The sequence below is a fragment of the Chromobacterium sp. genome (genome assembly GCF_041912965.1).
In the GTDB taxonomy this organism is placed as follows: domain Bacteria; phylum Pseudomonadota; class Gammaproteobacteria; order Burkholderiales; family Chromobacteriaceae; genus Chromobacterium; species Chromobacterium aquaticum.
In genome coordinates, this window is record NZ_JAYSGF010000004.1 from 1 (window position 1) to 55,641 (window position 55,641).

Below are 55,641 nucleotides of genomic sequence, written 5' to 3' on the forward strand. Positions count from 1 at the left end.
GTGACCGAGGATGTATTCGAGTCCGAAGCTTGCATCGCCTTCGAGCAGGCGGAGAACCGCATGCACACCATCAAGGCCATCCTGGTGGCCACGCTGGGCGATTGATCCGGCCCTAGGCATCCCTAGCTGCACTTTTGCCGGCCAAGGCTTCCCTGACCGGGAACCTTGGCCGGTTTCACATCAAGAACGCGGCTCGCCGTTGCAAATGGCGGGCGCGGCAGTAAAAAAGGAACAGAATATGCGAGTCGTCGTAGCTCTGGGCGGCAATGCCCTGCAACGTCGCGGCGAGGCCATGACCGCCGACAACCAGCGCGCCAACGTCAAAGTGGCCGCCGAACAACTGGCCGGCGTGACCCGCTTGGGCCACAACCTGGTGATGTGCCACGGCAACGGGCCGCAAGTGGGCCTGCTGGGCCTGCAGAACGATGCCTACGCCCGCCACGTGGACGAAAAAGTGACGCCCTATCCGCTGGACGTGCTGGGCGCGCAGACCGAAGGCATGATCGGTTACATGGTCGAGCAGGAGCTCGGCAATGTGCTGCCGTTCGAAGTGCCGATCGCCACCATCCTGACCCAGACCGAAGTGGATGCCAAGGACCCTGCGTTCAAGAACCCGACCAAATTCGTCGGCCCGGTCTACAGCAAGGAAGAAGCCGACAAGCTGGCGGCGGAAAAAGGCTGGACCGTGAAGGCCGACGGCGAATACTTCCGTCGCGTGGTGCCCAGCCCGAAACCGAAGCGCATCTTCGAAATGCGCCCGATCAAATGGCTGATCGAAAAAGGCGTGGTCGTGATCGCGGCCGGCGGCGGCGGCATTCCCACCATGTACGAGGGCGACAAGCTGGTGGGCGTGGAAGCGGTGATCGACAAGGATCTGGCCTCGGCCTTGCTGGCGCGTGAAATCGACGCTGATTACTTTGTGATCGCCACCGACGTGAAAAGCGTGTTCGTCGGCTGGGGCACGCCGGAAGCCAAGGCCATCAAGCAGGCGCATCCGGACGAAATGGACAAGCTGGGTTTCGCCGCCGGCTCGATGGGCCCGAAAGTGGAAGCCGCTTGCGAGTTCGCCCGCCTGACCGGCAAGAAAGCGGTGATCGGCGCGCTGGAAGACATCGAGAAGATCGTCAAGGGCGAGGCCGGCACGGTGATCTCCACCGAGAAGGCCGGCATCAGCTGGTACTGAATCGCGAGTGCTTAGCCAAGCGTCAAGGGCTGCCGTCAGGCAGCCCTTTTTTTATCTCAGCCCAGCAGCTTGGCGCGATGCAGGCGGATGAAGTCCTGCCCGGCTTGGTAGCCGATCTGGTATAGCTGGGACAGATTGGAGTAGGACCAGTCCAGTTCCTGCTGCTGGCGCTCGGGATCGATCAGCGCGTCGAACTGGATCTTCAATACCTCGGTGCGCGGCCGGCCGTGCTCGTCCTTGTTGTGCAGCGCTTCGAACAACTTCAGGTCGTCGCGCGCGATTTCGGTCAGCGGGGTGATGATGGACTGTACCCAGGCATCGTAGAGATTGCGCGGCGGGTGCAGCAAGCGATCGCTGCCCAGCACGTCGAACACCAGGGTGTAGTCGATGTGGTGATGATCGCGGAACAGTTGCTTGAAGTTCAGCGTGTCGATGGCGGCGCCCTCGATGTAATCGCCGTCGTCCAGGCGGTATGGCGGGTAGATGAAGGGGAAGGACAGCGCGGCCAGGAAGTGTTCGTGGCTGATCTCGCTCTTGTCCCAGCAGCGCATCTCGCCGTGGCTGATATTGTAGGCGTTCAGATAGAACTGCGGCGCAATCTGGCGCAGGCGTTCAAAATCCACCACTTGTTCGATGAAGGGCACATGCGCGCACAGCCCCTGGCTGGACGGCGTCAGATCGCTGGGGCACAGCGTGGCCAGCAGCAGCGAAGTCCAGTCGGCCAGCAGCCGTTGCCATGGTCCCTGGTCGGCCTGTTGCTGAATGCTCTGCAGCAGCGGATTCTGGCTCTGCCAGCTGCGCCACAACTCGGCGGCGGGGCCCGGCTTGTTGAACACCTTGTAGTTGACCGGCAGCAGTTGGTAGATGGGGTCGGACACGCCCAGATCGGACAAGCGACGCAAATTGTCCAGCGGCGTGCCCTTGCGCGGCGCCGCGTACAAGAGGCCGACGATGGCGCCGGCGCCGGAGGCGGAGATGATGTCGAATTCGACGCCAGCCTCGGTCAGCGCCACCAGCGCGCCGGCCATCAGGGTTGCATTTGGGGCGCCACCGCCCAATACCAGCGCGATGCTGGGCTTGTTTGCTATTGCCATGAAGATCCCCGTGGTGAGTCGCCGCTGCTGCGCCATGCGTTGACGATGCGTTCGCGACGCAGTTTCATGTCATTGCCATGCTTGAATTATGGATGCTGGCCGGCATTCCGCAATGCAATATGGCATGGGATGTGATGGAAACTATTGTTGCAAGAAAGATGCACTACTCAACTGTTTGTCATTGAGCAATGAAAGATACCTTGCGCTGCAAGGTAGTGGTTCGTATAGTGCAATCACTAGCAGATTGATGCCTTGGTCCGATTAGCTATCGTGTAATGCAAGATAGTGACGGGTAGCCGGACCGGGCGGTTTCAAGGAAGGACGAAATGAAAACCCAGTTGAAGAAGGGGACTCTGGACATGTGCGTATTGGCGGTTTTGGCCCAGTCCGACAGCTATGCCTACGAACTGGTCAGCAAATTGTCGCAAACGATGGAAATCAGCGAAGGCACGATCTATCCGCTGATGCGCCGGCTGCAGAATGAATCCTGGGTCAGCACCTATCTGGTCGAGTCGGCATCCGGACCATCGCGCAAGTACTACACGCTGAGCGAGACGGGCAGACGGGAACTTGAAGTGATGCGGGGCGAGTGGCGGGAATTCGTCAATGAAGTGAACAGCGTATTGAGTCGTCTGCCGGTGGCAGACCAGTCGGGAGAACAATAATCATGAACCGCAAGACATTCTTGAGCCAGCTGGAACAGGCGCTGGCGGGCATGCCGGCCGAGGAAATCGGCGAAATCCTCGCCGACTACCAAGAGTATTTCCATGACGCGCTGGAGGCTGGTCGCGCGGAGGACGAAGTGGTGGCCGCGCTGGGCAGCCCGCAGAAACTGGCCAAGGAGTTGAAGGCGCAGGCGCGTTACCGTCAATGGGAGAACCATCGCTCCATCGGCAACCTGATGCGGGTGGTCGCGGCGGTGGCAGGCTTGGGGGTGTTGAACTTCTTCCTGGCGCTGCCCTTCATGCTCTATCTGCTATGCCTGTCCATCGGCTACATGGTGTCCGGCAGCTTGCTGATCGCTGGCGTGGTGGTGGTGGCGGCCTGGGGCGGCAACACCTTGTTTGGCTGGCCGGAGCTGGAGCCCAGCTTGTCGCCCAAGGGTGGCGACTTTGAGTTGCAAGTGCGTCCGGCCGGCGAACTGGTGCATGGCGTCACCTTGAGACAGGGCCGGGTGGTGCTGAACCTGGACCCGGATGAGAGCGCCAGCCTGCGCACCCGCGCCGGCGATCCGGTTGCCGTCAGCTACGACGACGGCGAACTGAGAGTGGATGCCAGCGCTCCGGCGGCGCGGCGCTTGATCCAGCAGGAGGGCGAGCACGCGGTCAGCGTGGAGCGCGCGGAACTGAAATCGCTGGTGCTGGTGTCGGGTGACGGCGATCGCATGGAGTTGGTGCAGGGCGGTGACGGGGAGTCGCTGCGTTGGCGGATGATTTCGGCGGAGGCTGCCACCAGCATGGGGGAGGCCAGCAAGCCGACCAATCTGGTGCTGCGCGATGGCGACAGCTCGCTGGTGATCCGCGACAACCGGCTGTCGTTGAACGATGGCGACGGGCATTTCGAGATCGACGGCATCCCGGGCTTGTCCCTGCGGAGTTCAGCGGCGGTAAGCGGCTTCATCCTGTTGGTGATAGGCGCGCTGGGGCTGATGTTCTGCCTGTGGCTGACGCGGCTGACCTGGCGTGGCCTGGTGAATTATGTGCGCTATCAAATGGACTTGGTGGCAGGTAAAGGGGTGGGCGGTAACGTGGTTTGACTCGCTGGATCTGAACGGAATTTGGGAGAGAAACATGAAACACGATGCATGCATTCAACAGTTGCAATTGACCATGGTGCGCTTGCCGGAAGCGGAGCTGCGCAAGATCCTGGATGAATACCGCGACTACATCCGCGATGCGGTGGCGGACCCACGCAATGAGGGCCGGCTGATCGCCGCATTGGCGGATTCGCGGCAGTTGGCGGTTGCGGCCTTTGCCCGGCGGCGTCTGCTGCGCGCCCAGTGCGCGCGCCTGGCTCGCCACGCGCTGGGTGGGATGGCCGCCGCCTGCGGCGTGGTGGCGATGTATTGGCTGTTTCTGCAATGATGGACAAGCGCCGCCGGTTCTGCCGGCGGCTTCGACACTAAAAAGAAGGAGATGCGTGATGAAGAGGGAAACGATGCTGGCGCTGGCGGGCCTGTTGTGGACCGGAGCGGCGCTGGCCGCCGAGGGGACGATAGACAAGCTGGTGATCAAGGGTGACGCGGCGGTGCTGAAGCTGAGCACGGATGCGCAGAAGCCCTACCGGCTGGACCTGAACAAGAGCGGCTGGGACGAGGGCAAGTGCAGCGCCCAGGCACGGCAGGAGGGCGGCGTGGTCACCATCACGGTCAAGCTCAATGACAAGCTGCTGGGTAAGAGTTGCCGCTTGGAAATCGCCGGTAATCTAAAGCCGGGCAAGCTGCTGGAAGTCAGCCTTAACGCGGTCAAGGGTTCGATCAACGGCGAATACAAGGCGGTCAGCGTGGACAGCCAGGCGCTGGAGTTGGAGCTGGCCGGCAAGGCCGGTAATCTGACTTTGGCCGGCAGCGCGATCAAGGCGCAGGCCAAGGGCGCTTACGACAAGCTGGTGTTGAAGGGGCAGGCGTTGAAACTGGGCTTTGAAGGTCGCAGCCGCGAACTCAGCCTGGACGGCCAGGCGGTGAAGGCGGAGTTGAAACTGACCGATCCCAAGCCCAGCGGCACCTTGGCGCTGGACGCGACCTCGGGCTCCTTGAAGCTGTCGCTGCCGAAATCCGCCAGCCTGCAATACGAGGTGCGCGGCACCGCGTCGGCGGTGGATAGCAAGTTGCCCAGCACCGCGGGCGCGCCGCTCAAACTGAACGCGCGCGGCCAGGCCTTGAAGGTGGAGGTGGTGGCCGACTGAGGCAGGCTGGGATCAAAGCGAAACGGAGCCCTGAGGCTCCGTTTTCACATGGCGCTAGCGGATGCTTAGTAAGCGCAGACGGTGAACAGCTCCAGGCCGCCATCGCGCACCAGCTTGCCGCCGCCTAGCTCCGGCAACTCAATGATGGCGGCCGCTTCCAACACATCGGCGCCCATGCGCTTGAGCAGCTTGTAGCCGGCCATCATGGTGCCGCCGGTGGCGACCAGATCGTCGATCAGGATCACGCGGTCGCCGGGCTTGCAGGCGTCGGTGTGCATTTCCACCGCGGCATTGCCGTATTCCAGCTCGTATTCCTCTTCCACCGTGGTGAAGGGCAGCTTGCCGCGCTTGCGGATCGGCACGAAACCGACGTTCAGCTCATAGGCCAGCACCGAGCCGATGATGAAGCCGCGCGCGTCCAGGCCCGCCACCAGGTCCACCTTCTCCATCATGTAGCGATGCACATAGATGTCGATCAGCATGCGGAAGGTTTTGGGGTTCTGCAGCAGCGGGGTGATGTCGCGGAACATCACGCCTTGTTGCGGCCAGTTGGGCACAGTGCGAATCCAGCCCTTCAGATAGCTGGAGTAGTCGAGATTGCTAAGGTTTTCCATGGCCTAATTGTACTTCGAAATGAAGAGAGTCGCGGCGCGGCCCGCAAGAAAAAGCCCGCCGCGCGGCGCGGCAGGCTTGGGGTCCGCATCAATTATTGATGTTTCAGTGGAAGAAAGCCAGCTTGAATACCCACAGCGCGGCAATGATCAGCACGGGCGGCTTGAGGTCGGCGAAGCGGCCGGCCAGGATCTTGATCACCGCGTAGCTGATGAAGCCGAAGGCGATGCCGTCGGCGATGGAGAAAGTGAACGGCATCGCCAGCGCGGTCATCACCGCCGGCGCGGACTCGGTCAGGTCGCTCCAGTCGATCTCGGCCAGGCCGCGCGCCATCAGCACCGCCACATAGCACAGCGCCGGAGCGGTGGCGTAGGCGGGCACGGTGGCGGCCAGCGGCGACAGCCACAACGAAGCCAGGAACAGCAAGGCCACTACCATGGCGGTCAGGCCGGTGCGGCCGCCGACGGCGGTGCCGGCGGCGGACTCCACATAGGCGGTGGTGGACGAAGTGCCCATCACCGCGCCGGCGGTGATGGCGACCGAGTCGGCCAGCAGCGCGCGCTTCAGGCGCGGCAGCTTGCCGTCCTTGTCCAGCAGGCCGGCGCGATGCGATACGCCGACGAGGGTGCCGGTGGTGTCGAACAGGTCAACGAAGAAGAAGACAAAGATCACGCCGATCAGGCCGGCTTGCAGCGCGCCGGCGATGTCCATCTGCATGAAGGTCGGCGCCATGCTGGGCACCGGCGCCACCACGCCCTTGAACGGAGACAGGCCCATGGCGATGGACAGCACCGTCACCACCAGGATGCCGATGATGATGGAGCCCGGCACCTTGCGGTATTCCAGCGCCACGATCAGGAAGAAACCCAGGATGGCCAGCAGGGTGGTGGGCTTGTGGATGTCGCCCAGGGTCAGATAGGTTTCCGGATGCGGCGCGATCACGCCGGCGTTCTTCAGCGCGATGATGGCTAGGAACATGCCGACGCCGGCTGAGATGGCGAATTTCAGCGACTGCGGGATCGCGTTGACGATGGCCTCGCGCACGCGGAACAGGCTGACCGCCAGGAACACGATGCCGGAGATGAAGACCGCGCCCAGCGCGGTTTCCCACGACAGCCCCATGCCCTTGACCACGCTGAAGGTGAAGTAGGCGTTCAGGCCCATGCCCGGCGCCAGCGCGATCGGGTAATTGGCCACCAGGCCCATGATGGCGGTGCCCAGCGCGGCCGCCAGACAGGTGGCGACGAAGACCGCGTTCAGGTCCATGCCGGTGCTGGACAGGATCAAGGGATTGACCAGGATGATGTAGGCCATGGTCAGGAAGGTGGTAAAGCCGGCGATGACTTCCGTCTTCACAGTGGTGCCGTTTTCTTTCAGCTTGAAGAAGCTGTCAAGGAATTGCATGGCGAAACGCGCTCCAGGGGCGATAGGGATAGAAAAAACGTGCCATTTTATTCAGCCTGAAGAGATTTACCTAAATCTTGACGTGAAAATAACTTGGCGATTAACAGCGGATGGCGGCTTGTGGTATTCTGGAGAATTACTCATTTGGCAGGAAAACACCTTCTCATGAGCCAGCCAACCGGTAATATCTTTATCGTGGTCGCTCCGTCCGGCGCGGGGAAAACCTCGCTGGTGGCGGCGCTGCTAGCCGCCGAGCCTACGGTGGAACTGTCCATTTCCTATAGCACGCGCCCGCCGCGCACGGGAGAGGTGGACGGCAAGCATTATCACTTCGTCGATCAGGCGGTCTTCAAGTCCATGATAGACCGTGGCGATTTCCTCGAGCACGCCGAAGTCTACGGCAACTACTATGGCACCAGCGCGCCGTGGATACGCAGCCGCCTGGACGTGGGGCAGGACATTCTGCTGGAGATAGACTGGCAGGGCGCCGAGCAGGTGCGCAAGACCTTCCCGGACGCGATCGGCATCTTCATCGCGCCGCCGTCGATCGAAGAGTTGGAGCGCCGTCTGCGCGGCCGCGCCACCGACAGCGAGGAAGTGATCCGTCGCCGGCTGGCTTCCGCCCGCGCCGAGATCGACAAGATCGCCGAGTACGACTACATCGTGGTCAATGACGATTTCGAACGTGCCCGGCTCGACTTGATCAGCATCGTGCGCGCCAACCGCCTGCGCAGCGCCATTCAGTGCCGCAAGCTGGCGACCATGCTGGCGCGCATGGGGCAGGGCGGCTGAAAGCCAGTTCGCCTCCGACCTGTGCCGCTGTTGGTGAGTCGGCTAAAATTTAGATATAGTGATCCCTCTGGGCGTTGCTGCGGCCGCGAGCATGGCGACCGACAACGCCCTTGGCAACTTGATTGGAAAGAAAACACATGGCCCGTATTACTGTTGACGATTGCCTGGACCGCATCCAGAACCGTTTCGACCTGACCCTGGCCGCAGCCTACCGCGCGCGCCAGGTTGCTTCCGGCGCCAGCCCCTTCGTTGAAGCCGGCCGCCACAAGCCCACCGTTGTCGCGCTGCGTGAAATCGCCGCCGGCCACGTCGGCAAGGAAGTTCTGAGCCGCGGCAAAGCCTGATAGCAAGTGGGTGGTGGGTTATGGCAACCGGCATTGAGGATGAAATCGACTACGACGCCCTGATCGACAGCGAAGCGCAAGCGTTCTTCGAGTCGGTCGCGCGTTATCTCAAGCCGGAAGACGTCCAGCTGTTGCGGCAGGCTTTCGAGGTCAGCCGCGCGGCCCATGAAGGGCAGACCCGCAAGAGCGGCGAGCCCTACATCACCCATCCGTTGGCGGTGGCCGGCATGCTGGCCGAGTGGCGGCTGGACGTGCAGGGTCTCGCCGCCGCCTTGCTGCACGATGTGCTGGAAGACACCGGCGTCACCAAGCCGACGCTGATCGAGAAGTTCGGCAAGATCATCGCCGATCTCGTCGACGGCTTGTCCAAGCTGGAGCGGCTGGAGTACCAGACCAAGGAAACCGCGCAAGCGGAAAGCTTCCGCAAGATGGTGCTGGCGATGGCGCGCGACATCCGCGTCATCATCGTCAAGCTGGCCGACCGGTTGCACAATATGCGCACGCTGGACTCCATGCGCGAGGACAAGCGCCGCCGCATCGCGCTGGAAACCCTGGAAATCTACGCGCCGATCGCCAACCGCATCGGCCTGAACAAGGTTTACCGCGAGCTGCAGGACCTGGCGTTCAAGCATCTGCATCCGCATCGCTATGGCGTGCTGTCCAAGGCGGTGCGCGCCGCGCGCGGCAACCGCCGCGAGGTGGTGACCAAGATTTTGCAATCGGTCAGCCAGAAGCTGGTGCAGAGCAATATCGAAGCCACCATCAAGGGGCGGGAAAAGAACCTCTACAGCATCTACAAGAAAATGCAGGAGAAACACCTGTCGTTTTCCGAGGTGCTGGACATCTATGGCTTCCGCGTCGTCGTCAACGACATTCCCGGCTGCTATCTGGCGCTGGGCGCGTTGCACAGCCTGTACAAGCCGATTCCCGGCAAATTCAAGGATTACATCGCCATTCCCAAGGGCAATGGCTACCAGAGCCTGCACACCACCTTGTTCGGCCCCTATGGCACGCCGGTGGAAATGCAGATCCGCACCCGCGAGATGAACAGCGTCGCCGAGGCCGGCGTCGCCTCGCACTGGATGTACAAGAGCGGCGACGGCGTCAATACCGCGCAGCAGCGCACCCACCAGTGGCTGCAGAAAATCCTGGACATGCAGGAGGAGAGCGACGATCCGGTCGAGTTCCTCGAGCACATCAAGATCGATCTATTCCCGGACGAGGTCTATGTGTTCACGCCCAAGGGCAAGATCATGGTGATGCCGCAAGGCGCCACTCCGGTGGACTTCGCCTACGCGGTGCATACCGATGTCGGCCACCGCTGCATCGCCGCCCGCGTCAACCACGCGCTGGTGCCGCTGCGCACCGTGCTGCGCAATGGCGACACCGTGGAAATCATCACCTCCACCCAGGCCAAGCCCAATCCGTCCTGGCTGACCTTCGTGCAAAGCGGTCGCGCCCGCTCCGGCATCCGCAATTATCTGAAGAGCCTGCAGCAGGAAGAGGCGGTGGGTCTGGGCGAGAAACTGCTGAAGCAGGCGATAGGCGCGCTGGCGGTGACGCCGCTGGCCTTGAGCGATGAGTTGTGGGTGGAGTATCTGGCCGCCTTCGGCGAGAAGCTGGCTTCGCACAAGGAAGTGCTGGCCGACATCGGCGCCGGCAAGCTGATGCCCATCGTGGTGGCGCGACGCTTGCTGGAACTGGCCGGCGAACGCTTGGGCGAGGAAGTGAAAGTGGGGCCGGTGACCATACGCGGCAACGAGGGCGGCATGGTGCAGCTGTCGCCGTGTTGCAATCCGCTGCCGGGCGACGACATCCTCGGGGTGATCACCAAGGGCCAGGGTCTGGTCATCCACCGCAAGGGCTGCCCGAACGCGCGGCGCGCCGATCACGACAAGCTGCTGGACGTCAACTGGGAAGCGCAGCGCGACCGCATGTTCGGCGTCACCGTCGGCGTGTTGTCCCGCAACGAGCGCGGCGCGCTGGCCGATATCGCCACCGCGATCTCCCAGGCCTCGGCCAATATCGAAAGCGCGGACACTCAGGACAGCAGCCGCGATGGCGACGGCTTGTTCAATATCCACTTCCGCTTGCAAGTGGAAGGCGTCGAACATCTGGAGCGGGTGCTGGGCGCGATCAGGCTGCTGCCGGTGGTGCAGCGCGTGCAACGGAGATAATACATGCTGACACTCAGGATCAACGGCGAGAGCCGGCAGTTGGACGCGGTGGCCTGCGTGGCCGACCTAGTGGTGGCGCTGGGTCTGAGCGGCAAGCGCGTGGCGCTGGAAAAGAATGGCGAGATCGTGCCGCGCAGCCAATACCCGAAGGTGGGGCTGGCGGACGGCGACGAGCTCGAAATCGTAGTGGCCGTCGGCGGAGGCTGAGCGGCAAGCTGACAGAGGTGCAGAAGTGGCGGATCAACTGATCATCGCAGGCAAGGCCTATAATTCGCGTTTGCTGGTGGGTACCGGCAAATACCGGGATTTCGAGGAAACCGCGCAAGCGCTGGATGCGTCCGGCACCGAAATCGTCACCGTCGCGATTCGCCGGGTCAACCTGGGGCAGAATGCCGGTGAGCCCAATTTGCTGGACTTTTTGCCGAAAAACCGGTATAACCTTCTCCCCAATACGGCGGGATGCTATTCCGCCGATGACGCCATTCGTACTTTGCGTCTGGCCAGAGAGCTTCTGGATGACCATCGTTTGGTCAAGCTGGAAGTGCTTGGCGACCCGAATACCTTGTTCCCCAACGTCAGGGAAACGCTGAAGGCCGCCGAAGTGCTGGTCGCCGAAGGCTTCGACGTGATGGTGTATACCTCGGATGATCCCATCATCGCCCGCGAGCTGGAGCAAATGGGCTGCTGCGCCATCATGCCGCTGGCTAGCCTGATCGGTTCCGGCATGGGGATTTTGAATCCGTGGAATTTGAAGTTGATTATCGAGCAGTCCAAGGTTCCCGTGCTGGTTGACGCTGGCGTTGGCACCGCGTCCGACGCGGCGATCGCCATGGAATTGGGCTGCGATGGCGTGCTGATGAACACCGCGATTGCCGCCGCGCAACAACCGGTGTTGATGGCGCATGCCATGAAACAGGCTGTAGAAGCAGGTCGCTCGGCATATCTTGCCGGCCGGATGCCGAAACGTTTTTATAGTGCAGTACCTAGTTCTCCTAGTGAGGGGGTGATTTCTTCCGCCAAGCCGTGATGCGTAAAGTGCCACAGATTACTTGGTCGGAACGCTTCAGACTTTTCCAAACCGCGTAACGTTGTTAAAATGCTGTTTTTTATAGCTCCAGTCACGTCTGGACGCTAGGAACTAAGGATACTTGATTCAATGCCGAACATTCGTGTTAAAGAGAACGAGCCGTTTGAAGTTGCAATGCGCCGCTTCAAGCGCGCAGTGGAAAAAACCGGTCTGCTGACCGAACTGCGCGCCCGCGAGTTCTACGAAAAACCGACTGCCGAGCGCAAGCGCAAGCACGCTGCCGCGGTTAAGCGCCACTACAAGCGCATCCGCAGCCAGATGCTGCCGCCGAAACTCTACTAAGAGTTCCTCCGGTCAGTAAGCAGGACCGCAGGCCTAGCCTGCGGTTTTGCCATTTGTAGTTCCCCGTTTGCAGACTCTGACGGCATGGGTTTTGGATCAGCCCAAAATCAATGTCATCAGGGTTTGACTCTCTATTCTGTGCGCACTTGCCGCCCGCGGCGGGTGGCGGTCTTCTCCGGAAAGCTAGCAATGAGCCTCAAACAGCGAATCAGCGATGACATGAAATCTGCGATGAAAGCGCGGGAAAGCGACAAATTGGCGGCCATCCGCCTGTTGCTGGCCGCCATCAAGCAGAAGGAAGTGGACGAGCGGGTGGAGCTGGATGATGCCGGCATCGTCGCCGTCATCGACAAGATGCTCAAGCAGCGCCGGGATTCGGTCAGCCAATACGAAGCGGCTCAGCGCCAGGATCTGGCGGACAAGGAAAAATTCGAGATGGACGTGCTGATGGCCTATATGCCGCAGCAATTGTCCGCCGAGGAGATCGACGCGCTGGTGGCCAAGGCCATCGCCGACAGCGGCGCCGCCGGCATGCAGGACATGGGCAAGGTGATGGGCCTGTTGCGGCCGCAACTGGCCGGCCGCGCAGACATGGCGCTGGTATCCGCCCGAATCAAGGCCAAGCTGGCCGCCTGAGCCGGATTCGGGCCGCGCAGGCGGCCCGCCTTGGTGACGTTTTTTGATTCCTCAGGATTTCGTTGATCAGTTGTTGTCCCGCGTCGATATCGTCGACGTGGTGGATCGTTACGTCCCCTTGAAGAAGGGCGGTCAGAACTATCTGGCCTGCTGCCCTTTCCACAAGGAAAAGTCGCCGTCGTTCACGGTGAGCCAGTCCAAACAGTTCTATCACTGCTTTGGCTGCGGCGCGCATGGCTCGGCCATCGGCTTCGTGATGGAATACCAGGGGCTGGGTTTTGTCGATGCCGTCAAGCTGCTGGCCGAAGGCGTCGGCATGCAAGTGCCGGACAGCCGCGCCCACGCCAACCCGGAAGCCAGCCGCGCCGCGCGTGAACGCAAGCTGTCGCTTGAGCAGATGATGCAGATGGCAGCAGGCTACTACAAGCAGCAGCTGAAATCCGCTCCCAACGCCATTTCCTATCTGAAAGGGCGGGGTTTGAGTGGAGAAGTGGCCGCCCGTTTCGGGCTGGGCTACGCGCCGGATGGCTGGCAGAGCCTGGAAGCGGTATTCCCCGACTATCAGGACGACAAGCTGATCGATACCGGCCTGGTCATCGTCAATGAGGAAAAGGGTCAGCGCTACGACCGTTTCCGCGATCGGGTGATGTTCCCGATCCGCAACCAGCGCGGCGCCATCATCGGTTTTGGCGGCCGAGTGATGGGCAAGGGCGAACCGAAATACCTGAACTCGCCGGAGACGCCGCTGTTCGAGAAGGGCCGCGAGTTGTACGGCCTGTACGAAGCACGCCAGGCGATACGGGATAAAAACCGCGTATTGGTGGTCGAAGGCTATATGGACGTGGTGGCGCTGGCGCAATTCGGCGTCGCTTACGCGGTCGCCACGCTGGGGACCGCCACCACCGGCGAGCACGCGCGCAAGCTGATGCGCCATGCGGACCAAGTCTATTTCTGCTTCGACGGCGACAAGGCCGGACAGAAGGCGGCGTGGCGGGCGCTGGAAAACAGCCTGCCGCAATTGCAGGACGGCAAGGCCTTGAATTTCCTGTTCCTGCCGCAGGAACACGATCCGGACAGCTATATCCGCGAGTTTGGCGCGGAAGCGTTCGAAAAAGTACTGGAAGAACAGAGTCTGCCTCTGTCCGTTTACTTCACCCGCGAGCTGTGCCGCGAGGTGAACCTGACCACGCCGGAGGGCAAGGCCGACCTGATTCGCCAGGCCGCCCCCCTACTGGCACAGATTGCCGCTCCGGCCCTCGGCTTCATCATCAAGAAAAGACTGGCGGAACTCGCCGGTGTGGATGTCGACGAATTCGACATGTTGACGACGGGCCAGAAGAAACCGGAGCGCAAGGGCAAGCGGGAATACCGTTTGCCGGAGGCATCGCATCGTCCGCCCCAGGCATCCATTGTGACGCGGCTGATCAAATGGCTGCTGCTGAACCCGGCCTGGGCCGGCGATGTGCGTTTGCCGGACAGCATGGCACTGTCCGATGAGCTTGCTTGTTTTGCCATGTTGGCCGAATGCGTGCAAGGGCACGACCAGCCGCCGAATACGGCGCAATTGATGGAAAGCCTGCGTGGCACTCCATATGAAGGGCTGGTGGATAGTGTTCTGCAGCAGGCCATGCAGGATCCGGACGAGTTTGCCGATCCCAGCGAGGAAGACCGACAGCAATTTCAGGACGGCGCGGCCAAGCTCCTGAAAATGATGCGTCAAACTCAGGTGGAGCGGCTAAAACAAAAAGACCGGAACGAAGGCCTGACTCCGGAAGAAGTCAGATTGTTAGGGGAATTGCTGCGGGATTTGCTGGCGCCGAATGTTTGACGACGTCGCCTTACCGCGGCAGACCGCTTGGCGGCCGGGCATGCCCGGCGCGCCGACAAGCGATGCAGCGGCTTTTTGAAAGCGCCCCGCAGGGCTACACAAACAGCATTGCTTGCTTGTGTTATTATCAACTGTTTTTTTCGGCTTATTTCAAGCAGGAAGCGAAATGGCGGCCTCTCCCGAAAATCAAAAAGATGTGCAGGAAAACGAAACCGAAGTGATGAGCCTGGAAGAGCAGCGTAAACGCCTGCGCCAGCTGATCGCCTTGGGCAAGGAGCGTGGGTATCTGACCTACGCGGAAATCAACGACCACCTGCCGGAAGATGTGTCCGACGCAGAGCAGATCGAAAACATCGTCACGATGATTGCCGGTCTGGGCATCCAGGTTTACGACGAAGCGCCGGATGCCGACACGCTGCTGATGTCCGACTCCACCCCGCCGGTGGCCGACGAAGACGCCGTGGAAGAAGCCGAAGCGGCGCTGTCCTCGGTGGATTCCGAGTTCGGCCGCACCACGGACCCGGTGCGCATGTATATGCGCGAGATGGGTTCGGTGGAACTGCTGACCCGCGAAGGCGAGATCGAAATCGCCAAGCGCATCGAAGATGGCCTGAAATACATGATTCAGGCGATCTCGGCTTGTCCGGGCACCATCGCCGAAGTGCTGGAGCTGGTGGAACGCGTCAGCCGCGACGAGGTGCGCGTCGACGAGGTCGTCGACGGCTTCATCGACCTGAACGCGCCTACCGAAGCGGACGCGGCCTATGCCGAGCCGGTGGACGAGGATGAGCTGCTCGACGCCGAGGAAGAGGAAGAAGAGGAAGGCGAAGAGGAAGACGGCGAAGCCGGCGATGCTTCCGGCGTCAATCTGGAAGAACTGAAGCAGCAAGCGCTGGAACACTTCACCGGCGTGCGCATGCTGTTCGACAAGATGGTCAAGGTGCTGTCCAGCAAGGGTGCCCAGAGCAAGGAATACCTGGAGCTGCAGGACGCGATCACCACCGAGTTCATGCTGGTGCGCTTCTCCACCCGTCAGGTGGAAAGCCTGTGCGACTCGCTGCGCAGCCGCGTCAATGAAATCCGCACCTACGAACGCGACATTCAGGACATCTGCGTCAGCCGCGTGCGCATGGAGCGTGCCCACTTCATCAAGGTGTTCCCGGGCAACGAGACCAATACGGATTGGGTCGAAACCGAAATCAATTCGGGCAAGGCCTGGGCCGAGGCGTTGACTCGCTTCAAGTACGCGATCATTGAAAAGCAGACCAAGCTGTCTGAACTGCAGGACCGCGCGATGCTGCCGATCAAGGCGCTGAAGGAAATCAACCGCCAGATGTCGGCGGGCGAATCCAAGGCGCGCCGCGCCAAGAAAGAGATGATCGAGGCCAACCTGCGCCTGGTGATCTCGATTGCCAAGAAGTACACCAACCGCGGCCTGCAATTCCTCGATCTGATCCAGGAAGGCAATATCGGCCTGATGAAGGCGGTGGACAAGTTCGAATATCGTCGCGGCTACAAGTTCTCGACCTATGCCACCTGGTGGATTCGCCAGGCGATCACCCGCTCCATCGCGGACCAGGCGCGCACCATCCGCATTCCGGTGCACATGATCGAGACCATCAACAAGATGAACCGCATCAGCCGTCAGATTCTGCAGGAAACCGGCCACGAGCCGGATCCGGCCGAGCTGGCGGAAAAGATGGAAATGCCGGAAGAGAAGATTCGCAAGATCATGAAGATTTCCAAGGAGCCTATCTCCATGGAAACGCCGATCGGCGATGACGACGATTCCCATCTGGGCGACTTCATCGAAGACCAGAACAACCTGGCGCCGTCCGATGCTGCGATGTATTCCAGCCTGAAGGACGCCACCAAGGAAGTGCTGGACACGTTGACGCCGCGCGAAGCCAAGGTGCTGCGCATGCGTTTCGGCATCGACATGAACACCGACCATACGCTGGAAGAGGTGGGCAAGCAGTTCGATGTGACGCGTGAGCGTATTCGTCAGATCGAAGCCAAGGCATTGCGCAAGCTGCGTCATCCCACCCGTTCGGAGCGCTTGCGCAGCTTCCTGGACAATGAGCCGGGCGGCCAGTGATCTGATTGCGACACCGGTCTAGGCTAATGGTCTGAGCGGTATGAAAACCCCAAGCTGTCGGTATTCGGCGCTTGGGGTTTTGCTTTTGGGCTGTTATAATGCGCTGCTCTGGGCCTCTAGCTCATGCCTGGTTAGAGCAGCGGACTCATAATCCGTTGGTGCGGGGTTCGACTCCCCGGGGGCCCACCAGGATTCCCGCAAATCGTGCGGCGGCGCATGCCGCATGTAAAACAAAAAGCCGACGAATCGTCGGCTTTTTGTTTTTCGGAACCGTGCCGCAGCCGCGACTCCGCGTTTGCTTCGCCATCGAACAGCCCATCTCACTGAATTGATCTTCGCCTATTGATCTCCATGCCAAATGGACGTAGCTTTTAGCTATTCCCACGCCATACCGATGGCGAAAATCAATATACATGTAATTTTTAAGTTATCATCTAGCGTTTTGCGCATCGTCGCGCATTAGCATGTGGAAGAGACCGAATGCCCCGGAAGGAAAAAAAGGTGGCAAGCAGCAACGCCACATTGGCCGAAAAAGTGTTTCTGGAGTTGCGGCGCGATATTCTGCTGGGCGTGTATCGCCCGTCGCAGAAGCTATTGCTGCATGAACTCAAGACGCGTTACGACGCCGGCGGCTCGCCGATCAGGGAGGCGCTGCTGCGTTTGAGCTGGTCCAAATACGTGGTGATGGAGCCGCAGCGCGGTTTCTGGGTGGCGCCCATTTCCCGGCATGAGCTGCACGACATTCTGCTGGTGCGGCGGGCGCTGGCCGAAGAGGCGGTGAGGCGCTCGCTGGAGCAGGGTGACGAGGCCTGGGAACTGGAGGTGCTGGCCAGCTACCACCGTTTGAGCCGCATTGATCTGAACGACCCGGATGTGGATCTGCAGGCCTGGGCCGACCGCCACATGGCGTTTCACCTCGCCATCATCAGCGGCAGCCATTCATCGGTGATCCTGGATTTGATGGAGTCTTTGTACAACCGCCTGGAGCGCTACCGCCATATCTGGTTCGATCCGGCGCTGCCGGCTTCCAAGCGCTACAGCGACGAAGGCGAGCACACCGCCATCATGCAGGCGGTGCTGGCCAGGGATGCCGATTTGACGCTGCAATTGCTGGATCAGCACTATTCCCATGTGATGCGCGTGGTGGAAGGGCTGAGCGCGGAGACTTTCCCTTCCGGCTGATGCCGCGTCTCCCTATCTATTCAAACGCTAGCCGCGATCCGGCCGCCGGGCGGCGGCCGGATGCCATTCCAGCCTGGAGCCCGCGGCAGCGGATTTCAGGCTGGCTCGCTTACTCCCAAATCAACAGGCAATACTGCTTTTTACCGCGTCGCAACAGCGTATAGCGCTGATGGCGACGTTCGGCTTGTCCAAGGCTGGCTTCCAGCGCATCCACCTTGGCGCCGTTGACGCTGACCGCGCCGCTTTGCAGCAGGGTGCGGGCTTCGCTTTTGGACGCGGCCAGGCCGCTGGCCGCCAGCGCGTCGATCAGCGAGGTGGGCTGCAGCGGCAAGACCAGCCGCGGCACGCCGTCCTGGGCCAACTGGGCGAAGTCCTCGGCGCGGAGCTGTTCGACATCGTTGTCGAACAGGCTGAGCGTGATTCTCTGGGCGGCGGCCAGCGCGGCCTGGCCATGCACCAGCTCGGTCACCTGCTCGGCCAGGATGCGTTGTGCTCGCGGCTTGCCGCCGGAGGCGCGGTCTTCGGCCTCGATCACTTCGATTTCCTCGTTGGACAGGAAGGTGAAGTAACGCAGGAAGCGGTAGACGTCGGCGTCGGCCGCGCCCAGCCAGAACTGGTAGAAGGCGTAGGGCGAACATTTGCTCGGGTCCAGCCAGACCGCGTTGCCTTCGCTCTTGCCAAACTTGGTGCCGTCGCTATTGGTGATCAGCGGCATGGTCAGGCCGAATGCCTGCTGCTGGCTCACCCGTCTGACCAGGTCGATGCCGGCGGTGATATTGCCCCATTGATCGGAGCCGCCGATCTGCAGCTTGCAGCCGAAACGACGGTTCAATTCCACGAAGTCATGCCCTTGCAGCAAGCTGTAGGCGAACTCGGTGAAAGAGATGCCCATGTCGTCGCGGTTGATTCGCTGTTGCACCGATTCTTTCTTGATCATGGCGTTGACCGAGAAGTGCTTGCCGACGTCACGCAGGAAATCCAACACGTTCATGGCGGCGAACCAGTCGTGGTTATTCGCCATGCATGCGGCGTTGTCGCCTTCGAAGCTGAGGAAAGGCTCAACCTGGCGGCGGATTTTTTCCACCCAGCCGGCCACGACATCGGCGGTGTTGAGCTTGCGCTCGCTGGCCTTGAAGCTTGGGTCGCCTATCATGCCGGTGGCGCCGCCGACCAGGGCGATCGGACGGTGGCCGGCCATCTGGAAGCGCTTGAGCAGCAACAGCGGCACCAGGTGCCCAAGGTGCAGGCTGTCGGCCGTGGGATCGAAACCGCAGTACAGGGTGACCTTTTCCCGGGACAGCAGCGCGTCGAGCGCCGCCGCGTCGGTGACTTGCGAGATCAGGCCGCGTTGCTGCAGATCCCGGATCAGGGTCGATTGCTTCATATCGTTGTACCTCCATGATTGCGATGCGCGGCGTTTACGGCCGCGCATCCGGACGACGGCGCGGACGCGCCGTCAGAACACGGGCAGCAGCCCCTGCATCACCAAGAGCTGGAACAGAATGATGGCGATGCCGGCGCCGCCTATCGCCCAGTGCAGGGTGCCGCCGCCGCTGACTTGATAGCTGGGCTGGTAATCTTCCTGGCGGCGCAGCTTGATCAGCGCCAGCGCCGGGAACAGGATGGCCAGGATCACCAGGAAGATGGCCGCGGCGCCCAGCGCGGCGACGAAGCCGCTGGGAAAGAACAGCGCGAATCCCAGTGGCGGCAGATAGGTGATCAGCGCGGTCTGCAGGCGCTGGCGGGTGTCGTCGCTGCGTTTCAGCGTGCTGGCCATGGCGTCGAACAGGCCGAGCGATACGCAAAGATAGGACGTGAACAGCGCGATGGACGAGAAGGCGGACAGCAGTGAGGGGACCTGCGGCGTGGGCACCAGCGCGTGGAACTCGTCCAAGAACATGCCCACCGAGCCGTTATGCGAGGAAATGGCCTGGAAGCTGTGGCTGCCGTAGCGCGGCAGCGCGCCCAGGGTGTTGAACACCCACAGCAGATAGATGCCCATCGGGATCAGGCTGCCGGCGATGAACACATTGCGTAGCGTGCGCGGCTGGTCGCGGCCCAGGTATTTGACCATGCTGGGCACGCTGCCGTGGAAGCCGAAGGCGGTCAGAAACATCGGGATGGCGGCCAGCATGTATTTGGCCGAGTCCGAGCTTTCCGACAGATTGCCGGTATCGACATAGGGCTGGATCACCGTGCTGAGCGCGAGGAAGATCAGGACATTGAGGCTGAACAGCAGCCGGTTGACCTTGTCCACCGCATTGGTGCTGACGAAGACGATGCCGCCTATCAGCAGGGTGAAGGCCAGCGATACCAGAGCCGGGGACAGCGACAGGCCCAGGTACTGGTGCAGATTGGATTTATAGGTGGAGCCGCCGCCGGAAATGTAGGCGGAGGAGAGCGCGTAGAGCAGCAGCAGCAGGCTGGCGTTGATCAGATAGCTGCCCTTGGTGTCGAACAGCGCCTTGGCGATGGCGTCGAAACCGTAGCCTTCGGGGAAGGACAGACAGACCTCGAGCAGCATCAGCCCGGTATAGGTCATCAACATCCAGATCAGAAACAGGGTCAGGCAGGCATAGCCGAAACCCATGCCGGCGGAAACCAGCGGCAGCGCCAGCATGCCGGCGCCCAGCATGGTGCCGGAAATCAGCAAGGTGGCGCCTATGGCCTTGAAATTGACTTGCATGGGGAATCCTCAACCATCCTTGATGAAGAGAAGGATGCGTTCGTAAAAGCCGGACAAACTCATAGTCAGCGTTGGGTCTGGTAATGAAAAAAAGCTCCCGGCCAGGCCGGGAGCGCTTGTATCAGGCGGCGATGCGCGCATCGGCCTTGCCGTCGAGATCGACGATCTGGGCCAGCTTGGCGGCGAAGACGCTTTGCAACTGTTCCCAGTAGGCGTCGAAGTCTTCGGCCTTGCGCAGGAAGTGGGTCATCACCGCGGCGCGCAGGATGTAGACGCTTTCCACCTTGTCCCATTCGGCGCGGCTGAAGCCGCGGCTGGCCACGTAGTGCCACGGGGTGTCGCCGTACTCTTCCACCGACAGCGAAGTCGAGGAGGTCAGGAAGTCGTTGGTGTAGGTGCGGCCGGAAGCGTAGGAGCAGATTTCGTACATCTTCTTGTTCAAGCGGTTGTGGTCTTCCAGGCTGTCGTTGCCGATTTCCTTGAAGGTGAAGTTCACCATGTGGAAGTCTGGATGCATGATGGGGCGCACTTCAAACTGGCGGCGGCCCACGGTCAGCGGCTTGGCCGTGGCCAGGCGCTGGGCGAACCAGTCGGCGGTCACGATGCCGCGAGCGATCACCTTGCCGTAGCCGCCGATGTTCAGCGGCACCAGGCGATGGGCGGCCCATACCGCGGCGGCGGTGGCGCCGGCCTTGGAGCCTTCCATGATGGAGGAGCCCAGCACCACCTTGGTGTCGGCGCCGGCGTCCTCGTCCACTTCTTCGAACACATAGGCGGCGTGGTAGGAGATCAGGTCGACGATGCGCTTATCCTTCATGCACACGGCGCCGGCCGCGTACTGGATGTAGCCCACCTTGTGCGGGTCCACGGTGATGGAGTCGGCCTCGGCCATTGCCTTGAAGCCTTCATAGACTTCGCGCTTGGGCCAGGTCACGCCGGCCGGGATGATGTCCTCGGCGCGGTAGCGCGCCACCAGCGCGTCGTAGTCCATGAACTGATTGTTTTCGTCGAGGAACATCGCGCGGACATAGCCGCCGTAGGCCGCGTCCACATGCACGTAGAAGGAGGCGCCGTATTTCTGCTCGCACTCGGCGCGCAGCTTGATCACCTCGTCGACATGGTCGATGGAGCCTTCCTCGGTGGTGCCCACCACGGACACCATGGCCAGGATGGGGTGGCCTTCCTCGATCAGGCGGAAGGTGATTTCGCGCATCTTGGCCACGTCGGTGCGGTAGTTCTCGTCCACCGGCAGCGGCACGATGTGTTCCTGGCCGATGCCCAGCACGTCCATCGCCTTCATCCACGAGTAATGCTTGGACTGCGGCACCAGGATCTTGCCCAGCGAGCCTTGCTTGATGCCGACGCCGCGGCAGGACAGCGCGCGCACTTCTTCGAACAGACCACGCTTTTTCAATTCGTCGGTCAGGTCCAGTACCGCGCTGGGGGACAGGTTCAGCAGTTCGCGTTCGCTCTTGCCGGCCACCAGGTCGCGCGCTTTTTCATGCTGGGCGATGGCCAGCGGAATGGTCTTCAGATTGCGCGCCACCCACATGCCTTCATAGTTGGCCACGGTGCCGCCGGAGGTGATGTGGCCCCAGCCGCGCTTGGGGTCGTAGCCGAACATCCGGCACAGATCGAGGCCGGCTTCCACTTCCAGCTCGGTGGTGGTGGGCGAGGCTTCGTGCGCGCAGTTGTTCGGGTTGTACATCATGGTCATCACGTAGGCCAGGTTCGACACCATCAGCGTGTCGGCATTCATGTGGCCCAGATAGCGCGGGGAGAACCAGGGCACCGAGGTGTTCTTCAGCTTGGAAGACAGCTGGCGCAGGATGCCTTCGGTGCGGTACAGGGTTTGGCGAAAGTCGGTGGCGTGCTGCTCCACCGGTGTCACCAGCGCCGGGTCTTCCGGGTGGAAGTCGGCGCGCCAGTGCAGGTGCTCGGAGACGGCGTATTCCATCATTTCCTTGAAGAACACGCGGTTTTCGGATTTGGGGCCGATGAACAGAGCATCGACGTTGAGCGAGGAAGAATTCTGGCTGGTCATGTCGGATTTACCTTGTAATTTGATAGTGAGGCTGAAGCAGCGGGTTCATTTGCCTTCGGCGGGACGCGCCTTGCTGGCGGGCGAGGTACGCGGCGCGACGCCGGCGGAGCGGGCGTGCTTGGCCTTTTGGCCATAGGCGTAAACCAGGAAGGGGATCACCACCATGACGGCGAGGCCGATGAGCTGGAACTGCAGGTATTCATGGGCGGAGCCATGGAAGCTGCCGGGCGGGATGAAGCCCAGGTAGCCGGCCAGCAGCGAGATGGCGAGGCCGAGCCCGGAGCAGATCCACATGCCGAGCTTGCCGCCGGGAACGCGGAAGCTGCGTTCCACGTCCGGGCGCTTGTAGCGCAGATAGATGGCGGCGGAGAACATGAACAGGTAAGCCACCAGGTAGACGAGCCCGGTCAGGCCCATCAACATGAAGTAGAAGTTATCCACATTGGGCATCACGGTGATCAGCACGCCGACGATGGTGATGGCCACCGCCTGGATCAGCACCAGGGTCACCGGCACGCCGTGACGATTGGTCTTTTGCAGGAATTCCGGCAGCGCGCCGGAGTCGGCGGTGGCTTGCAGGCCGCGCACCGGGCCCAGCACCCAGGAGTTCACTTGGCCAACCAGGCCCAGACCGATGCACAAGCCCATGACCGGAGCGAGCCAGCCCATGCCCCATTGATTGAAATAGAGCTCGAACGCCTGCATCAGGCCGGCGGTCATCGAGATCTTTTCTTTGGGAATGGCGACGAAGATGGCGGCGGAACCGATCACCGACAGCAGCACCATGATCACCGACACCAGGATGATGGCGATCGGGTAATTGCGGCGGGCATCCTTGATGGAGGAGACGTTGGACGCGGACACTTCCATGCCCATCACCACGAAGATGAAGCCGATGAACAAGCCCAGGGTGCCGCTGTCGCTAAAGCTAGGCACCAGGTTGTTCCAGCTCCAGGACACATCGGTCATGATCGGGTGGCCGCCGGCCAGATAGGCGATGCCGCAGCCGATCAGCACCACGCCGGGCATGAATACGCCCAGGCTCACGCAGATGGTGGACACCCAGCCTAGGGTTTTCACGCCGCGCATGTTCACCAGGGTGCAAGCCCACCAGATGCCCAGGATCATCGCCAGCATGTAGAGCTTGTTGCTGGCCAGGGCCGGGTTGAACACATAGGCGAAAGTGGCGGCGATGATCATGATGATGGAGGTCATGCCGAACACCATCTGTATCCACTGCATCCACACCGCGACAAAGCCCATGCGCTCGCCGAAGGCCTCGCGCACCCAGATGAACAGGCCGCCGTCCTGCGGCCAGGCGGTGGCGAGCTCGGCCGACACCAGCGCGGTGGGAACCAGGAACAGCAAGGCGGCTGCCAGTGTTAGAAAAATCGTCATCATCCCCGGCTGCGCGGTCATCGGCAGCGTGCGGACGCTGACGACTACGGCGGCGGTGATCATGACGAAGGCGAAGACGCTGATCTTGGGAGGCGTCTTATCTACGGTCGTCATTTTTGATCTCCATCGAATAAAACAATAAAAACGTTCAAACTAAAAATTTCGAAAATCTTAGTAATTTCGCCTTTGTGTCCACTTGATGAAAGTCAACATTAGGAAAATGCAATAAAAGATAATTCGTATGGGATATTTGAAAAGACAGGGGAAAACCTTGTCTGGCAAGGGTTTCCCTAAGTTGGAGCCTTATGCTCGCGGATCAGGCCATGGAGGGGGTTTGACAGGACTTCGCGCGATGCGCAGTGAGATGGGGAAGAGAGAACGCGCCGGGAGACCGGCAGGAAAGACAAAGCAAGCGCGGCGCCGAAGAGACGGCGCCGCGGAAGAGGGCTGGCTTTTTAGCGCTTGCTCAAAGTCTCGGGCAAGAGCGAAACAAGGCGTTGCGGCTGAAAAACGTGTTCCGAGTCATGATGCGCGGTGGACTCGAAACAGGTTTTACAGCGCCTGGGAAGGGTTCATGCCTTTGGGCAGCAGCATCCACAGATTGCCTTGCTGCTTCATCCTGCCCGCGTACATGCCGGCCTCGGTGCCGTAGCCCCAGAAGAAATCAGCGCGCACGGCGCCCTTGATCGCGCTGCCGGTATCCTGGGCGTGAACCAGCCGCGCCAGCGGCTGGCTCGAGTGCGGCCAGGTGGTGACGAGATAGACCGGCGCGCCCAGAGGGATGTAGCGCGGATCGACCGCGATGCTGTAGCCGCCGGTCAGCGGCACGCCCAAGGCGCCCACCGGACCGCCGTTGTCTCCGGGCAAGGTCTTGAAGAACACATAGCTGGGGTTGACCGCGAACAGTTCCTGCTGGCGCTGCGGGTTGCGCGCCAGCCAGTCCTTGATGCCCTGCATCGATGCATTGCTCATGGTCAGTTCGCCCTTGTCCACCAGCCACTTGCCTATCGATTGATAGCCATAGCCGTTCTGTTCGGCGTAGCCGATGTGGACGAAGCTGCCGTCATCCAGCTGGATGCGACCGGAACCTTGCACTTGCAGGAAGAACAACTCCACCGGGTCTTCAACCCAGGCGAGAATGGGCGCATTGGCCACACCCTTGCCCTGATTGATTTCGGCGCGAGTGTAGTATGGCAGCAGACGCTTGCCGTCCAGCCGGCCTTTCAAGCGCGTGCCGCGCGCGTCGGCGGGAAAGTCGGCGGGGCGGACTTCAATATCGCCGGTCGGGCTCAGCGTCAGCCGGTTGGGGCCGCTGCGACGAGCCATCAGGCTGGACTTGCCGCGCGCCGCCTGCGGCACGTCCACGCTGTAAAAGTCCGCCGGAATGCCATAGACCGGCCAGGGCGTGCGCGCGCTGCGCATGCGGCTGCCGCTGAGCAGCGGCTCGTAATAACCGGTGATCAGCCCGCTATCGCGGCTGCCGTCATTGACTTTCCAGGCGGCAAAGCGGTTTTCGAAAAACTGGCGCACGGCCGGGGCGTTCTCATTGGAAATGCCATCGGCCTGGCGACAGACATCCGCCCAGCCGGGTTTTTTGGCGATGGCCTTGCAGCTTTGTTTCAAGGCGGCCAGCGTATCGCCCAGCTCCTGCTGGCCCCAGGCCGGCAGCGCGTTTGGTGTTCCGGTGTCCCGCGGCCCACCGCCGGGCTTGCCGGGAGGGCTGGAGGTGGAACAGGCGGCGAGGCCGATGACGAGCAGCAACAACAACCATTTTCTTAACATGCGGACGATTCTCTGAAACGGGACTGGACAACGGGGTGATTGCGAACCGGCTTGATTCTACGCTGCGCCAAGCATGACGGGGGATTGCGTGCGTCAGCAATTGTTGCGTCGCCGCCAATGACGCGGCCATTGCGCTACGTTGTCATGGACCGGCAACAAAATTGAAAAGTTTCCTCGCTAGTATGCGGTAAAACTTTTGCGCTGGAGCCCGAGGCTTGAGCGCTTGCAGGCCATATCACTGGAGAGACTGATGAAACGTTTTTGCATTCGCGCGCTGCTGTTGAGTTCCCTGTTGTCCGTTGCCGCCCTGGCCCATGCCGAACAGACCCCGCCGACCGATGAAGAACTGGCCGCCAGCGTGCAGCAGGCGCTGAACAGCGATGCCGAACTGCAGACGCTGGGGCTGAAAGTGAGCAGCAAGAAGAGCGAAGTGACGATAGAAGGCGGCATGACCGACGATCAGCAGATGTTCAAGGCCGGTCAGATCGCCGAGAAAGTGCCGGGCGTCAAATTCGTCATCAACAATATGGTGCCGAAGAACTGAGCTAGCGGGTCTTCCTGCCGGCTGGGCGGGCCAGCACAACGCGACAGGGCGCTTTGGCGCCCTGTCGTCATTTCCACCGCCATGTGGTGATCAGGCGGGAACACGAGACGAATATCCGCCGTGCTAGCGTTGGATCTATACGCTGAATTTAAGATTAATCCGATTGTGGCGGCGTCTCATATTCAGAAAAATGTCAGGTGCTGTCGGCCGACAGCCTTGAATCCCCTGTTTGAGGCGGGGGCCGCTTTTGCTGGCGGCATATGGGCGCCGGAATGGGGCTGTGGCCGGATCATGGTTTTTAAATTAGCGGTTTGGCGCGGATGCCGTCCAACTGCAAAGCACCGGGCACAGACTCATGGCATACGCACCCCTACTTGGCAGGACCTTCTCTCACCGCATGCAGCAACAGCCGGCGGAGCAAGTGGACAAACTGATTTCCAGACTGGAGGGCTCGGAAGAGGCCAAGCTGGTCTACTGGGACGAGCGCAGCCAGCGGCTGCGCGCGCTGAGTCCACGCTCGCGCCGCGGCCAGCAATTGCTGGCGCGTGGCCTACAGGCACCGCAAGTGGTGGGGGTCTTCGATGGTTACGCCAGCTACCAGGATATTTTTCAGGCGTTTCAGGAAACGCTGGCGGATTTGAAATTGTGCTGAGCGCGCGGCCGGCTTTGAGCCGGCCGCGTGGTTCGCGCTACACCTGTTCCAAGGCCAGCAGTTCCGCCATCGTCTGGCGGCGGCGGATCAGGCGGCTGGTGTCGCCATCCACTAGGACTTCTGCCAACAGCGGGCGGCTGTTGTAGTTGGAGGACATCGCGGCGCCGTAAGCGCCGGCGTCGTGGAACACCAGCAAATCGCCAACCTGGGCATCGGGCAGCATGCGGCTTTCCACCAGGCCGCCTTCTTGCTGGGTGAATACATCACCCGATTCGCACAAGGGACCGGCCACCACGCTGGGAATGTTCCCGCTCTTCTGCTCGCCCTCAGCCGTCAGCACTGAAATCTCGTGATGGCTGCCATACAGCGCGGGCCGCATCAGGTCATTGAAGCCGGCATCCACGAGTACGAAATGGCGGCTGCCCATCATCTTGACTGCACGCACTTCGCTGATCAGCACCCCGGCCTCGGCCACCAGGAAGCGGCCGGGCTCGATTTCCAGCCGTACCGGATGGCCTAGCCGGCTTGCGATCTGCTGTCGCGCAGCATCCCAGAGCCCAAAGTAATGCGCGGTGTCGATGCGGGCATCGCCGTCGCGGTAGGGAATGGACAGGCCGCCACCGGCGGAAATAGCCTCGATATCGTGTCCCAGGTCGGCAACCAGTTGGACCATGGCGCCGCAGACCTGCTGCAGGTGGTCGTAGTCGACGCCGGAACCGATATGCATGTGCAGGCCAACCAGATGCAGCCGGTATTGACGTATCACCGCCAAGGCTTCGGAGAGCTGTTGGTGCCAGATGCCGTGCTTGCTGTTCTCGCCGCCGGTATTGGTTTTCTGGCTATGACCGTGGCCGAAGCCGGGATTGATGCGCAGCCAGACCTTGTGGCCGGGCGCTGCCGCGCCCAGTTGGCGCAGCATGTCGATGGAGCCAGCGTTGACGGTGATGCCCGTGGCCACCACCCGCTGCAGCGTCGCGTGGTCCAGCACGTCGGCGGTGAACACGATGTCGGAGGGCTCGGCGGAGTCGGCCTGGTAACCGGCGGCCAGCGCGCGATCGATTTCACCCAGCGATACCGCGTCCACTTTGACCCCCTGTTCCCGCATCAGCCGCAGGATGTGGGTGTTGGAGTTGGCTTTCTGCGCGTAGCGGATCACGTCGAAGCATTTCAGTTCGGCGATGCGCTGGCGGATGGTGTCGGCGTGATAGACCCACAGTGGTCCGCCGTACTGGCGGGCGAGGGCGGCAAGCTGCTTAGGCGTGAAGCATTTCATATTAGGCGGATCGAAAGTGGGGGATGGCCACATCATCGCGCCTGCTACGGCAAAAATAAAATATCAAATTATCGCAAGTTCTTTCATTTATGATATGGGTTGAGGGTGTTTCAGCGGAGGGGCGCATGCGGATCAGCCTACGCCATATCGAAGTGTTCCGAGCAGTGATGACCACCGGCAGCGTGACCGAGGCCGCCGCGCTGCTGCGCACCTCGCAGCCCACGGTCAGCCGTGAGCTGGCGCGTTGCGAGCAATTGCTGGGCATGAGCCTGTTCGAACGCAGCCGCGGCCGGCTGCGACCTAGCGCGCAGGGTTTACAGCTGTTCGAAGAAGTGCAGCGCAGCTATTTGGGCTTGGAGCGCATCGTCAGCAGCGCCGCCGCCATCCGGCAGTTCGAGCGTGGACAGCTGTCCATCGCCTGCCTGCCGGTGTTCGCCCAGGCCTTGCTGCCGGCGGTCGCCCGCGCTTTCCTGGAGCGGACGCCGGGTGTCAGTCTGAGCATCGCGCCGCAGGAGTCGCCTTTGCTGGAGGAATGGCTGGCGGCGCAGCGCCACGACCTGGGCCTGAGCGAAAGCGGCCATGCGCCGGCCGGCACCGAGTTGGAGTCCTTGCTGCTGGCGGACGAAGTCTGCGTGCTGCCTGAAGGCCATGTCTTGCTCGAGCGGCCGGTATTAAGCCCGGAAGACTTTGCCGGGGAGGCGTTCATCAGCTTGGCGGTCACCGACAGCTACCGCCAGCAACTGGACCAAGTGTTCGCCGAGCGCGGCATCGAGCGGCGCATGTTGGTGGAAACCCATAGCGCGGCATCGGTTTGCGCGATGGTGCGCCAAGGCATAGGCGTAGCCGTCGTCAATCCCTTGACGGCGCTGGAGTACGCCGGGCATGGCTTGGCGACCAGGCGCTTCAGCGTGTCGATTCCGTTCGCGGTCAATCTGGTGCGGCCATTGCACCGTCCAGCCTCGCCGCTGCTGGCGCGCTTTGTCGATTGTCTGAAAACGGAGCTGGCCCATATCGGCCGGCGCCTGGAGGCGTCGGCCGGCTGATGCCGCCGGTGGGGGCTTAGTCGCGCAGCGCCACCACCACCCGCTTATTGCGCGCACCCTTGCTTTCTATCTTCTTCACCAGCACCGGGCCGATCTCGCCGGTGCTGCGCACATGGGTGCCGCCACAGGGCTGCAGATCAATGCCGTCGATATTGATCAGGCGGATTTCCGGCAAGTGCAGCGGCGGCGTCACCGACATGGTCTTGATCAGCTCCGGCTGTCGTTGCAGCGCCTCGCCGCTGCTCATTTCGATGCGCACCGCGCGGTCTTCCGCCACCAGGCGATTCAGTTCGCTCTCGATGTGCTCGCGATCCAGTTCCATGCCTTCCGGCAGATCGAAATCCAGGCGGCCGGATTCCGCGCTCAGATTGCCGCCGGTGACGCCGGCCTTGATCACCACCGACAACAAGTGCAGACAGGTGTGAATGCGCATGTGGCGATGGCGGCGCGCCCAATCCAGCTCCAGCGTGACCGGCGTGCCGGCGGCGAGCCGTGGTGTATCGGCGGGCAGCAGATGGACGATGGCGCGCGTTTCGCGGTCGCGGCGGGTGTCGTTTATCGCACAGCCGCCGCCGTCCCAGCTCAGCGTGGCGGTGTCGCCGGGCTGGCCACCGCCCAGCGGATAGCACAGCGTGTCTTCCAGCACCAGGCCGGCGTCGTCATGTCGTGCCACGCGGGTTTCCAGCCGAGTCTGGTAGGGATCGATGTAAAAACGCTCTGCCATGGTGAAGCATCCTTTCGAGGAGATTCCGGGGAGGGACCGCGGCCAGGGAGAAACGTGGCCGTCATCATTTGAGAATGCTGCCGGCGGTTGTGGATTTCAAGAGACAGCGCTGGCGAAAAATCACGGCTACAGCTTGTCGCTGCGGCGTTTAGCGCTGATAATCGCCGCCTTTTCAGCGTTTCAGTCTGTTGCCGTCATGACCCTCCGCCATAATTTGGAACATTACACTCCGCCGCCCGACACCGGACTCGACGTGATCTACGTCGATGAAGCCATGCTGGTGCTGAACAAGCCCTCGGGGCTGTTGTCCGTGCCTGGCCGCGGCGAGGACAAGGCGGATTGCCTGATCAGCCGCGCGCAGCGGGTCTATCCCGACGCGCTGACCGTGCATAGACTGGACATGGCCACTTCCGGCCTGGTGGTGATGGGACGCGGCGCCAATATGCAGCGCGCTTTGTCCATCGCCTTCATGGAGCGCAAGGTGGACAAGCGTTATCTGGCGGTGGTGGACGGCATCGTCGAGCAGAACAGTGGCACCATAGACCTGCCGCTGATCATAGACTGGCCCAACCGCCCGCGTCAGAAAGTGGACTTTGAGCACGGCAAGCAGGCGATCACCCACTACCGGGTGGTGCTGCGTGACAGTCAGCGCCAATGCAGCCGCGTGGAGCTGGAGCCGGAGACTGGCCGCGCCCATCAGTTGCGCATGCATATGCTGCACCTTGGTCACCCCATTCTGGGCGATGACATCTATGCGCCGGAGGCGGTGCTGGCCAAGGCCGATCGTCTGCTGCTGCATGCGGAGCGGCTGACTCTGCGTCACCCCATCACTCGCGAAGAGATGAGCTTCGACGCCAAAGCGCCATTCTGAATTGTAAACCAGCGCGCGCGGCCATGCCGCGCCGCAGCTTGATTTGCGCGCCTATTCCCCGTTGGCCGCGTCACGTCCATTCCCCTCCAATATCGCCCAAAGTGTCGGCTGAGCCGCGTTCGGCCATCGCGTCATCGCGATGCCAGCGGCGTTTGGGGCCATAAAAGATTGGCTAGCCTTGCCAGTCTGTGCATACTTCCGTTTTGATCTGAAGCAAGAACTCCCTAAACAAGCGCGTTGTCGCCAGCGTCCTTGTTTAGAGATTTCTACCTTGTAAGGATCTGTCATGCTAAGTCGCAACTCCGCATTGCCCAGCATTGTCGTCGTCGGTGGAGGCGCCGGCGGCCTGGAGCTCGCTACCCGGCTGGGACGCACCTTGGGCACGCAGCACAAGGCCCGCATCGTGCTGGTCGACGGTTCTCCCACTCATATCTGGAAACCCTTGTTGCACGAGGTGGCCACCGGCGCGCTCAATACTGGCGAGGACGAGGTGAATTACTTCGCTCACGGTTACCGCAATGGCTATGAGTTCGAGTTTGGTTATATGCAGTCGCTGGATACCGAGCGGCGCTGCATTCTGCTGGCCGAAGTGAAGGACGCAAGCGGCGAGCAACTGAGCCCGCCGCGCGAAGTGCCCTATGACTGGTTGGTGATGGCGGTGGGGGCCGAAGCGAACGACTTCGGCACGCCCGGCGTCGGTGAACACGCGATGTTCCTGAACACGCCGGACGACGCCGAGAAGCTGCGTCACCGAGTGCTGGAACTTGCCTTCCGCTGCAGCAGCGGCCAGCAGCCGCTGGCCAAGCTGGGCATCGCCATCGTCGGCGGCGGCGCCACCGGTGTTGAATTGGCGGCGGAGCTGAATCATACCTTGTGCGAACTGCATCATTACGGCGCGCGTCTGCAGCCGGAGCGCGTGGAAATCAGCGTGATCGAGGGGGCCGACCGCATCCTGGCCGCTGCGCCGCCGTCGCTGTCCGCTTATGCCCAAGAGCAGTTGGCCGCGCGCAATATCAAGGTGCTGACCGGTAGCCGGGTCGCGGCGGTGTGCGCCGACGGCGTGGAGTTGCAGGATGGCGCCAAGGTGAGCGCCGACATCACCGTCTGGGCCGCCGGCGTCAAGGCCCCCGCCTGGCTGGCCGGTTTGGGAGGCTTGCAGACCAACCGCATCAACCAGCTGCAAGTGGACCCGTGGCTGCGCTGCCAAGGCGCGGCCTGCGTGTATGCCTTGGGCGATTGCGCCGAGGCGCCGGACGGCGACAGCGGTCGCAATCTATCGGCCACCGCCCAGGTGGCGCACCAGCAGGCGCGCTGGCTGGCGGACGAGTTGAGCCGACGCGTGGCCGGTCGTCAGGGCAAGCCGTTCGCGTTCAAGCCGCAAGGCATGCTGGTGTCGCTGGGCAAGCACAGCGCGGTGGGCAGCTTGGCGGCGGTGGTGGGACCCAAGCGCGATTACTATGTGGAGGGTCTTGGCGCCAAGCTGATCTATAGCTCGCTGTACCGCATGCATCAGGCGGCGGTGCATGGCTGGGTGCTGGCCGGCCTGCTCTATATCGGCGACAAATTGCGCCGGGCGGCGCGGCCGTCCTTGAAGCTGCACTGAGGCGGTCAGCCCATGACAAAAAAGCCCGCCTGGATGGCGGGCTTTTTTATGGCGTTGGGTTTAGATCCTGTTTACGATCTGCTGCGCGTCGTGGACTGTTACACGGTGAGTACAAGCTCAAAATGCTCATGTACCACGAGTACATTCCGCTTTTTCGCTCGTTTTCGCCTTGTCTCGCTCTTGCTCGCGAGATCGTAAGCAGGTTCTTAGAGCGCCAGCAGCGCGGCCACCACGCGGCGGTCTTCCGCCAGCAGAATATTGAAGGTACGGCAGGCGGCCTGGGTATCCATGGTTTCCACGCCGATGCCGGCGGTGGTCAGCGCGGCGGACAGCCGCGGGTGGCAGAAGCGTAGATGCTTGCCACTGCCGAACAGCACCACTTCCGGCTGCAGGGCCAGCAAGGCGCTGAAGTGGCTCTCCTGTAGCTCTTCGAAAGCGGCCACCGGCCAGGGCTCTACGCTGTCCGGCGTCACGATCAGATTGCCGTCATGGCGTTGGGCGTTGATCAGAACATGGCCTTCGCCGTAGCCGGTGAACAGGTTTTTTCCCTGCCCCAGCGATTGCTGCATTTTCATATGAGTGCTTCCCGGTTTCGCGGACTTGGCGCAGCCGTCGCGGCCCGGCGCGGCCGGTGCCCTGGGCGCTTGGTCCTATTTAGTGCAGTGCATCAGAGATTGGGATAGGATTATAACTCCACCCCGCCGCTGAACGCCGCTGCAAACTGGCCGCGGCCAGCCGCCCGAGCGGGGCATCCAAAGAGATCACATGAAAGAACACAAACCGCGTCGCCAGGGCAAGACCGCCGCCTCCGGCGGCCGGCCAGCCACGGAAACCATTGTCGCCATGCAGCCAGTCCATAAATCGCAAAAACTCGCCAACGTCTGTTACGACATCCGCGGTCCGGTGCTAGAGCACGCCAAGAAGATGGAAGACGACGGTCACCGCATCATCAAGCTGAACATCGGCAACCCGGCGCCGTTCGGCTTCTTCGCACCGGACGAAATCATCGAGGACGTGATCGTCAACCTGCCGTCGGCTTCCGGCTACTCCGATTCCAAGGGCTTGTTCGCCGCGCGCAAGGCGATCATGCACTATGCGCAGCAGAAACAATTGCCCAATGTCGGCATGGACGACATCATCATCGGCAACGGCGTGTCGGAATTGATCGTGATGGCGATGCAGGCGCTGCTGGACAATGGCGACGAAGTGCTGGTGCCGGCGCCGGACTACCCGCTGTGGACGGCCGGCGTCAGCCTGGCTGGCGGCAAGGCGGTGCATTATCTGTGCGATGAAGAGCAGGGCTGGTTCCCCAGCATCGACGATATCCGCGCCAAGATCACGCCGGCCACCCGCGCCATCGTGGTGATCAACCCCAACAACCCCACCGGCGCGGTCTATCCGCCGGCGCTGCTCAAGCAGATCGTGGAAGTGGCGCGCCAGCATCAGCTGATCATCTACGCCGACGAAATCTACGACAAAGTGCTGTACGACGAGGTCAAGCACACCTCCATCGCCTCCCTGGCGGCGGATCTGTTCGTGGTCACCTTCAACGGCCTGTCCAAGAACTACCGCGCTTGCGGCTACCGCGCCGGCTGGATGATTCTGTCCGGCGAGAAAAAGCACGCCAAGGACTATATCGAAGGCCTGAACATGCTGGCCTCGATGCGTTTGTGCGCCAATGTGCCGGCGCAGTTCGCGATCCAGACCGCCCTGGGCGGCTACCAGAGCATAGACGACCTGGTGGCGTCGGGCGGCCGCCTCGCGCGTCAGCGCGACCTGGCGCACAAGCTGCTGACTGACATTCCCGGCGTCAGCTGCGTCAAGCCGCAGGGTGCGCTCTATCTGTTCCCGCGGCTGGACCCCAAGGTCTATCCGATAGGCGACGATCAGCAATTCATTCTGGAGTTGCTGCAGGAAGAGAAAGTGCTGCTGGTGCAGGGCACAGGGTTTAACTGGATTGCGCCGGATCACTTCCGCGTGGTATTCCTTCCCAACTCCGACGACTTGGTGGAAGCGATTGGCCGCATCGCGCGCTTCCTGGAAAGCTACCGCAAGCGTCACGGCGCCGAATCCTGAAGCGGCGCCCGATTGAAGCGGCAAGCGGGGGCGGCGGCCCCCGTCTTGCCATCAGGCCTTCTTTGCCAGCGGATGCGGTCCGTTGGCAAAGAAGACTTGGGACACACGCCCGCTGCGCCAGCAGCGGCCAGGCGGAGCGGCTTTTGATCAGGGCCGGCCGCCGACGCGAGCCGCGCGCACCATCCTTGCGCATGGCCGCCGCGGGCGGGGACAGAATACTAGAGACAGGGAGCAGCGAATGAAACCGATCAATATCGGCCTATTGGGCGTGGGGACTGTGGGTGGCGGCACCGCCACCGTTCTCAAACGCAACGCCGAGGAAATCAGCCGTCGCGCCGGCCGCCAGATCCGCTTATTACAGGCGGCCAACCGCAATCAGGCGCGCGCGCAATCGCTGCTGGGTCCGGACGTGGACGTGGTGGCCGACGCGATGCAGGTGGTGAACAACCCCGATGTCGACATCGTGGTGGAACTGATAGGTGGCGACACCGTGGCCAAGGAGCTGGTGCTCCAGGCCATCGCCAACGGCAAGCACGTGGTCACCGCCAACAAGAAGCTGCTGGCGCTGCATGGCACCGAGATCTTCGCCCGCGCTCAGGAGCAGGGCGTGATGGTGGCGTTCGAGGCCGCTGTGGCCGGTGGCATCCCCATCATCAAGGCGCTGCGCGAAGGCTTGTCCGCCAACCGCATCGAATGGATTGCCGGCATCATCAATGGCACCTCCAACTTCATCCTGACCGAGATGCGTGAAAAGGGCGCGAGCTTCGCTGAAGTGCTGGCCGAGGCGCAGCAGCTGGGTTACGCCGAAGCCGATCCCACTTTCGACATCGAAGGCCATGATGCCGGCCATAAGCTCACCATCATGGCGGCGCTGGCCTTCGGCATCCCGATGCAGTTCGACCGCTGTTACCTGGAAGGCATCAGCAAGCTGGAAGGACGCGATATCAAGTACGCCGAAGAGCTGGGCTACCGCGTCAAGCTGCTGGGTCTGACCCGGCGCACCGCCGCCGGCATCGAATTGCGCGTGCATCCGACGCTGATCCCGGCGCGTCAGCTGATCGCCAACGTCAATGGCGTGATGAACGCGGTGCTGGCCAAGGGCGACGCGGTGGGGCCGACCTTGTACTACGGCGCTGGCGCCGGCGCGCTGCCCACCGCCTCCGCGGTGGTGGCCGACATCGTCGATGTGACCCGCTTGCTGACGGCGGATCCGGAGCATCGCGTGCCACACCTGGCCTTCCAGCCGGACCAATTGCAGAATCTGCCCATCCTGCCGATTTCCGATGTGGTCAGTTCCTACTACCTGCGCATCGGCGCCGCCGACCGCGCCGGCGTGCTGGCCAATATCACCCGCTTGCTGGCGGAGAATGGTATCTCGATCGAGGCGGTGATCCAGAAAGGCTCGGTGTCCGACGGCACCGCCGAGGTGGTGATCCTGACCCATCGCGTGCAGGAGCAGGCGATAGACCGCGCCATCTCCGGCATTGAGGCGCTGGAAAGCATTACCGGCAAGGTGGTGCGCCTGCGCATGGAAGAACTGAATGATTAAACGCTGGCTGACCGGCCTCGGCGCCGGTCTGATCCTGGCCAGCGCCGGGGCGACGCCCTTGTCCTCCGGCCAGCACAGCCTGCTGCAGGGTTTTCTGATGCGCGGCTGCGTCAAGCGCACGCCGGCCTCGGACGGCGTCGGTCAGCACTCGTCGGAGCAAGTGCAGAAATACTGCCAATGCGCCAGCCAGCATCTGGCCGGCCGCTTCTCCTCGGAAGAGGTGATGGGCGTGCTGACCGGCCAGATCAAGAAAGACGACCCGCGCGGCAAACAGCGGATGAAGGACGCGTCCGCCGCCTGCGCCCAATATCTGGAAACTCCCTGATGCGTTATATCAGCACCCGCGGCGGCATGGCCCCGCAATCGTTCAGCGACATTCTGCTGATGGGCCTGGCGCCCGATGGCGGCCTGGTGCTGCCGGAAAGCTATCCGCAGATCGGCCGCGAGCAGCTGGATGCCTGGCGCGGCCTGTCCTACGCCGAACTGGCTTTTGAAATCATTCGCCTGTTCGCCACCGACATTCCGGCAGATGATCTCAAGTCCATCATCGAGCGCAGCTATACCCGCGCGGTGTTCGGCAGCGAGGAAATCACCCCGCTGAAGCGGCTGCATGATGGCCTTGCCATTCTGGAACTGTCCAATGGCCCGACGCTGGCTTTCAAGGACATGGCGATGCAGCTGTTGGGCAATCTGTTCGAGTATGTGCTGGCCAGGAAGGGCGAGCGCCTGAACATCCTGGGCGCAACCTCGGGCGACACCGGCAGCGCCGCCGAGTACGCGATGCGCGGCAAGGCCGGCATCCAGGTATTCATGTTGAGCCCGGATGGGCTGATGAGCCCGTTCCAGCGCGCGCAGATGTACAGCCTGCAGGACGCCAACATCCACAATATCGCGATCCAGGGCATGTTCGATGACTGCCAGGACATCGTGAAGGCGGTGCAGAACGACCACGCTTTCAAGGCGCGCCACAAGATAGGCACGGTCAACTCCATCAACTGGGCGCGTGTGGTGGCCCAGGTGGTGTACTACTTCAAGGGCTATTTCAACGCCACGGCGAGCAATGAGGAGAAGGTCAGCTTCTGCGTGCCGTCGGGTAATTTCGGCAATATCTGCGCCGGCCATATCGCGCGCCAGATGGGTTTGCCGATAGAACGCCTGCTGGTGGCCACCAACGAGAACGACGTGCTGGACGAGTTTTTCCGTACCGGCGCTTACCGTCCGCGCGGCACCGCCAACACCTATGTCACCTCCAGCCCGTCGATGGACATCTCCAAGGCGTCCAACTTCGAGCGTTTCGTGTTTGATCTGCTGGGGCGCGACGCCGAGACGCTGAAGGGCTTGTGGCGGCAAGTGGATGCTGGTCAGGGCTTTGAATTGTCCGCCGCGCAGCAGGCCGCCGCCGCCGAGGCGTTCGGCTTTGTCTCCGGCAAGAGCTGCCATGCCGACCGCCTGGCGACGATACGTCAGGTAGCGGCCGAAGACGGCGTGGTGGTGGACACCCATACCGCCGATGGCATCAAGGTGGCGCGCGAGCTGCGCCGGCCGGGCGAAACCGTGGTCTGCCTGGAAACCGCCTTGCCGGCCAAGTTCGCCGACACCATCCGCGAAGCGCTGGACCGCGATCCGCCGCGACCGGAGGGCTTTGAAGGTCTGGAAGATCTGCCGCAAAAAGTGGTGGTGTTCCCGGCGGATGCGGTCAAGGTCAAGGCCTATATCGAGCAGACGCTGGCATCTTGACGCGGCTTGGCGTCAGGGAAAACGGCCCCGCAAGGGGCCGTTTTTTTATGCCGTGAGCGATTAAAACGACAGCGCCACGCCGATATTGCCGGCGGTCTGGCTGCTGCCGCTGCGTCCGCTGATGGCGCTGAGCTGGCCAAACATCGACACGCTCTTGTTCAACTGAGCGCTGAGGCCGGCGGTCCATTCCAGCCAATCCGCCTTGGGCTTGCCCAGGTTCACGCTGTAGTCGCCCAGGGTATTGGCCACGCCGGCGGTGACCACGCGGTCGTCGCGCTTGAACTCGTGCGCGTAGCTAACCTTGGCGTAGGGGCTGAAACGGCCGATGTCGGCCTCCAGCTGCCAGCCCACGCGAGCCACCAGCGAGGTGTTGTTTTGCGCGTTGAAGGCCATGCTGCTGCTATTGCCGCCTTGCTCGGTGAAACCGTTGACCTTGACGTGGGCGTAATCCAGGCCGGCGATAGGGCCGGTGCGGTAAGCGCCCAGCGGGAAGCTGTAGCCGCCGTTGATGCGCAGGCCGTATTGGCTTTGGCGCGCGCTGCCTTTCAGCGCGACTTGCACGCTCCCCAGCGTCACATTGCGGCTGGTGTCGATGTCGCCGGCGCCGATATGGGCGTCGCCGTCCACCCAGAACCGTTCCTGCTTGTAGCTGAACAGCGCGCTCATCAGCGTGCTGCGGTCGTCGACGCTGCCCGGCGTGGCGATGCCGTTGATGTCGATCTTGCCGTTCTGGCGCGACATCGCCAGGCCCAGGCTCAGCGCCTGGCTGGCCTGAAAGTCCATGCCCACCGTGTATAGCCGGCCTTGCGGCTTGGCAGACAGCGCATCGTAGCCGACCTTGTCGTCATTGAAGGCGCCGCTGACAAAGGCGCTGACGGTGCCGATCTCGCGTTTCTGCGCGCGGATGGCCTGGTAACGGCTGTCCAGCGTTCCACCCAGTTGGCGGGCGTTGTTCAAGGCGGATTCCGGCAGCGCGCCGGCGAAATAGGGCGCTTGCAGCAAGCCGTAGAGATAATCGCTGATCAGCCGGTAGGCGGCGGGCGTGGGGTGCAGCGCGTCGGTGAACATATAGTTCTGCCCCGGCACGTTTGCGGCCAGGCAGTACAGCGCGGATTGCGGGCAGGCCGAGCCGGAGGTGTTGCTGAAGCCGTAAGCGCGCGGATTGGCCAGAATCTCCGAGAACAGGCCGGCGATATCGGCCCTGACCACGCCATGTTGCAGATTGCCGGCGCTGAGCGCCATATCCACCAACTGATTGTAGCCGCTGGCGCCTTTTTGCAGATTGGGCTGTACCGCGGCATAGGCGGAGGTCAAGGTGCCGGCGCTCAAGCCGGCGGCGGTTTCCGCCTGGCTCAGCGCCTGATTGATCAAGGTCGGGGAATTGCTGGTCTGGCCGGTGCTTAGCACATACCATGCGGCCCCCCAGGCGGTGGCCACTTTGCCGGCATTAGCCGCTCCGGGCAAGGCGTTCTGGATGGCGCCGAGCACCGCCAGCGGCGCCGCCGAGATATCCGGCAGATTCGGCAGGATGATGGTGTTGGCGCCCGCAGCCTTTAGACTGGCCACCGCTTGCGCGGTATAGCTTGCGGAGGAGCCCAGATACGCCGTCGGGTTGCTCTGGCCGGCGGCGGCGATGACGTCGTTGCCGCCTATCCATACCGCGTAAACGGCGTTGGGATCTGCCTTTTGGCCTTTCTGGCCAAGATAGGCGCTGATTTGGCCCGGCAAGTCGGTGACCTGGATCGCGTCGGGTGCCGGCGTTTGGCTGGGGGTGTCGGGATTGGTGTTGGGCGGGCTCGCCGGCTGCGCACGCGCGTCGCCCTGGGCGAAGTTGTTGCCGGCGGTATTGGCGATATGGCTGTTGAGAGCGTTATTGGGCGTCACGCTCAGACCATAGCGCTGGCCCAGCGCCTCGGCCCAGCCGGTGCCGTATGCCAGGGTCCAGCGGGCGTTGGCCGGCAGGCCGCCCAGGCCGCCGAAGGCGCCGGTGTCGGTCAGGCTGTCGCCGAAGAAATAGAAATTGCTATAGGCGTTGGCGGCGGTCGGCATCGCCAGCAGAGTGGCCAGCGCCAGCGTGTTCAGACGTTTTTTCATTGGAATGTCCCCTTCCGGTTTTATGTGCTGAATTATTTATTTAGGTTTAAGAGTCTAAGCTCTATTCGAACGATTATTTGAATCTGGCGCGCAGATGTCAATGACGGAGGCGGCTGCGGCCTGGCCACGGCTTGCGCTAGAATGGGGGAATGCAACGTTTATTTCTCTGGATGACCTGCTGCGCCTGGGCTGTTTTGGCATGCGCGGCGGGCACGCAGGACCTGGGGCGGCTGGAAGCGCTGGCGGGTGATTTCCTCAAGCACGAGCTGTCGATGCGCCCCGCTACCTGGACGCTGGGGCAGTTGGACCGCAAGCTGGCCGTGCCGGCCTGCGTCCAGCCCAAGGCCGACTGGGCGAATCCGGGCGTGACCACCGGCGCCACCTTCATCTCGGTTTCCTGCCCGGAACAGGGCTGGGCCTTGAGAATTCCGGTGCGGATCAACGAAAAGAAAATGGGCGTGGCGCTAAGCCGCGCGGTGGCCGCCGGCGAGGTGCTGAGCGCCGAGGACGTACGGCTGATCGATGTGGCCAACCCCAGCCTGGCGCGCAATGTGCTGGACGATTTGCAGCAGGCGATAGGCAAGACCATGCGCACTGGCGCGCCGGCCGGCGCCTGGCTGCGCAGCTTCATGGTGCGCGCGCCCTACCTTGTGCGCAGCAATCAGCGCGTGAAAGTGGTGGCCTCGGGCGAGGGCTTCGCCGCGGCGGCGGACGGTTTGGCGATTGGCAATGCCGCCGAGGGCGAGCAGGTGTCGGTGCGCATGACTTCCGGCCGGGTGATTCGCGGCCAAGTGCTGGCCGACGGCAGCGTCATGGTCATATTTTGAAGCCGCGCGGCGTTTTGTCGTTGCTTGGCGAGGCGCTTGACCGGATAATTCCGATAAAGTCTTCAAGATATTGTTTTTCCGTCCGATAATAAAGGTAACTCAGGTTCCCTTTGGGAAGGCTACGCCATGAAAGTAGATAACTCGGGCAAGCTGCCGGCCAGCTATAGCGCCCAGAACAAGACTGTGCAGCGGGACGCGGCGGCTAGCGCCAACCCTGCCGGCGCGGGGTCCGACAGCGTGACGATCAATCCCCTTGCCAGCCGCCTCAGCGCCGTTGAGAGCAAGGTGGGCAGCGATTCCGGCTTCGACGCCGGCAAAGTGGACGCGATCAAATCCGCCATCGCCGCTGGCACTTTCAGCGTCAATCCGGAAAAGATCGCCGATGGCTTGATCGCCTCCACCAAGGAATTGCTGGCGCGTTAGCGGCTAGGTAGTGAAAGTCAGGCATGAACGTTGTTGAAGAATTCACCCAACTGTGCCGGGCCGAGAGCGATCTCGTCGCCCGGCTGGTCGCATTGCTGGAGCAGGAACAGAAAATCCTGATCAAGGGCTTCGATGTTCAACTGGATGCCTTGGCAGAAAGCAAGAGCGGCGTGCTGGACCTGCTGGCGGCCAGCGCCGCGCAGCGCGGCGAGCTGATGCGGCAGATAGGCGTGCAGGATAGCGAGACCGTTTATATCTGGCTGGCGGACAAGCCGGAGGCGAGTCTGGCCTGGACCGGGCTGGAAGAGGCGATCCAGCGCGCGCAAAGCATCAACCAGCTCAACGGCAATTTCATCGACCAGCGTCTGTCGCTGGTGGAGGGCGCGCTGAGCACCCTGCGCGAGGCGGCGGCTTCCACCGTCGGTTACGACAAGGCCGGTCAGTTGCCGGAGCTAGCCACTGGGCGGCGCTTTCTGGGCTCCGCCTAGCGCTTGTCAAAGCTCGCCGTCAGCACCGTCATCACAGAGCGCCCGCGTGGCGCTCTTGTCGTTTCCGCGTGGCTGGCTTGCCGGCCACTCGCGGTTTTTAGAGTCTATTCTCAAGGAGAAGTGGGAATGGCAGGGTCTTTATGGTATCTTCCACTCCGGGCCTGAGAAACCACTATCCAGAACCAATGACCCTGATTTCCTTGATTATCGCTCTGGCACTGGAGCAACTGCGGCCGCTGGGCAACCGCAACCGCGTCTGGCTGCTGTTCACCCGCTACGCCAATCATTTGGAACGCAATCTGAATGCCGGCTCCAATCGACACGGCGTGTTGGCGTGGTCCTTGGCCATCGTGCCGGCGGTGCTGCTCAGTTTGCTGATCTACTATGCGCTGCATGCTTTGAGTCCCATTCTGGCGATGTTGTGGAATGTCCTGGTCCTGTACCTGACCATGGGTTTCCGCCACTTTTCCAGCGCGTTCTCCGAGATATCCCTGGCCTTGGCCGAGGGTCGCGACCTGGATGCCCGCGTGGCGCTGGCGAACTGGACCGGGCAGGGCACGGCGGAATTGTCGGTCGAGGAAATCTCGCGGCTGGCGATCGAGCAAGGGGTGGTGGACAGCTACCGCCATGTGTTCGGCACCATGTTCTGGTTCGTGCTGCTGCCGGGACCGGCTGGGGCCCTGTTGTATCGCCTTTGTTCTATGCTGAATCAGAAATGGGGCAACCGCGACGTCAATGAAGACCCGTTCGGCCGTTTCTCGGCCAGCGCCGCCGCTTGGCTGGACTGGATTCCGGTGCGTTTGACCGCCGCCAGCTTCGCCATCATGGGCGACTTCGAGGACGCGGTGTATTGCTGGCGCTCCCAGGCCAAGACCTGGGGCAACTACGCCAATGGCATTCTGCTGGCTTCGGCCGCGGGCGCGATAGGCGTGAAATTGGGCGATCCGCTCAGACAGGATTACTCGCTACGCTTCCGGCCCGAACTGGGCTTGGGCGATGAGGCCGACCCCAACTACCTGAAAAGCGCGGTTGGTCTGGTTTGGCGCTCCGCCCTGCTATGGCTGGCCGTAATTCTGCTGCTCAGCGTCGCAAGCCTCATGGGCTGACGACCCAACGCCGCCGTTAGGGCGGCGTTGCCTTGTCGGTTCGTGTCATTTGAATACGAGGGCGTGTTGGCGCATGCGCGCAACAGGCCCCGCGAGTTTTGCAGGAGTGTTGTCCATGCTGTTTTCCGAACTCGGGCTGTCGCCCGAGATTCTGCGCGCCATCGAAGAGCAGGGCTATTCCCAGCCCACCCCTATTCAGGAAAAGGCGATTCCCCTGGTATTGTCCAACCGCGATTTGCTTGCCGCCGCCCAAACCGGTACCGGCAAGACCGCGGCCTTCATGCTGCCCATCCTGGAGCGTTTGAAGAAATACGCCAATACCAGCGTATCGCCGGCCATGCACCCGTTGCGCGCGCTGGTGCTATCGCCCACCCGCGAACTGGCTGATCAGATCGGCGTCAACGTCAAAACCTATACCAAGTATTTGCCGCTGCGAGCCACCACCGTGTTCGGCGGCGTCAATATGGACCCGCAGACGCAGGAACTGCGCCGCGGCGTCGAGATTTTGATCGCCACGCCGGGCCGCCTGCTCGACCACATTCAGCAGAAGACGATTCAGTTGAACAAGGTGGAAGTGCTGGTGCTGGATGAAGGCGACCGCATGCTGGACATGGGTTTCATCCAGGATATCCGCAAGATCATGGGCATGCTGCCCAAGGAACGCCAGACCCTGCTGTTCTCCGCGACCTTCGCGCCGGAGATCAAGCGTTTGGCTTCCGACTTCATGAAGTCGCCGCAAACCGTGGAAGTGGCGCGCCAGAACGCGACCAACGACCAGGTCGAGCAGATCGTCTACTCGGTGGACGCGTTCAAGAAGCGCAACTTGCTGAGCCATCTGATCAAGTCGCGCGATATGAGCCAGGTCATCGTGTTCTGCAAGACCAAGCTCAGCGCCGACCGCTTGGCGCGCGAATTGCAGCGCGATGGCCTGCAGGCCGAAGCCATTCATGGCGACAAGGCCCAAGGCGCGCGGCTGGAAACCCTTGCCGCGTTCAAGGAAGGCAAGCTGCGCGTGCTGGTGGCCACCGATGTCGCCGCGCGCGGCCTGGATGTGACGGAGCTACCCTATGTGGTCAACTTCGAGCTGCCAAACGCGCCGGAAGATTATGTGCACCGTATTGGCCGCACCGGCCGCGCGGGCGCCAAGGGCGTGGCGATTTCGCTGATGTCGCCGGAAGAAACCCGCCAGCATGAGTCTATCGAGAAGCTGACCAAGCTGACGCTGACGCCGCAGATCGTCGACGGTTTCCGCCCGTCTTGGCTGGCGCCGCGTTCGCAAGAGCGTCCCGCGCCGCAAGCGAGCGCCGTCGCGAAGCCCGAGGCTTCGGCGCTGGCGGGCACCGAGGGCGTGAAGAAGCCCTTGAATAGCCGCCGCAGCCGCAAGACCAAGCGCGAAGTTCCGGCATTGCTGCTGCCACCGCGCTACAAGGTGGAAATCATCCGCTGATTGCGGCAAGCCAAGAACGGTCCTGTTTCAGGGCCGTTTTTTATCGCTTGCGGCGCTGCAGGCTGGATGTGTCCGGCAATGGAAAGCCTGTTGCGAAAGGAAACGCGATGCCAGTGAAATGGCTGCAGATGGCTGGGGCGAGCGGAGTGATGCTGGGCGTTGGCGTGGCGGCAACGGCGGGTTGCGGGCCGATGATCGCCAGCGAGCCCAGGGTGAAGGAAGCGCCGGTCGAGGTGTCGGTGATGCTGGCGGAAGCGCAACGTCTGCAGCGCTTGCGCGCGCTAGTAAGCCGCCACGCGATTCAGTGCAATTGCCGGCTGTGTCTGGGCTTCAAGTCCTCAGAGTAAGGATGGCGGAAGAGAACAGGAGTCGAACCTGCCCGGGACCGCTGGCGGCCCCATCTGGTTTTGAAGACCAGCCGCCCCACCGGGGACGCGTCTCTTCCTCTGAGGAATCGCCGTCAAGCGGCGATAGGCGCAGGCGTCGGGATGACGCCAAGCCGCATTATATCGCGGAATCGCGATAAGCCAATTTTATGCCCCATCAATAAAATGCGTTTTACCGCAGTGCATCATGCCATTAGACTGGTGGAGTCGCCGACTGCGTCACCAAGAACGCGCGGCGCCGTTCTGTCTACCGAGAATAAAGGAAATCAGCATGAAGCACTTTCTGTCCCAGTTCATCCAACTTTGTCATGTCGCCGGCCGGCCTGGATTGCGCCGCGGCAAGTAGGACCCGAGCCGGCTGAATCCGGCGCCGGAATACACAGGGCGGCCTTGGGCCGCTTTTTTATTTGCGCCGTTCCGGCGCGGAGGTATCACAGCGGCCAACTGTCCCATCGGACTGGTAGACAGGGGGGCGCATGGTGTTTTGACTAGGGGCTTGATATATTGAACAGATATTTTAATGGCATTTTTGTTCTAGTTAGATTTATTCATTCAAGTTTCTGCAAATTGATACGTTGATGTCATTGCCGGCGCGGGGAACGCCCAGCGGCAATGACCGCGGGACGGGTGTGGCTGGGAGCGTGGCATGGGGAAGAGTTGGAAGACGGGATTGAGCGGCTTGGCGCTGGCGTGTTGCGTCGCGGTGCTTCATGCCGAACCGGGGCCGGTGATTTTGACGGTGTCGGGCAAGATCAGCCAGTTCACCGACAAGGAAAAGAATGTATACGAGTTCCGTGAACAGGATTTGCGGAGCCTGAAGCAGCACTCGGTGGTGACCCGTACCACCTGGACGCCGCAATCGGTGTTCAGCGGCCCACTGATGCGCGACATCCTGGCCAAGGTGGGCGCCAGCGGCCAGAAGGTCAAGCTGCGCGCGCTGAACGACTATGTGTACTGGATAGACAGCCGCGAGTTCTACGACTTCGACGTGGTGCTGGCGCGTTCGGTCAATCACAAGCCGCTGGATGTAGGCAATCGCGGCCCACTGTGGCTGATGTACCCGCTGGACCAGATGCCGGAGGACAAGAAAGGACCGGCGATGGACGCCAAGCTGGTCTGGCAGATCAACCGCCTGGTGGTGTTTTGATGCCGGCCGGCGCGGGATGGACGGGAGCGCGAGATGAGTAAATCGATGCTGTCCGCCTGGAAGGGACTTCCGGCGATCGCGCTGCTGGGCTTTCTGCTGCTGGCGGTGGGCGTCTACATGGCGATAGAACGCTATGTGCCGGCGCGCGGCTTTGAAGGCCGCAGCGAGGACTTGTATTGGTCGGTGGCGCAGATGCAGCTGGAGCTGGAAAAGGCGCGCGCCGATCTGCTGCGGCTGAAGGCGGGGGAGATTTCCGAAGCGCAGGCGCAGCTGCGGCTGGAGGTGGCCAATAGCCGCTTCCTCGATTTCACCACCCCGTCCAAGATGCAGCAGATGCTCAGCCGCGTCGACGGCTTCAAGGGCACCGCCAGCCTGCTGCAGGACTTCTTCGAAGACCAGAACATTCTGCATCCCAGCATCGCTTCCGCGCAGCAGAATATCGACCGCATCGACAGCATACGGCCGTCCCTCGCCGAGTTCGCGGTGCAGGCTCGAGTGACCGAAGTATCCTCGCGCGACGCGCGCAACAAGGACCTGCGCTACAACCAGCAATTGATCGCCTCGCTGTGGTTCGCGCTGGGCGGCATCTGCATGGTGATTTTCGTGCTGCTGTACCGCTACCAGGGCGCGCGCCGCGACGCCGCCTCGCGCCAGCAATTGCTGGAGCAGGAGCGGGCCGCGCACAAGGCCACGGTGAACGCAGAGCTGGACCGCACCACCTTCCTGGCCACGCTGAGTCACGAGATCCGCTCGCCGCTGCAGACCATGCAGGTGTGCGTGGAACTGATAGAGCCGGATATCGACCCGGCGGGCAAGGCCGGCAAGGCGGTAGGGCGGCTGAAAACCTGCATGGCCCACCTGATGACCCAGGTGCGCGACATCATGGACATTTCCGCGATCAAGAATATGCAGTTCCGGCTGCATATCAGCGATGTGGATGTGGCGGCGACGCTGAACGAGGTGATAGACCTGCACCGCGCGCAACTGGACGGCAAGGGCCTGGGCTTGCTGGTGCGCTTGGGTGAATTGCCGCCGGCGGTGAAGCTGGACAGCGGCCGCCTGCGGCAGATCGTCGGCAATCTGTTGACCAACGCCATCCGCTACACCGACAGCGGCACGGTGACGGTGGAGGCCGGCGTGGACGGCGCCGATGGCCGCAATATCCTGGATATCCGGGTGATAGACACCGGCATCGGCGTGCCGGAAGAGTTTCAATCGCGGATCTTCCAGCCCTTCTTCCAAGGCCATGCGCGCCGGGTGGGCAGCAGCGGACTGGGGCTGGCGGTGGTCAAGGAACTGGTGTCGCTGCTGGGCGGCGAGCTGGAACTGAAGAGCGTGGTGGGCGTGGGCTCGGAGTTCATCGTCCGCTTGCCCATCGTGGTGCCGGACCAGGAGCCGGCGCCGGAGCGCTCGGTGCTGGTGGTGGACGACGACAAGAATATCCGCGAGCCGTTTTCCGATTGCCTGCAGATGAACGGCTACGCGGTGTCGACGGCGAGCTCGGTGGCCGAGGCCTGCCAGAAGATCCAGCAGTCCCGCTTCAATGTGGTGCTACTGGACATGCAGCTGGGCAATGAGAGCGGTTACTCGGTGGCGGAGGCCCTGAAGCGCAGCGTGCGTCATCGCGGGGTGAAGATCATCGCGATGACGGCCTACCCGGAAGAGTACGCCGATCCCCGCGCCGACTGGTTCACCGCCAAGCTGGAGAAACCCTTCGATATCAGTCGGCTGCGCGCGGTGCTGGGCCGGGCGCTGGAATAGCGCGCCGGCGCTTCAATCGAATAGCTGCGCCTCGCGCAGCAGATGTTTGTCCCCCAGACGGCGGGTGAAACCGCTGCGGTCGAAATATTCCAATACCTGGATCGCCAATTTGCGGCCGCAACCAAGCTGATCGCGGAAATTGGCGGCGTCGGCGTAGCCGGCCTGCTGGTTCAAGTCGCGTACCACGGCGGCCATGCGCCGGATCGCGGCGCCGGAAAAATAGCGGTCCGGCACCACCGCGTGCACATGACCCAGCCGCGCGGCCTTGCGCAGCAAGGCGCGCGCTTCCTCTTCCTCCACGCCGCCCAGAGCGGCCAAGTCCCGCACCCAGCAAGCCTGCCCGTCGGTGCCGAAGGCGGGCTCCAGCCGCTGCCATAGCACCGCCTCTTGAGGAGTGAAGGCCAGCACATGTTCGGGCAGGTGCAGCCAGCCGCGGGTATTGAGCAACTTTCCCGATGCCAGCAGCTGATCGATCATCAGATTGACCGCGGCCTCGCTTTCCAGTGGCAGCGCCAGCCGGCGCATGCGGCCGCGGCTGGCGCCCAATTGATCCGGTTGCTGGAGATGCAGCGTTTGCAGCCGTTCCAGCAACTGCAATTGCAAGCGTGCCCAGTGTTCCGGCGCATAGGCGTGCTGGCCGGCGATTTGCAAGGGCGCGGCGTCCAATAGCCGCGTCAGTCCGGTTTCGCTCAGCTGGCGGTCCCAGGCCAGTTCCGGCAAGGACAGCGCTTGTCGTTGCAGGCGGAGGCGCAATTGGCCGGCATCATCGCCGGCGGCGGCGTCCAGCGCGCACAGATAGGCCAGCCGCTCAGCGTGGCGCTTGCCGCGCGTCGGCGGCTGCCGCTCCAGCACCACCGCGCCGGCCAGCGTGTGCTGCGCGCCGGCGTCGCGCAGGATCAGCCGGTCGCCGTCGGCCAGGTGCAGCGGACGGTCCAGCGCCAGTTCCGCCAGCCCGGCGTCGCCGGGGTTGAGCTGCGCTTGTTCCAGCAACACGATTCTGCCGGTGCAATGGCTGGCGGCATGGTGGATGTGCACCGGCTGCCAATGGCGCAGCTGCGCATGCGGCGCGGCGGTCAGACGCAGCCGCACGCTGACGCTGGCGGCGGGTGCCGGCGGCGCCGCGGCCAGCAGCCAGTCACCACGCTGGATGTCTTGTTTTTCCGCCTCGCCGCTCAGATTGAGCGCGATGCGCTGGCCGGCCTGGCCTTGGCGCGCCGGCTGGTTCTGCACATGCAGGCCGCGCACGCGCATCGGGACCTCCTTGCCGCTGAGCCATAGCGTATCGCCGACTTCGACGCGGCCGCCCCAGGCGGTGCCGGTCACCACCAGGCCGGCGCCGCCGATGATGAAGGCGCGGTCTATCGCCAGGCGGAAGCGCCGCTCGACGCCGAGGTCGCCGCTGGGCAATTGCAGCAAATGCCGCCGCAAGGCGTCGATGCCGGCGCCGCTGGCGGCGGATACCGGGAATAGGGCCGCCAGCGGCAGCCCGGGCGCGGCCAGCGTTTGCCGCGTTTGCGCGAGCACGCGCTCCAATTGCTCGGCGTCGGCCAGGTCGCACTTGCTGATGGCCACGGTCAGGCTGTCCAGGCGCAGCAGTTGCAGGATGGCCAGGTGCTCCCGGGTCTGCGGCATCACGCCGTCGTCGGCGGCGACCACCAGCAGCGCGTGACGCACGCCGCCGACGCCGGCCAGCATATTGCCGAGGAAGCGCTCATGGCCGGGCACGTCGATGAAGCCGACCATGCCGCCCTCCGGCGTTGGCAGATAGGCATAGCCCAGGTCTATGGTCATGCCGCGCTTTTTCTCTTCCGGCAGGCGGTCGGCATCGGTGCCGGTCAGGGCATGCAGCAGCGAAGTCTTGCCGTGGTCGACGTGTCCGGCGGTGGCGATGATCATGGCGGGAGGAATGGCGCGGGGAAAAGGCCAAGTATCGCCAGAAACGGCGGGTTTGGCCACTTTGGAAGTTTATTGCCGGCTTGCGGCCCGTGCCCGCCGCGTCAATGCGTGGGCGTCGCGCCTGGCAGATAGTGGCCGGCCGGGTCGATATGCGCCAGCACGTCCAGCACCGGGTGGCGTTCCAGCACGCGGTGGCGCGCGGTCTCGGAAATGGCGTGGGCTTGCTCCACATTGATGGAGCCGTCCACTTCCAGGTGCACGTCCACCAGGATCAAGTCCCCCATCTTGCGGGTGCGCAGATCGTGCACGCCGTAAATGCCGGGCGTGCCGAGCAAGGTCTGGCGGATGGCGGCGATGGTGTCGTCGTCGGCGGCGCGGTCCATCAGATCATTCATCGCGTCCCAGCCGAAGCGCCAGCCCATGCGCGTGACCAGCAAGCCCACCAGCAAGGCGGCCACCGGGTCCAGCAGCGGGTAGCCCATCAGGTTGCCGACGATGCCCAAGGCCACCACCAGGGAGGAGGCGGCGTCTGAGCGCGCGTGCCAGGCATTGGCCACCAGCATGCTGGAGCGCACGCGCTTGGCCACGGCCAGCATGTAGCGGAACAAAAGCTCTTTTGCGACCAGCGCCAGCAGCGCGATCCACAAGGCGATGGTGTGCACGGTGGGAATGGTGTCCGGATGGCTGAACTTGCCTGCGGCGGCATAGAGCATGCCCAGGCCCACGCCCAGCAATAGCAGGCCAAGCGCCAGCGAGGCGGCGTTTTCATAGCGGTGATGGCCATACTGGTGGTCGTGGTCCGGCGCCTTGTGGCTGTGCTTGCCGGCCAGCAGCACGACGAAGTCGGCCAGCAGGTCGGACAGCGAGTGCACGCCGTCGGCGATCAGCGCCGAGGAGTGAGCCAGCGCGCCGACCACGATCTGTATGGTGGACAACAGCAGGTTGACGACGACGCTGACCTGCGTGCTGAGGCGGCCGGCGCGGCGTTTTTCGACGCTGCCCTCATCGTGGGCATGATGTATATGGGCCATGGTCGTGACAGCCAAGCAGTGGATGGGAGCTTCTATTATCGCACAAAAGCTATTAAATATAAAAACTGATTGTTTTTATTAATGAGAATGAGAACAAGAATGAGCCTCACAGACCCTGCCATCAGGATGGGTATCCCTTGCGCCGCGCCGCGCTTATGCCACAATCCGGGTTTTGCCGAGAACGGGGAAGCGAATGGCCTTGCTGCTGAAGAGCCTGTTGGGCGCGCTGGCGGTGCTCTTGATCAGCGTGCTGGCCAAGTCCAGGAATTACTACATCGCCGGCCTGGTGCCGCTATTCCCCACTTTTGCGCTGATCGCTCACTATATTGTAGGCGGCGAGCGCGGCGTGGCCGCGCTGAAGGCCACCTTGCTGTTTGGCATGGCCTCCTTGCTGCCTTATTTCATCTATCTGCTGGCGCTGTATTGGCTGGTGGACCGCTGGCGGCTGGGACCGGCGCTGATAGGCGCCGCCGTCTGCTGGACGGCGGCGGCGGCACTGCTGGTGCTGCTATGGTCGCGGCAATGACTCCAGATTGGCGATAAAGCCGGCTTCGCCCTCCAGGCAGCGCAGGTCCAGCCACAGCCGGCCGTCGGTCAGCCGGCCTATCACCGGGCGCGGCAGCGCGCGCAAGGCCTCGGCCAGCTGCTCCAGCGTGCCGCCCTTGCCATCGGCCGGCGCCACCGCCAGCGCCCAACTGGGCAGCCGGTCCACCGGCAGCGAGCCGCTGCCGATCTGCGACAGGCAGGCGGCGTCCTCCACCAGGTAATCCGCGCCCAGCGCCGCGGCCAGCGGCGCGCGCAGCCGTTCGGCGCTGGCGCGCATCGCCGCCTGCGGCCGGCTCAAGCGGCGCAGCGTCGGCAGGGTCTCGAGCAGGCGGTCCGGCTCCAGGTACAGGCGCAGCGTGGCTTCCAGCGCCGCCAGCGTCATCTTGTCGCAGCGCAGCGCGCGCTTCAGCGGGTGCTGCTGAATCTTGTCTATCCATTCGCGCTTGCCGATGATCAGGCCGGCCTGTGGTCCGCCCAGCAGTTTGTCGCCGGAGAAGCTGACCAGATCGACGCCGGCGGCGATCATCTGTTGCGGCATCGGTTCGTGCGGCAGGCCGTAGGCGGCCAGGTCGATCAGCGCGCCGGAGCCCAGATCGGTGGCCACCGGCAGGCCGCGCTCGCGCGCCAGTTCCACCAGTTGTGCCTCGTTCACGCTGCTGGCGAAGCCCTGGATTGCGTAGTTGCTGGTGTGAACCTTGAGCAAGAGGCCGGTCTCGGCGGTGACGGCGTTGCGGTAGTCCTTCAGATGGGTGCGATTGGTGGCGCCCACTTCCACCAGGCGGCAGCCGGCCTGGCGCATCACGTCCGGCATGCGGAAGGCGCCGCCGATTTCCACCATTTCGCCGCGCGACAGGATCACCTCGCGGCCGGCGGCGACGGTGGACAGCATGATCAGCACCGCGGCCGCGTTGTTGTTGACCACGCAGGCGGCTTCGGCGCCGGTCAGCTCGCGCAGCAGTTCGCTGACCGCCTGATCGCGGTGGCCGCGGCCGGCGCCCTGTAGATCGAACTCCAGCGTCGCGGCTTCGCGCATCGCCGCGCTCACCGCGTCCACCGCGGCCTCGGCCATAGGCGCGCGGCCCAGATTGGTGTGCAGCACGGTGCCGGACAGATTGAACACCGGCCGCATCGTCATGCGCTGGCGTTGCGACACCCGGTCGCCGATGGCGGCGGCCAGGCTGTCGTCGCTGTCGGCCCAGGCCGGCAAGGCGTGCTGTTCGCGGATGTATTGGCGCGCCTGCTCCAGCGTCTGGCGCACCGCCTCGGTCAAGGCGGCGTTGCCGTGGCGGCCCAGCAGGCGCGCCAGGCGGTCATGGCCCAGCAGGCGGTCTACCGAGGGCAGGCGGGTGTATAGCGTTTTCAAGTCCATGGCGGTTTCCGGCGCGGCGTCAGATCTCTGCATTTTACCCGCTTACGCTCGAGGACTGCCGGCTGCGTATAATGCGTGGATGCAGACACATCAAACGCCCCCATTCGCCGGCCTGACGCCGGACGCCATCCTGGACGCGGTGGACAGCCTGGGCCTTTACAGCTCCGGCAGCCTGCTGGCGCTGAACAGCTATGAGAACCGGGTTTACCAGATCGGCATCGAGGATGCCGCGCCGCTGGTGGCCAAGTTCTATCGGCCGGAGCGCTGGAGCGATGCGCAGATCCTGGAGGAGCACGCCTTCTCCCTGGCGCTGGCGGAACGGGAAATCCCGGTGGTGCCGCCGCTGGCTTTCAATGGCGCCACCTTGCACCATCACGGCGGTTTCCGCTTCGCGCTGTTCCCGCGCCGCGGCGGCCGGGTGCCGGAGCTGGGCGACGCGCGCACGCTGGAATGGATAGGCCGCTTCCTCGGCCGCATCCACGCGCTGGGGCGGGTGGAGGATTACGCGCAACGTCCGGCGCTGGATGTGAACAGCTTCGGCCGCGAGCCGGCGGAATATCTATTGCAGCACGCGGCCTTGCCGCCGGAGCTACGCGAGGTGTTCCGCGGCGTGCTGGAGCAGGCGCTGGCCGGCGTCGAGCGCGCCTATCAGCGCGCCGGCACGGTGGGCACGTTGCGGCTGCACGGCGATTGCCATGTCGGCAATATGCTGTGGACCGACGACGGCCCGCATTTCGTCGATTTCGACGATAGCCGCATGGGGCCGGCGGTGCAGGATTTGTGGATGCTGCTATCCGGCAGCCGCGAGGAGCAGTCGGCGCAATTGGCGGATGTGCTGGCCGGTTACGAGGATTTCTGCGAGTTCGACCTGCGCGAGCTGCATCTGCTGGAAGCGCTGCGCACCCTGCGCTTGATCCATTACAGCGCCTGGCTGGCGCGGCGCTGGCACGACCCGGCGTTTCCGGCGGCCTTCCCCTGGTTCAACAGCCAGCGTTACTGGGAGGAGCAGATCCTGACGCTGCGCGAGCAGATCGCGCTGCTGGACGAACCGCCGCTGTGGTCGGTCTAAGTCGGGGAGCGGTTGTTCACCCGGCGCTGGCCTCCTTGCTTTGCTGCATTCTTTCCTTGACCCAGGTTTCGAAGTGCGGCGCGTCCATCGGCTTGGCGATGAAATAGCCCTGGCCCATCAGGCAGCCGCGGTTACCCATGAAGTCGAGATCGGTGGTGGTTTCTATGCCTTCCGCCACCGTGGTCAGCTGCATGCGCTGCGCCAGCTCGATCACGCTGTTGAGCACCGCTTCCAGGTGCGGCTTGGTGGACACCGAGGTGACCAGCGACTGGTCTATCTTCAGCTCGGTGAAGGGGAAGCGGGTGAGTTGCTGCAGGGTGGCGAAACCGGTGCCGAAGTCGTCGATGGACAGGCCCAGGCCGCCCAGGCGCAGCCGGGCGGCGATGCCAATGGCTTCGGCCAGGTTGTCGGCGATGGCGGTCTCGGTGACTTCGAAGATGATGAAGCGCGGCGGCACATGGGTGCTGCGCAGCCGGTCCTCGATCTGCTGGGTCAGATCGTCTCCCTTCAGCGACAAGGCGGACAAATTCACCGACAGCGGCAGCCGCAGGCCGCGGCGCGCCCATTCCTGCCATTGTTTCAGCCCTTGATCCAGCATGCTCAGCGTCAGCTCGGTGGCCCAGCCGCTGGCCTCCACCACCGGGATGAAGCGGGCGGGGGAGATGATGCCATGTTCCGGGTGCTTCCAGCGCGCCAGCATTTCCGCGCCCTTGAGCAGGCCGCCGTTGAGGGTGACCTTGGGCTGGTAGTAGGGGATGATTTCCCCCTTGTCCAGCGCTTCGCGCACCTCTACTTCGCTGAACAGCTCGGCGTGATGTTCGTCTTCGCCCTTGGGCGTCCACACCCGCTTGAGCAGGTCCATCAGTTCGGGCTGGCGCAGCGGCTTTTTCAGGCCGCCCAGCACCGGCAGCCCCAGTTCCCGGCCCATCAATTCCACGGTGGAGATCAGCAGGTAATCCTTGCTGGAGGTGACCACCAGCGGCGCGGCCAGGCCTTCCCTGGCCATGTGCTGCATCACTTGCACGCCGTCCAGCTTGGGCATTTCCAGATCCAGCAGGATCAGGCTGGGAAGCTGCTCGCGCATCCGCTCCAGGCCTTCCTCGCCGTTGGCGGCCTGGCGGATCTGCTGCGCGCCCAGGCCTTGGCAGATCTCGCAGCCGTGCTGGCGCTGCAAGGTGCTGTCGTCGATGATCAGGACGTCCTGGATATCCAGTTGCATGGTGTTTCCTCGTTCAACGGCAAATCGCCTTGGCGATGGTGTCCAGCGACATCACTTCGTCGGCGGCGCCCAGGCGGATCGCCTCCTTGGGCATGCCGAACACCACGCAGCTTTCCTCATCCTGGGCGATGGTCTTGGCGCCGCAGTCGTGCATTTCCTTCAAGCCCTTGGCGCCGTCGTCGCCCATGCCGGTCATGATGATGCCCAGCGCGTTCTTGCCGGCGAACTTGGCGGCGGAGCGGAACAGCACGTCCACCGAGGGCTTGTGGCGGCTGACCAGCGGGCCGTCCACCACTTCCACCAGGTAGAAGGCGCCGCTGCGCTTGATCATCATATGCTTGCCGCCGGGGGCGATCAGCGCGCGGCCGGGCAGGATGCGGTCGCCGTTGCTGGCTTCCTTGACCTCGATCTGCGACAGGCTGTCCAGCCGCTCGGCGAAGGAGCGGGTGAATTTTTCCGGCATGTGCTGGACGATGGCGAGGCCGGGGCAGGTGCGCGGCAGCGCGGTGAGCACGGTTTCCAGCGCCTGGGTGCCGCCGGTGGAGGTGCCCACGGCGATGATGCGCTCGGTGGTGGCGAACATATTGCCGCCGGTGGGCGCGGACAGGATGGCGTCGGCGGACAGCTTGGGCCGGGTTTCCAGCGGGTTGGCCGCCGGCGCCGCGCCGGCCAGCGCGGTTCCGCCGGCCGAGGGCATCACCCGCACCCGGTTCATGCGCGCGGCGGCGGCGCTGCGCACCGCGTGCACCAGCTGGCTAGCGCTTTCCTCCAGGAAGCCCTTGACCCCGGCCATGGGCTTGGCGATGACTTCCACCGCGCCGGCCGCCATCGCCTGCACACTGATGTCGGTGCCTTTCTGGGTCAGCGAGGAGCAGATCACCACCGGCGTCGGCCGGCTGGCCATCAGTTGCTTGAGGAAGGTGATGCCGTCCATGCGCGGCATTTCGATGTCCAGCACGATCACGTCCGGCCACTGCTGCTTCATTTTTTCCATCGCGGCGATGGGGTCGGTGGCCACATCCATCACCGTCATGCCGGTGGCCTGGCTGAAAACCTGGCTCAGCACTTGGCGAACCACCGCAGAGTCGTCGACGATCAGCACCTTGATAGTCATGCCCGAGTCCTTGTCTTGTGCGCGGAAATCCTGCTCATGTCCGCATCTTGCGTTTGTTTTACCCACACATCGCCGGTGGCCAGATCGAACATCACCAGCCGCGGGCTGTTGCC

At 62.8% G+C, this 55,641-nt stretch carries 52 protein-coding genes, 2 tRNA genes and 1 pseudogene (1 of these 55 only partly in view); 36 read left to right on the plus strand and 19 right to left on the minus strand.

Annotation, left to right across the window (positions count from 1 at the left end):
- Together ACE3QM_RS02900 and arcC are read left to right on the plus strand one after the other, a co-directional pair.
- Nucleotides 1-105 (plus strand): annotated as a pseudogene (locus ACE3QM_RS02900) (ornithine carbamoyltransferase subunit F); the annotation flags it as partial.
- A gap of 133 nt (nt 106-238) precedes the next feature.
- Complete coding sequence (gene arcC, locus ACE3QM_RS02905; RefSeq protein WP_019103860.1) at nt 239-1,183, plus strand: carbamate kinase; 945 nt, start codon at nt 239-241, stop codon at nt 1,181-1,183.
- 56 nt (nt 1,184-1,239) lie between these two features.
- Here arcC and ACE3QM_RS02910 read toward each other — a convergent pair whose 3' ends face one another.
- Nucleotides 1,240-2,277: a patatin-like phospholipase family protein gene (locus tag ACE3QM_RS02910; protein ID WP_053074356.1), complete on the minus strand. Its 1,038-nt coding sequence runs from the start codon at nt 2,275-2,277 to the stop codon at nt 1,240-1,242.
- A gap of 326 nt (nt 2,278-2,603) precedes the next feature.
- Between ACE3QM_RS02910 and ACE3QM_RS02915 the strand changes: the two genes are divergently transcribed.
- From ACE3QM_RS02915 to ACE3QM_RS02930, 4 genes are read left to right on the plus strand one after another with little or no spacing between them, the layout of a single operon-like run.
- Nucleotides 2,604-2,942, plus strand: a complete 339-nt coding sequence (locus ACE3QM_RS02915; protein ID WP_048409590.1) for a PadR family transcriptional regulator — start codon at nt 2,604-2,606, stop codon at nt 2,940-2,942.
- Between the two features lie 2 nt (nt 2,943-2,944).
- Nucleotides 2,945-4,033, plus strand: coding sequence for a DUF1700 domain-containing protein (locus ACE3QM_RS02920; protein WP_231463229.1), 1,089 nt, complete (start codon nt 2,945-2,947; stop codon nt 4,031-4,033).
- 34 nt (nt 4,034-4,067) lie between these two features.
- Nucleotides 4,068-4,361, plus strand: a complete 294-nt coding sequence (locus ACE3QM_RS02925) for a hypothetical protein (protein WP_156183827.1) — start codon at nt 4,068-4,070, stop codon at nt 4,359-4,361.
- A gap of 58 nt (nt 4,362-4,419) precedes the next feature.
- A complete protein-coding gene (locus ACE3QM_RS02930) occupies nt 4,420-5,181 on the plus strand; it encodes a hypothetical protein (RefSeq protein WP_048409592.1) in 762 nt (253 codons plus the stop codon).
- A gap of 65 nt (nt 5,182-5,246) precedes the next feature.
- Here ACE3QM_RS02930 and ACE3QM_RS02935 read toward each other — a convergent pair whose 3' ends face one another.
- Complete coding sequence (locus ACE3QM_RS02935) at nt 5,247-5,795, minus strand: adenine phosphoribosyltransferase (protein ID WP_019103866.1); 549 nt, start codon at nt 5,793-5,795, stop codon at nt 5,247-5,249.
- A gap of 103 nt (nt 5,796-5,898) precedes the next feature.
- Nucleotides 5,899-7,197: an NCS2 family permease gene (locus tag ACE3QM_RS02940; RefSeq protein WP_048409593.1), complete on the minus strand. Its 1,299-nt coding sequence runs from the start codon at nt 7,195-7,197 to the stop codon at nt 5,899-5,901.
- Nucleotides 7,198-7,362: 165 nt separating this feature from the next.
- Between ACE3QM_RS02940 and gmk the strand changes: the two genes are divergently transcribed.
- The 11 genes from gmk (at nt 7,363) to ACE3QM_RS02995 (ending at nt 17,623) form a co-directional block, all read left to right on the plus strand.
- Nucleotides 7,363-7,989 (plus strand): guanylate kinase, encoded by a 627-nt coding sequence (gmk, locus tag ACE3QM_RS02945; RefSeq protein WP_048409594.1) that lies wholly within the window; start codon nt 7,363-7,365, stop codon nt 7,987-7,989.
- A gap of 137 nt (nt 7,990-8,126) precedes the next feature.
- Nucleotides 8,127-8,333 carry a DNA-directed RNA polymerase subunit omega gene (rpoZ, locus tag ACE3QM_RS02950; RefSeq protein ID WP_019103869.1) on the plus strand — a complete coding sequence of 69 codons (207 nt, stop codon included), beginning with the start codon at nt 8,127-8,129 and terminating at the stop codon, nt 8,331-8,333.
- A gap of 20 nt (nt 8,334-8,353) precedes the next feature.
- Nucleotides 8,354-10,510, plus strand: a complete 2,157-nt coding sequence (locus ACE3QM_RS02955) for a bifunctional (p)ppGpp synthetase/guanosine-3',5'-bis(diphosphate) 3'-pyrophosphohydrolase (RefSeq protein WP_048409595.1) — start codon at nt 8,354-8,356, stop codon at nt 10,508-10,510.
- A 3-nt stretch (nt 10,511-10,513) separates the two neighbouring features.
- The gene (gene thiS, locus ACE3QM_RS02960; RefSeq protein WP_269326037.1) at nt 10,514-10,717 is read left to right on the plus strand and encodes a sulfur carrier protein ThiS; all 204 of its coding nucleotides are present in this window, start codon (nt 10,514-10,516) and stop codon (nt 10,715-10,717) included.
- A 25-nt stretch (nt 10,718-10,742) separates the two neighbouring features.
- The gene (locus ACE3QM_RS02965; protein ID WP_374420109.1) at nt 10,743-11,537 is read left to right on the plus strand and encodes a thiazole synthase; all 795 of its coding nucleotides are present in this window, start codon (nt 10,743-10,745) and stop codon (nt 11,535-11,537) included.
- A gap of 129 nt (nt 11,538-11,666) precedes the next feature.
- A complete protein-coding gene (gene rpsU, locus ACE3QM_RS02970) occupies nt 11,667-11,879 on the plus strand; it encodes a 30S ribosomal protein S21 (RefSeq protein ID WP_039756346.1) in 213 nt (70 codons plus the stop codon).
- A 189-nt stretch (nt 11,880-12,068) separates the two neighbouring features.
- Nucleotides 12,069-12,515, plus strand: coding sequence for a GatB/YqeY domain-containing protein (locus ACE3QM_RS02975; protein ID WP_374420111.1), 447 nt, complete (start codon nt 12,069-12,071; stop codon nt 12,513-12,515).
- Nucleotides 12,516-12,558: 43 nt separating this feature from the next.
- Nucleotides 12,559-14,343 (plus strand): DNA primase, encoded by a 1,785-nt coding sequence (gene dnaG / locus ACE3QM_RS02980; RefSeq protein WP_374420113.1) that lies wholly within the window; start codon nt 12,559-12,561, stop codon nt 14,341-14,343.
- Nucleotides 14,344-14,509: 166 nt separating this feature from the next.
- On the plus strand, nt 14,510-16,441 hold the full coding sequence (gene rpoD / locus ACE3QM_RS02985; RefSeq protein ID WP_048409600.1) for an RNA polymerase sigma factor RpoD: 1,932 nt from the start codon (nt 14,510-14,512) through the stop codon (nt 16,439-16,441).
- A gap of 110 nt (nt 16,442-16,551) precedes the next feature.
- Nucleotides 16,552-16,630 (plus strand) — tRNA-Ile (locus ACE3QM_RS02990).
- Between the two features lie 312 nt (nt 16,631-16,942).
- On the plus strand, nt 16,943-17,623 hold the full coding sequence (locus ACE3QM_RS02995) for a GntR family transcriptional regulator (RefSeq protein ID WP_374420115.1): 681 nt from the start codon (nt 16,943-16,945) through the stop codon (nt 17,621-17,623).
- A 109-nt stretch (nt 17,624-17,732) separates the two neighbouring features.
- On the opposite strand, the gene tyrS is transcribed toward ACE3QM_RS02995, so the two are convergent.
- The 5 genes from tyrS to ACE3QM_RS03020 all read right to left on the minus strand — a co-directional run bounded on the left by tyrS (nt 17,733) and on the right by ACE3QM_RS03020 (nt 25,518).
- The gene (gene tyrS / locus ACE3QM_RS03000; RefSeq protein ID WP_048409601.1) at nt 17,733-19,007 is read right to left on the minus strand and encodes a tyrosine--tRNA ligase; all 1,275 of its coding nucleotides are present in this window, start codon (nt 19,005-19,007) and stop codon (nt 17,733-17,735) included.
- Between the two features lie 72 nt (nt 19,008-19,079).
- The gene (locus ACE3QM_RS03005; RefSeq protein ID WP_048409602.1) at nt 19,080-20,309 is read right to left on the minus strand and encodes an aromatic amino acid transport family protein; all 1,230 of its coding nucleotides are present in this window, start codon (nt 20,307-20,309) and stop codon (nt 19,080-19,082) included.
- Between the two features lie 121 nt (nt 20,310-20,430).
- The gene (locus ACE3QM_RS03010) at nt 20,431-22,353 is read right to left on the minus strand and encodes an aspartate aminotransferase family protein (RefSeq protein ID WP_374420118.1); all 1,923 of its coding nucleotides are present in this window, start codon (nt 22,351-22,353) and stop codon (nt 20,431-20,433) included.
- Between the two features lie 45 nt (nt 22,354-22,398).
- Entirely contained in the window at nt 22,399-23,865 is a 1,467-nt protein-coding gene (locus tag ACE3QM_RS03015) for an amino acid permease (protein ID WP_053074351.1), read from the minus strand.
- 438 nt (nt 23,866-24,303) lie between these two features.
- Entirely contained in the window at nt 24,304-25,518 is a 1,215-nt protein-coding gene (locus ACE3QM_RS03020) for a murein transglycosylase A (RefSeq protein ID WP_374420119.1), read from the minus strand.
- A gap of 265 nt (nt 25,519-25,783) precedes the next feature.
- Here ACE3QM_RS03020 and ACE3QM_RS03025 point away from each other — a divergent pair, with 265 nt between their 5' ends.
- Both ACE3QM_RS03025 and ACE3QM_RS03030 read left to right on the plus strand, forming a co-directional pair.
- Nucleotides 25,784-26,077 (plus strand): BON domain-containing protein, encoded by a 294-nt coding sequence (locus tag ACE3QM_RS03025; RefSeq protein WP_048409606.1) that lies wholly within the window; start codon nt 25,784-25,786, stop codon nt 26,075-26,077.
- Between the two features lie 397 nt (nt 26,078-26,474).
- Entirely contained in the window at nt 26,475-26,729 is a 255-nt protein-coding gene (locus tag ACE3QM_RS03030) for a hypothetical protein (RefSeq protein WP_048409607.1), read from the plus strand.
- Between the two features lie 37 nt (nt 26,730-26,766).
- Here the strand turns inward: ACE3QM_RS03030 and lysA are convergent, their stop codons facing one another.
- On the minus strand, nt 26,767-28,038 hold the full coding sequence (lysA, locus tag ACE3QM_RS03035) for a diaminopimelate decarboxylase (protein WP_374420121.1): 1,272 nt from the start codon (nt 28,036-28,038) through the stop codon (nt 26,767-26,769).
- A gap of 89 nt (nt 28,039-28,127) precedes the next feature.
- On the opposite strand from lysA, the gene ACE3QM_RS03040 reads away from it, so the two are divergent.
- The gene (locus ACE3QM_RS03040) at nt 28,128-29,045 is read left to right on the plus strand and encodes a LysR family transcriptional regulator (protein ID WP_048409609.1); all 918 of its coding nucleotides are present in this window, start codon (nt 28,128-28,130) and stop codon (nt 29,043-29,045) included.
- 16 nt (nt 29,046-29,061) lie between these two features.
- Here ACE3QM_RS03040 and ACE3QM_RS03045 read toward each other — a convergent pair whose 3' ends face one another.
- Nucleotides 29,062-29,769 carry an alanyl-tRNA editing protein gene (locus tag ACE3QM_RS03045; RefSeq protein WP_048409610.1) on the minus strand — a complete coding sequence of 236 codons (708 nt, stop codon included), beginning with the start codon at nt 29,767-29,769 and terminating at the stop codon, nt 29,062-29,064.
- Nucleotides 29,770-29,983: 214 nt separating this feature from the next.
- Here ACE3QM_RS03045 and ACE3QM_RS03050 point away from each other — a divergent pair, with 214 nt between their 5' ends.
- Both ACE3QM_RS03050 and ACE3QM_RS03055 read left to right on the plus strand, forming a co-directional pair.
- A complete protein-coding gene (locus ACE3QM_RS03050) occupies nt 29,984-30,640 on the plus strand; it encodes a pseudouridine synthase (RefSeq protein WP_374420124.1) in 657 nt (218 codons plus the stop codon).
- A gap of 286 nt (nt 30,641-30,926) precedes the next feature.
- Complete coding sequence (locus ACE3QM_RS03055) at nt 30,927-32,243, plus strand: NAD(P)/FAD-dependent oxidoreductase (protein ID WP_231463246.1); 1,317 nt, start codon at nt 30,927-30,929, stop codon at nt 32,241-32,243.
- 206 nt (nt 32,244-32,449) lie between these two features.
- On the opposite strand, the gene ACE3QM_RS03060 is transcribed toward ACE3QM_RS03055, so the two are convergent.
- Nucleotides 32,450-32,818 (minus strand): Mth938-like domain-containing protein, encoded by a 369-nt coding sequence (locus tag ACE3QM_RS03060; protein WP_048409613.1) that lies wholly within the window; start codon nt 32,816-32,818, stop codon nt 32,450-32,452.
- Between the two features lie 268 nt (nt 32,819-33,086).
- On the opposite strand from ACE3QM_RS03060, the gene ACE3QM_RS03065 reads away from it, so the two are divergent.
- The 4 genes from ACE3QM_RS03065 to thrC all read left to right on the plus strand — a co-directional run bounded on the left by ACE3QM_RS03065 (nt 33,087) and on the right by thrC (nt 37,605).
- On the plus strand, nt 33,087-34,319 hold the full coding sequence (locus ACE3QM_RS03065) for a pyridoxal phosphate-dependent aminotransferase (protein ID WP_231463264.1): 1,233 nt from the start codon (nt 33,087-33,089) through the stop codon (nt 34,317-34,319).
- A 238-nt stretch (nt 34,320-34,557) separates the two neighbouring features.
- Nucleotides 34,558-35,868: a homoserine dehydrogenase gene (locus ACE3QM_RS03070; RefSeq protein ID WP_048409614.1), complete on the plus strand. Its 1,311-nt coding sequence runs from the start codon at nt 34,558-34,560 to the stop codon at nt 35,866-35,868.
- On the plus strand, nt 35,861-36,193 hold the full coding sequence (locus ACE3QM_RS03075) for a hypothetical protein (RefSeq protein WP_048409615.1): 333 nt from the start codon (nt 35,861-35,863) through the stop codon (nt 36,191-36,193). Before ACE3QM_RS03070 ends, ACE3QM_RS03075 begins: the two co-directional genes overlap by 8 nt.
- The gene (thrC, locus tag ACE3QM_RS03080; protein WP_374420127.1) at nt 36,193-37,605 is read left to right on the plus strand and encodes a threonine synthase; all 1,413 of its coding nucleotides are present in this window, start codon (nt 36,193-36,195) and stop codon (nt 37,603-37,605) included. Before ACE3QM_RS03075 ends, thrC begins: the two co-directional genes overlap by 1 nt.
- Before the next feature lie 60 nt (nt 37,606-37,665).
- Here the strand turns inward: thrC and ACE3QM_RS03085 are convergent, their stop codons facing one another.
- Nucleotides 37,666-39,699 (minus strand): autotransporter outer membrane beta-barrel domain-containing protein, encoded by a 2,034-nt coding sequence (locus ACE3QM_RS03085; protein ID WP_374420129.1) that lies wholly within the window; start codon nt 39,697-39,699, stop codon nt 37,666-37,668.
- A 149-nt stretch (nt 39,700-39,848) separates the two neighbouring features.
- Between ACE3QM_RS03085 and flgA the strand changes: the two genes are divergently transcribed.
- The 6 genes from flgA to ACE3QM_RS03115 all read left to right on the plus strand — a co-directional run bounded on the left by flgA (nt 39,849) and on the right by ACE3QM_RS03115 (nt 44,337).
- Nucleotides 39,849-40,526 (plus strand): flagellar basal body P-ring formation chaperone FlgA, encoded by a 678-nt coding sequence (gene flgA / locus ACE3QM_RS03090; protein ID WP_374420131.1) that lies wholly within the window; start codon nt 39,849-39,851, stop codon nt 40,524-40,526.
- Between the two features lie 126 nt (nt 40,527-40,652).
- Entirely contained in the window at nt 40,653-40,949 is a 297-nt protein-coding gene (gene flgM / locus ACE3QM_RS03095; RefSeq protein ID WP_374420133.1) for a flagellar biosynthesis anti-sigma factor FlgM, read from the plus strand.
- A 23-nt stretch (nt 40,950-40,972) separates the two neighbouring features.
- Nucleotides 40,973-41,437, plus strand: a complete 465-nt coding sequence (locus tag ACE3QM_RS03100) for a flagella synthesis protein FlgN (RefSeq protein WP_048409620.1) — start codon at nt 40,973-40,975, stop codon at nt 41,435-41,437.
- A 185-nt stretch (nt 41,438-41,622) separates the two neighbouring features.
- On the plus strand, nt 41,623-42,543 hold the full coding sequence (locus tag ACE3QM_RS03105; protein WP_231463254.1) for a CobD/CbiB family protein: 921 nt from the start codon (nt 41,623-41,625) through the stop codon (nt 42,541-42,543).
- A gap of 109 nt (nt 42,544-42,652) precedes the next feature.
- Nucleotides 42,653-43,990 carry a DEAD/DEAH box helicase gene (locus ACE3QM_RS03110; protein WP_374420136.1) on the plus strand — a complete coding sequence of 446 codons (1,338 nt, stop codon included), beginning with the start codon at nt 42,653-42,655 and terminating at the stop codon, nt 43,988-43,990.
- 107 nt (nt 43,991-44,097) lie between these two features.
- Nucleotides 44,098-44,337, plus strand: coding sequence for a hypothetical protein (locus tag ACE3QM_RS03115; protein ID WP_374420138.1), 240 nt, complete (start codon nt 44,098-44,100; stop codon nt 44,335-44,337).
- Nucleotides 44,338-44,340: 3 nt separating this feature from the next.
- Here the strand turns inward: ACE3QM_RS03115 and ACE3QM_RS03120 are convergent.
- Nucleotides 44,341-44,435, minus strand: a tRNA-Sec gene (locus ACE3QM_RS03120).
- Nucleotides 44,436-45,022: 587 nt separating this feature from the next.
- On the opposite strand from ACE3QM_RS03120, the gene ACE3QM_RS03125 reads away from it, so the two are divergent.
- Together ACE3QM_RS03125 and ACE3QM_RS03130 are read left to right on the plus strand one after the other, a co-directional pair.
- Nucleotides 45,023-45,523 carry an oxidoreductase gene (locus tag ACE3QM_RS03125; RefSeq protein ID WP_156183830.1) on the plus strand — a complete coding sequence of 167 codons (501 nt, stop codon included), beginning with the start codon at nt 45,023-45,025 and terminating at the stop codon, nt 45,521-45,523.
- Nucleotides 45,524-45,556: 33 nt separating this feature from the next.
- Nucleotides 45,557-47,284, plus strand: a complete 1,728-nt coding sequence (locus tag ACE3QM_RS03130) for a hybrid sensor histidine kinase/response regulator (protein WP_374420141.1) — start codon at nt 45,557-45,559, stop codon at nt 47,282-47,284.
- Between the two features lie 12 nt (nt 47,285-47,296).
- Here the strand turns inward: ACE3QM_RS03130 and selB are convergent, their stop codons facing one another.
- Nucleotides 47,297-49,180, minus strand: a complete 1,884-nt coding sequence (gene selB / locus ACE3QM_RS03135) for a selenocysteine-specific translation elongation factor (protein ID WP_374420144.1) — start codon at nt 49,178-49,180, stop codon at nt 47,297-47,299.
- 101 nt (nt 49,181-49,281) lie between these two features.
- On the minus strand, nt 49,282-50,211 hold the full coding sequence (locus ACE3QM_RS03140; protein WP_048409626.1) for a cation diffusion facilitator family transporter: 930 nt from the start codon (nt 50,209-50,211) through the stop codon (nt 49,282-49,284).
- Nucleotides 50,212-50,404: 193 nt separating this feature from the next.
- On the opposite strand from ACE3QM_RS03140, the gene ACE3QM_RS03145 reads away from it, so the two are divergent.
- The gene (locus ACE3QM_RS03145; RefSeq protein WP_048409627.1) at nt 50,405-50,737 is read left to right on the plus strand and encodes a GlpM family protein; all 333 of its coding nucleotides are present in this window, start codon (nt 50,405-50,407) and stop codon (nt 50,735-50,737) included.
- On the opposite strand, the gene selA is transcribed toward ACE3QM_RS03145, so the two are convergent.
- On the minus strand, nt 50,720-52,159 hold the full coding sequence (selA, locus tag ACE3QM_RS03150; RefSeq protein WP_374420147.1) for an L-seryl-tRNA(Sec) selenium transferase: 1,440 nt from the start codon (nt 52,157-52,159) through the stop codon (nt 50,720-50,722). The two genes, ACE3QM_RS03145 and selA, sit on opposite strands and share 18 nt — an antisense overlap.
- A gap of 46 nt (nt 52,160-52,205) precedes the next feature.
- On the opposite strand from selA, the gene ACE3QM_RS03155 reads away from it, so the two are divergent.
- Nucleotides 52,206-53,195 carry a serine/threonine protein kinase gene (locus ACE3QM_RS03155; protein WP_374420149.1) on the plus strand — a complete coding sequence of 330 codons (990 nt, stop codon included), beginning with the start codon at nt 52,206-52,208 and terminating at the stop codon, nt 53,193-53,195.
- Nucleotides 53,196-53,211: 16 nt separating this feature from the next.
- Here ACE3QM_RS03155 and ACE3QM_RS03160 read toward each other — a convergent pair whose 3' ends face one another.
- The 3 genes in view from ACE3QM_RS03160 to ACE3QM_RS03170 are tightly spaced (at most 13 nt apart) and all read right to left on the minus strand, a layout consistent with a single transcriptional unit that may run on beyond the window.
- Nucleotides 53,212-54,414 (minus strand): EAL domain-containing protein, encoded by a 1,203-nt coding sequence (locus ACE3QM_RS03160; protein WP_048409631.1) that lies wholly within the window; start codon nt 54,412-54,414, stop codon nt 53,212-53,214.
- A gap of 13 nt (nt 54,415-54,427) precedes the next feature.
- Nucleotides 54,428-55,528: a chemotaxis response regulator protein-glutamate methylesterase gene (locus ACE3QM_RS03165; protein ID WP_048409632.1), complete on the minus strand. Its 1,101-nt coding sequence runs from the start codon at nt 55,526-55,528 to the stop codon at nt 54,428-54,430.
- On the minus strand, nt 55,525-55,641 hold the 3' end of the coding sequence (locus ACE3QM_RS03170; RefSeq protein ID WP_374420153.1) for a chemotaxis protein CheD. 405 nt of this gene lie beyond the right edge of the window; the window shows 117 of its 522 coding nt (coding positions 406-522); its start codon lies beyond the right edge, outside the window — the gene reads right to left on this strand; the stop codon is at nt 55,525-55,527. Before ACE3QM_RS03170 ends, ACE3QM_RS03165 begins: the two co-directional genes overlap by 4 nt.

Bases quoted from the DNA above. Each gene is read 5' to 3' on its own strand.
- arcC (WP_019103860.1), top strand. From the start codon at position 239: ATGCGAGTCGTCGTAGCTCTGGGCGGCAATGCCCTGCAACGTCGCGGC.
- ACE3QM_RS02910 (WP_053074356.1), bottom strand. From the start codon at position 2,277: ATGGCAATAGCAAACAAGCCCAGCATCGCGCTGGTATTGGGCGGTGGC.
- ACE3QM_RS02915 (WP_048409590.1), top strand. From the start codon at position 2,604: ATGAAAACCCAGTTGAAGAAGGGGACTCTGGACATGTGCGTATTGGCG.
- ACE3QM_RS02920 (WP_231463229.1), top strand. From the start codon at position 2,945: ATGAACCGCAAGACATTCTTGAGCCAGCTGGAACAGGCGCTGGCGGGC.
- ACE3QM_RS02925 (WP_156183827.1), top strand. From the start codon at position 4,068: ATGAAACACGATGCATGCATTCAACAGTTGCAATTGACCATGGTGCGC.
- ACE3QM_RS02930 (WP_048409592.1), top strand. From the start codon at position 4,420: ATGAAGAGGGAAACGATGCTGGCGCTGGCGGGCCTGTTGTGGACCGGA.
- ACE3QM_RS02935 (WP_019103866.1), bottom strand. From the start codon at position 5,795: ATGGAAAACCTTAGCAATCTCGACTACTCCAGCTATCTGAAGGGCTGG.
- ACE3QM_RS02940 (WP_048409593.1), bottom strand. From the start codon at position 7,197: ATGCAATTCCTTGACAGCTTCTTCAAGCTGAAAGAAAACGGCACCACT.
- gmk (WP_048409594.1), top strand. From the start codon at position 7,363: ATGAGCCAGCCAACCGGTAATATCTTTATCGTGGTCGCTCCGTCCGGC.
- rpoZ (WP_019103869.1), top strand. From the start codon at position 8,127: ATGGCCCGTATTACTGTTGACGATTGCCTGGACCGCATCCAGAACCGT.
- ACE3QM_RS02955 (WP_048409595.1), top strand. From the start codon at position 8,354: ATGGCAACCGGCATTGAGGATGAAATCGACTACGACGCCCTGATCGAC.
- thiS (WP_269326037.1), top strand. From the start codon at position 10,514: ATGCTGACACTCAGGATCAACGGCGAGAGCCGGCAGTTGGACGCGGTG.
- rpsU (WP_039756346.1), top strand. From the start codon at position 11,667: ATGCCGAACATTCGTGTTAAAGAGAACGAGCCGTTTGAAGTTGCAATG.
- ACE3QM_RS02975 (WP_374420111.1), top strand. From the start codon at position 12,069: ATGAGCCTCAAACAGCGAATCAGCGATGACATGAAATCTGCGATGAAA.
- rpoD (WP_048409600.1), top strand. From the start codon at position 14,510: ATGGCGGCCTCTCCCGAAAATCAAAAAGATGTGCAGGAAAACGAAACC.
- tyrS (WP_048409601.1), bottom strand. From the start codon at position 19,007: ATGAAGCAATCGACCCTGATCCGGGATCTGCAGCAACGCGGCCTGATC.
- ACE3QM_RS03005 (WP_048409602.1), bottom strand. From the start codon at position 20,309: ATGCAAGTCAATTTCAAGGCCATAGGCGCCACCTTGCTGATTTCCGGC.
- ACE3QM_RS03010 (WP_374420118.1), bottom strand. From the start codon at position 22,353: ATGACCAGCCAGAATTCTTCCTCGCTCAACGTCGATGCTCTGTTCATC.
- ACE3QM_RS03015 (WP_053074351.1), bottom strand. From the start codon at position 23,865: ATGACGACCGTAGATAAGACGCCTCCCAAGATCAGCGTCTTCGCCTTC.
- ACE3QM_RS03025 (WP_048409606.1), top strand. From the start codon at position 25,784: ATGAAACGTTTTTGCATTCGCGCGCTGCTGTTGAGTTCCCTGTTGTCC.
- ACE3QM_RS03030 (WP_048409607.1), top strand. From the start codon at position 26,475: ATGCAGCAACAGCCGGCGGAGCAAGTGGACAAACTGATTTCCAGACTG.
- lysA (WP_374420121.1), bottom strand. From the start codon at position 28,038: ATGATGTGGCCATCCCCCACTTTCGATCCGCCTAATATGAAATGCTTC.
- ACE3QM_RS03040 (WP_048409609.1), top strand. From the start codon at position 28,128: ATGCGGATCAGCCTACGCCATATCGAAGTGTTCCGAGCAGTGATGACC.
- ACE3QM_RS03045 (WP_048409610.1), bottom strand. From the start codon at position 29,769: ATGGCAGAGCGTTTTTACATCGATCCCTACCAGACTCGGCTGGAAACC.
- ACE3QM_RS03055 (WP_231463246.1), top strand. From the start codon at position 30,927: ATGCTAAGTCGCAACTCCGCATTGCCCAGCATTGTCGTCGTCGGTGGA.
- ACE3QM_RS03060 (WP_048409613.1), bottom strand. From the start codon at position 32,818: ATGAAAATGCAGCAATCGCTGGGGCAGGGAAAAAACCTGTTCACCGGC.
- ACE3QM_RS03065 (WP_231463264.1), top strand. From the start codon at position 33,087: ATGCAGCCAGTCCATAAATCGCAAAAACTCGCCAACGTCTGTTACGAC.
- ACE3QM_RS03070 (WP_048409614.1), top strand. From the start codon at position 34,558: ATGAAACCGATCAATATCGGCCTATTGGGCGTGGGGACTGTGGGTGGC.
- ACE3QM_RS03075 (WP_048409615.1), top strand. From the start codon at position 35,861: ATGATTAAACGCTGGCTGACCGGCCTCGGCGCCGGTCTGATCCTGGCC.
- thrC (WP_374420127.1), top strand. From the start codon at position 36,193: ATGCGTTATATCAGCACCCGCGGCGGCATGGCCCCGCAATCGTTCAGC.
- ACE3QM_RS03085 (WP_374420129.1), bottom strand. From the start codon at position 39,699: ATGAAAAAACGTCTGAACACGCTGGCGCTGGCCACTCTGCTGGCGATG.
- flgA (WP_374420131.1), top strand. From the start codon at position 39,849: ATGCAACGTTTATTTCTCTGGATGACCTGCTGCGCCTGGGCTGTTTTG.
- flgM (WP_374420133.1), top strand. From the start codon at position 40,653: ATGAAAGTAGATAACTCGGGCAAGCTGCCGGCCAGCTATAGCGCCCAG.
- ACE3QM_RS03100 (WP_048409620.1), top strand. From the start codon at position 40,973: ATGAACGTTGTTGAAGAATTCACCCAACTGTGCCGGGCCGAGAGCGAT.
- ACE3QM_RS03105 (WP_231463254.1), top strand. From the start codon at position 41,623: ATGACCCTGATTTCCTTGATTATCGCTCTGGCACTGGAGCAACTGCGG.
- ACE3QM_RS03115 (WP_374420138.1), top strand. From the start codon at position 44,098: ATGCCAGTGAAATGGCTGCAGATGGCTGGGGCGAGCGGAGTGATGCTG.
- ACE3QM_RS03125 (WP_156183830.1), top strand. From the start codon at position 45,023: ATGGGGAAGAGTTGGAAGACGGGATTGAGCGGCTTGGCGCTGGCGTGT.
- ACE3QM_RS03130 (WP_374420141.1), top strand. From the start codon at position 45,557: ATGAGTAAATCGATGCTGTCCGCCTGGAAGGGACTTCCGGCGATCGCG.
- selB (WP_374420144.1), bottom strand. From the start codon at position 49,180: ATGATCATCGCCACCGCCGGACACGTCGACCACGGCAAGACTTCGCTG.
- ACE3QM_RS03140 (WP_048409626.1), bottom strand. From the start codon at position 50,211: ATGGCCCATATACATCATGCCCACGATGAGGGCAGCGTCGAAAAACGC.
- ACE3QM_RS03145 (WP_048409627.1), top strand. From the start codon at position 50,405: ATGGCCTTGCTGCTGAAGAGCCTGTTGGGCGCGCTGGCGGTGCTCTTG.
- selA (WP_374420147.1), bottom strand. From the start codon at position 52,159: ATGCAGAGATCTGACGCCGCGCCGGAAACCGCCATGGACTTGAAAACG.
- ACE3QM_RS03155 (WP_374420149.1), top strand. From the start codon at position 52,206: ATGCAGACACATCAAACGCCCCCATTCGCCGGCCTGACGCCGGACGCC.
- ACE3QM_RS03160 (WP_048409631.1), bottom strand. From the start codon at position 54,414: ATGCAACTGGATATCCAGGACGTCCTGATCATCGACGACAGCACCTTG.
- ACE3QM_RS03165 (WP_048409632.1), bottom strand. From the start codon at position 55,528: ATGACTATCAAGGTGCTGATCGTCGACGACTCTGCGGTGGTTCGCCAA.